Origin of the sequence: Streptomyces sp. NPDC006372 (assembly GCF_040612515.1) — a bacterium.
In the GTDB taxonomy this organism is placed as follows: domain Bacteria; phylum Actinomycetota; class Actinomycetes; order Streptomycetales; family Streptomycetaceae; genus Streptomyces.
The window spans coordinates 1-46,414 of the sequence record NZ_JBEXQJ010000050.1 but is presented as its reverse complement, the minus strand read 5'-3'; the positions used below and the strand labels follow the sequence as shown (position 1 = coordinate 46,414).

At 72.2% G+C, this 46,414-nt stretch carries 46 protein-coding genes and 1 pseudogene; 27 read left to right on the top strand and 20 right to left on the bottom strand.

Annotation, left to right across the window (positions count from 1 at the left end; translation table 11 throughout):
* Nucleotides 1-112 precede the first annotated feature (112 nt).
* On the bottom strand, nt 113-349 hold the full coding sequence (locus tag ABZ016_RS39695; RefSeq protein WP_356921624.1) for a hypothetical protein: 237 nt from the start codon (nt 347-349) through the stop codon (nt 113-115).
* Nucleotides 350-689: 340 nt separating this feature from the next.
* Here ABZ016_RS39695 and ABZ016_RS39690 point away from each other — a divergent pair, with 340 nt between their 5' ends.
* Genes ABZ016_RS39690 through ABZ016_RS39665 form a run of 6 tightly spaced genes read left to right on the top strand, consistent with a single transcriptional unit; the run spans nt 690 to nt 6,296 of the window.
* Nucleotides 690-2,462, top strand: a complete 1,773-nt coding sequence (locus ABZ016_RS39690) for an ATP-binding protein (RefSeq protein WP_356921622.1) — start codon at nt 690-692, stop codon at nt 2,460-2,462.
* Nucleotides 2,459-2,881 carry a roadblock/LC7 domain-containing protein gene (locus ABZ016_RS39685; protein ID WP_356921621.1) on the top strand — a complete coding sequence of 141 codons (423 nt, stop codon included), beginning with the start codon at nt 2,459-2,461 and terminating at the stop codon, nt 2,879-2,881. Before ABZ016_RS39690 ends, ABZ016_RS39685 begins: the two co-directional genes overlap by 4 nt.
* On the top strand, nt 2,878-3,240 hold the full coding sequence (locus ABZ016_RS39680; protein WP_356921620.1) for a DUF742 domain-containing protein: 363 nt from the start codon (nt 2,878-2,880) through the stop codon (nt 3,238-3,240). The genes ABZ016_RS39685 and ABZ016_RS39680 overlap by 4 nt, the downstream gene beginning before the upstream one ends.
* Nucleotides 3,212-3,838: an ATP/GTP-binding protein gene (locus ABZ016_RS39675; protein ID WP_356921619.1), complete on the top strand. Its 627-nt coding sequence runs from the start codon at nt 3,212-3,214 to the stop codon at nt 3,836-3,838. Before ABZ016_RS39680 ends, ABZ016_RS39675 begins: the two co-directional genes overlap by 29 nt.
* On the top strand, nt 3,835-5,073 hold the full coding sequence (locus tag ABZ016_RS39670) for a cytochrome P450 (RefSeq protein WP_356921618.1): 1,239 nt from the start codon (nt 3,835-3,837) through the stop codon (nt 5,071-5,073). The genes ABZ016_RS39675 and ABZ016_RS39670 overlap by 4 nt, the downstream gene beginning before the upstream one ends.
* Nucleotides 5,070-6,296, top strand: coding sequence for a cytochrome P450 (locus ABZ016_RS39665; protein WP_356921617.1), 1,227 nt, complete (start codon nt 5,070-5,072; stop codon nt 6,294-6,296). The genes ABZ016_RS39670 and ABZ016_RS39665 overlap by 4 nt, the downstream gene beginning before the upstream one ends.
* 228 nt (nt 6,297-6,524) lie before the next feature.
* On the opposite strand, the gene ABZ016_RS39660 is transcribed toward ABZ016_RS39665, so the two are convergent.
* Entirely contained in the window at nt 6,525-8,015 is a 1,491-nt protein-coding gene (locus ABZ016_RS39660; protein ID WP_356921616.1) for a helix-turn-helix domain-containing protein, read from the bottom strand.
* A gap of 165 nt (nt 8,016-8,180) precedes the next feature.
* Here ABZ016_RS39660 and ABZ016_RS39655 point away from each other — a divergent pair, with 165 nt between their 5' ends.
* The 5 genes from ABZ016_RS39655 (at nt 8,181) to ABZ016_RS39635 (ending at nt 13,362) form a co-directional block, all read left to right on the top strand.
* Nucleotides 8,181-8,801, top strand: a complete 621-nt coding sequence (locus ABZ016_RS39655) for an L-threonylcarbamoyladenylate synthase (RefSeq protein ID WP_356921615.1) — start codon at nt 8,181-8,183, stop codon at nt 8,799-8,801.
* A 146-nt stretch (nt 8,802-8,947) separates the two neighbouring features.
* Nucleotides 8,948-9,703 (top strand): dienelactone hydrolase family protein, encoded by a 756-nt coding sequence (locus ABZ016_RS39650; protein WP_356921614.1) that lies wholly within the window; start codon nt 8,948-8,950, stop codon nt 9,701-9,703.
* Between the two features lie 121 nt (nt 9,704-9,824).
* Nucleotides 9,825-10,673: an MHYT domain-containing protein gene (locus ABZ016_RS39645; RefSeq protein ID WP_356921613.1), complete on the top strand. Its 849-nt coding sequence runs from the start codon at nt 9,825-9,827 to the stop codon at nt 10,671-10,673.
* A gap of 46 nt (nt 10,674-10,719) precedes the next feature.
* The gene (locus tag ABZ016_RS39640; RefSeq protein WP_356921612.1) at nt 10,720-12,225 is read left to right on the top strand and encodes a metallophosphoesterase; all 1,506 of its coding nucleotides are present in this window, start codon (nt 10,720-10,722) and stop codon (nt 12,223-12,225) included.
* Nucleotides 12,226-12,333: 108 nt separating this feature from the next.
* Nucleotides 12,334-13,362 carry an LLM class flavin-dependent oxidoreductase gene (locus ABZ016_RS39635; RefSeq protein ID WP_356921611.1) on the top strand — a complete coding sequence of 343 codons (1,029 nt, stop codon included), beginning with the start codon at nt 12,334-12,336 and terminating at the stop codon, nt 13,360-13,362.
* A gap of 142 nt (nt 13,363-13,504) precedes the next feature.
* On the opposite strand, the gene ABZ016_RS39630 is transcribed toward ABZ016_RS39635, so the two are convergent.
* Nucleotides 13,505-14,479 carry a TauD/TfdA family dioxygenase gene (locus ABZ016_RS39630; RefSeq protein ID WP_356921610.1) on the bottom strand — a complete coding sequence of 325 codons (975 nt, stop codon included), beginning with the start codon at nt 14,477-14,479 and terminating at the stop codon, nt 13,505-13,507.
* A 158-nt stretch (nt 14,480-14,637) separates the two neighbouring features.
* Between ABZ016_RS39630 and ABZ016_RS39625 the strand changes: the two genes are divergently transcribed.
* Nucleotides 14,638-14,997, top strand: coding sequence for a hypothetical protein (locus tag ABZ016_RS39625; protein ID WP_356921608.1), 360 nt, complete (start codon nt 14,638-14,640; stop codon nt 14,995-14,997).
* On the opposite strand, the gene ABZ016_RS39620 is transcribed toward ABZ016_RS39625, so the two are convergent.
* On the bottom strand, nt 14,987-16,531 hold the full coding sequence (locus ABZ016_RS39620; RefSeq protein WP_356921607.1) for a glycoside hydrolase family 32 protein: 1,545 nt from the start codon (nt 16,529-16,531) through the stop codon (nt 14,987-14,989). The two genes, ABZ016_RS39625 and ABZ016_RS39620, sit on opposite strands and share 11 nt — an antisense overlap.
* A gap of 160 nt (nt 16,532-16,691) precedes the next feature.
* Here ABZ016_RS39620 and ABZ016_RS39615 point away from each other — a divergent pair, with 160 nt between their 5' ends.
* From ABZ016_RS39615 to ABZ016_RS39600, 4 genes are read left to right on the top strand one after another with little or no spacing between them, the layout of a single operon-like run.
* Nucleotides 16,692-18,101 (top strand): extracellular solute-binding protein, encoded by a 1,410-nt coding sequence (locus ABZ016_RS39615; protein WP_356921606.1) that lies wholly within the window; start codon nt 16,692-16,694, stop codon nt 18,099-18,101.
* Nucleotides 18,098-19,054 carry a sugar ABC transporter permease gene (locus ABZ016_RS39610; protein ID WP_356921605.1) on the top strand — a complete coding sequence of 319 codons (957 nt, stop codon included), beginning with the start codon at nt 18,098-18,100 and terminating at the stop codon, nt 19,052-19,054. The genes ABZ016_RS39615 and ABZ016_RS39610 overlap by 4 nt, the downstream gene beginning before the upstream one ends.
* 14 nt (nt 19,055-19,068) lie before the next feature.
* Nucleotides 19,069-19,923, top strand: coding sequence for a carbohydrate ABC transporter permease (locus ABZ016_RS39605; protein ID WP_356921604.1), 855 nt, complete (start codon nt 19,069-19,071; stop codon nt 19,921-19,923).
* Nucleotides 19,920-21,296 carry a glycoside hydrolase family 32 protein gene (locus ABZ016_RS39600; RefSeq protein ID WP_356921603.1) on the top strand — a complete coding sequence of 459 codons (1,377 nt, stop codon included), beginning with the start codon at nt 19,920-19,922 and terminating at the stop codon, nt 21,294-21,296. Before ABZ016_RS39605 ends, ABZ016_RS39600 begins: the two co-directional genes overlap by 4 nt.
* Here the strand turns inward: ABZ016_RS39600 and ABZ016_RS39595 are convergent.
* Nucleotides 21,259-22,323 (bottom strand): LacI family DNA-binding transcriptional regulator, encoded by a 1,065-nt coding sequence (locus ABZ016_RS39595; RefSeq protein WP_356921629.1) that lies wholly within the window; start codon nt 22,321-22,323, stop codon nt 21,259-21,261. The genes ABZ016_RS39600 and ABZ016_RS39595 overlap by 38 nt on opposite strands.
* A gap of 109 nt (nt 22,324-22,432) precedes the next feature.
* Here ABZ016_RS39595 and ABZ016_RS39590 point away from each other — a divergent pair, with 109 nt between their 5' ends.
* Genes ABZ016_RS39590 through ligD (ABZ016_RS39580) form a run of 3 tightly spaced genes read left to right on the top strand, consistent with a single transcriptional unit; the run spans nt 22,433 to nt 24,948 of the window.
* Nucleotides 22,433-23,263, top strand: a complete 831-nt coding sequence (locus tag ABZ016_RS39590) for an aldo/keto reductase (protein WP_356921602.1) — start codon at nt 22,433-22,435, stop codon at nt 23,261-23,263.
* A 38-nt stretch (nt 23,264-23,301) separates the two neighbouring features.
* Complete coding sequence (locus tag ABZ016_RS39585; RefSeq protein ID WP_356921601.1) at nt 23,302-23,910, top strand: DNA polymerase ligase N-terminal domain-containing protein; 609 nt, start codon at nt 23,302-23,304, stop codon at nt 23,908-23,910.
* A 6-nt stretch (nt 23,911-23,916) separates the two neighbouring features.
* A complete protein-coding gene (ligD, locus tag ABZ016_RS39580) occupies nt 23,917-24,948 on the top strand; it encodes a non-homologous end-joining DNA ligase (protein ID WP_356921600.1) in 1,032 nt (343 codons plus the stop codon).
* A 9-nt stretch (nt 24,949-24,957) separates the two neighbouring features.
* On the opposite strand, the gene ABZ016_RS39575 is transcribed toward ligD (ABZ016_RS39580), so the two are convergent.
* The 4 genes from ABZ016_RS39575 to ABZ016_RS39560 all read right to left on the bottom strand — a co-directional run bounded on the left by ABZ016_RS39575 (nt 24,958) and on the right by ABZ016_RS39560 (nt 29,027).
* Nucleotides 24,958-27,300 carry a SpoIIE family protein phosphatase gene (locus ABZ016_RS39575; RefSeq protein ID WP_356921599.1) on the bottom strand — a complete coding sequence of 781 codons (2,343 nt, stop codon included), beginning with the start codon at nt 27,298-27,300 and terminating at the stop codon, nt 24,958-24,960.
* Between the two features lie 60 nt (nt 27,301-27,360).
* On the bottom strand, nt 27,361-27,828 hold the full coding sequence (locus tag ABZ016_RS39570; RefSeq protein ID WP_356921598.1) for a peroxiredoxin: 468 nt from the start codon (nt 27,826-27,828) through the stop codon (nt 27,361-27,363).
* Nucleotides 27,825-28,205, bottom strand: coding sequence for a DoxX family protein (locus ABZ016_RS39565; RefSeq protein ID WP_356921597.1), 381 nt, complete (start codon nt 28,203-28,205; stop codon nt 27,825-27,827). The genes ABZ016_RS39570 and ABZ016_RS39565 overlap by 4 nt, the downstream gene beginning before the upstream one ends.
* Before the next feature lie 75 nt (nt 28,206-28,280).
* Complete coding sequence (locus tag ABZ016_RS39560; protein ID WP_356921596.1) at nt 28,281-29,027, bottom strand: helix-turn-helix transcriptional regulator; 747 nt, start codon at nt 29,025-29,027, stop codon at nt 28,281-28,283.
* Between the two features lie 90 nt (nt 29,028-29,117).
* Between ABZ016_RS39560 and ABZ016_RS39555 the strand changes: the two genes are divergently transcribed.
* Entirely contained in the window at nt 29,118-30,275 is a 1,158-nt protein-coding gene (locus ABZ016_RS39555) for an MFS transporter (protein WP_356921628.1), read from the top strand.
* Between the two features lie 40 nt (nt 30,276-30,315).
* Here ABZ016_RS39555 and ABZ016_RS39550 read toward each other — a convergent pair whose 3' ends face one another.
* The 4 genes and pseudogenes from ABZ016_RS39550 to ABZ016_RS39535 form a co-directional block, all read right to left on the bottom strand.
* Complete coding sequence (locus ABZ016_RS39550; protein WP_356921595.1) at nt 30,316-30,837, bottom strand: MarR family transcriptional regulator; 522 nt, start codon at nt 30,835-30,837, stop codon at nt 30,316-30,318.
* Nucleotides 30,838-30,885: 48 nt separating this feature from the next.
* Entirely contained in the window at nt 30,886-31,080 is a 195-nt protein-coding gene (locus ABZ016_RS39545; RefSeq protein WP_356921594.1) for a ferredoxin, read from the bottom strand.
* 23 nt (nt 31,081-31,103) lie between these two features.
* On the bottom strand, nt 31,104-32,336 hold the full coding sequence (locus ABZ016_RS39540) for a cytochrome P450 (RefSeq protein ID WP_356921593.1): 1,233 nt from the start codon (nt 32,334-32,336) through the stop codon (nt 31,104-31,106).
* Nucleotides 32,337-32,467: 131 nt separating this feature from the next.
* A pseudogene (locus ABZ016_RS39535) lies at nt 32,468-33,207 on the bottom strand (response regulator transcription factor).
* 132 nt (nt 33,208-33,339) lie between these two features.
* Here ABZ016_RS39535 and ligD (ABZ016_RS39530) point away from each other — a divergent pair.
* The 3 genes from ligD (ABZ016_RS39530) to hemC all read left to right on the top strand — a co-directional run bounded on the left by ligD (ABZ016_RS39530) (nt 33,340) and on the right by hemC (nt 36,315).
* Nucleotides 33,340-34,320: a non-homologous end-joining DNA ligase gene (ligD, locus tag ABZ016_RS39530; protein ID WP_356921627.1), complete on the top strand. Its 981-nt coding sequence runs from the start codon at nt 33,340-33,342 to the stop codon at nt 34,318-34,320.
* 139 nt (nt 34,321-34,459) lie between these two features.
* Nucleotides 34,460-35,233, top strand: coding sequence for an NPP1 family protein (locus ABZ016_RS39525; protein ID WP_356921592.1), 774 nt, complete (start codon nt 34,460-34,462; stop codon nt 35,231-35,233).
* A gap of 146 nt (nt 35,234-35,379) precedes the next feature.
* Nucleotides 35,380-36,315: a hydroxymethylbilane synthase gene (gene hemC / locus ABZ016_RS39520; RefSeq protein WP_356921591.1), complete on the top strand. Its 936-nt coding sequence runs from the start codon at nt 35,380-35,382 to the stop codon at nt 36,313-36,315.
* A gap of 24 nt (nt 36,316-36,339) precedes the next feature.
* On the opposite strand, the gene ABZ016_RS39515 is transcribed toward hemC, so the two are convergent.
* From ABZ016_RS39515 to ABZ016_RS39500, 4 genes are all read right to left on the bottom strand, one after another.
* Complete coding sequence (locus ABZ016_RS39515) at nt 36,340-36,861, bottom strand: hypothetical protein (protein WP_356921590.1); 522 nt, start codon at nt 36,859-36,861, stop codon at nt 36,340-36,342.
* A gap of 192 nt (nt 36,862-37,053) precedes the next feature.
* The gene (locus ABZ016_RS39510) at nt 37,054-37,914 is read right to left on the bottom strand and encodes an ABC transporter permease (RefSeq protein WP_356921589.1); all 861 of its coding nucleotides are present in this window, start codon (nt 37,912-37,914) and stop codon (nt 37,054-37,056) included.
* A complete protein-coding gene (locus ABZ016_RS39505) occupies nt 37,874-38,713 on the bottom strand; it encodes an ATP-binding cassette domain-containing protein (RefSeq protein WP_356921626.1) in 840 nt (279 codons plus the stop codon). Before ABZ016_RS39505 ends, ABZ016_RS39510 begins: the two co-directional genes overlap by 41 nt.
* Nucleotides 38,714-38,997: 284 nt before the next feature.
* Nucleotides 38,998-39,453: a MarR family transcriptional regulator gene (locus tag ABZ016_RS39500; protein ID WP_356921588.1), complete on the bottom strand. Its 456-nt coding sequence runs from the start codon at nt 39,451-39,453 to the stop codon at nt 38,998-39,000.
* 302 nt (nt 39,454-39,755) lie between these two features.
* On the opposite strand from ABZ016_RS39500, the gene ABZ016_RS39495 reads away from it, so the two are divergent.
* Nucleotides 39,756-40,547 carry an RNA polymerase sigma factor SigF gene (locus ABZ016_RS39495; protein WP_356921587.1) on the top strand — a complete coding sequence of 264 codons (792 nt, stop codon included), beginning with the start codon at nt 39,756-39,758 and terminating at the stop codon, nt 40,545-40,547.
* 33 nt (nt 40,548-40,580) lie between these two features.
* Here ABZ016_RS39495 and ABZ016_RS39490 read toward each other — a convergent pair whose 3' ends face one another.
* Complete coding sequence (locus ABZ016_RS39490; protein WP_356921586.1) at nt 40,581-40,901, bottom strand: ANTAR domain-containing protein; 321 nt, start codon at nt 40,899-40,901, stop codon at nt 40,581-40,583.
* Nucleotides 40,902-41,151: 250 nt separating this feature from the next.
* Here ABZ016_RS39490 and ABZ016_RS39485 point away from each other — a divergent pair, with 250 nt between their 5' ends.
* Nucleotides 41,152-41,955: a VOC family protein gene (locus ABZ016_RS39485; RefSeq protein WP_356921585.1), complete on the top strand. Its 804-nt coding sequence runs from the start codon at nt 41,152-41,154 to the stop codon at nt 41,953-41,955.
* Nucleotides 41,956-41,995: 40 nt separating this feature from the next.
* On the opposite strand, the gene glgX is transcribed toward ABZ016_RS39485, so the two are convergent.
* Nucleotides 41,996-44,155 (bottom strand): glycogen debranching protein GlgX, encoded by a 2,160-nt coding sequence (gene glgX / locus ABZ016_RS39480; RefSeq protein WP_356921584.1) that lies wholly within the window; start codon nt 44,153-44,155, stop codon nt 41,996-41,998.
* Nucleotides 44,152-44,664: a pep a2 gene (locus ABZ016_RS39475; RefSeq protein WP_356921583.1), complete on the bottom strand. Its 513-nt coding sequence runs from the start codon at nt 44,662-44,664 to the stop codon at nt 44,152-44,154. The genes glgX and ABZ016_RS39475 overlap by 4 nt, the downstream gene beginning before the upstream one ends.
* A gap of 361 nt (nt 44,665-45,025) precedes the next feature.
* Here ABZ016_RS39475 and ABZ016_RS39470 point away from each other — a divergent pair, with 361 nt between their 5' ends.
* Both ABZ016_RS39470 and ABZ016_RS39465 read left to right on the top strand, forming a co-directional pair.
* On the top strand, nt 45,026-45,325 hold the full coding sequence (locus ABZ016_RS39470; protein ID WP_356921582.1) for a DUF5133 domain-containing protein: 300 nt from the start codon (nt 45,026-45,028) through the stop codon (nt 45,323-45,325).
* A 73-nt stretch (nt 45,326-45,398) separates the two neighbouring features.
* Nucleotides 45,399-46,414, top strand: a 1,016-nt coding sequence (locus ABZ016_RS39465) for a maltotransferase domain-containing protein (RefSeq protein ID WP_356921581.1), incomplete at its 3' end; no start/stop codon positions are given.

Below are 46,414 nucleotides of genomic sequence, written 5' to 3'. Positions count from 1 at the left end.
GGTATCTCACGCCAGGCGGAGAGGTCGTGGTGACCGGCCGGCTCGACCGGCAGGTGTCACTGGGCGGCCACCGCGTCGGGCCGGCGGTGTCGGGCCCTCGTGGCTGTGGGCCTCATCCCTCGTCGAGGCGTGCGCGCAGCAGTCCCTTGCCCAGTTCGGCGCCCTTGCGGCTGTCCGCCTGGGCCTTGCGGAACAGATCCGCGACCTCGGTGTCCTTGGTGCGCTCGGCGTCCTGGATGTAGCTCTCCAGGCGCAGGGCGTTGTTCAGACACGCCTCGACGTACCAGATCAGGTTGTAGTCCTTGTCCTGCGTACCGGTCACACCGCCGGTCTCCGTCTGGCTGCTCATTCGGACCTCCTTCTCGCGGGACGGACCTCTCGGGCGCCGGACGGGTACCCTCGCTCCGATCGGCCACACGGATCCTCATCGCTACTTTCCGTAGTTACGTGATCACGCCCTCCGCGGGCAGGGGTCACTCGCCGGGACAGACCCGCACGGACCATCAACTCCCCTCCCCTGTACGGCAATCCAGACAGTTGACGTAGAAGCGAACAGACACCTGCCACTTTCGAAACGAAGTGGCACTCCACCGTGCGAGATCGGTCTGTGACGGTGTGTACTGTGCTGCGGGTAGCTCGACAGAGCACCTCGGACCACGCCCTGCCCGCCTCCCCCTGGAACCGACTCGATGATCGATCTACCGGACCTGGCCGTCGGTGGTCTGGCCCTCGGCACACTGTGCGCGTTCGCCCTCGGCGGCGGGCTGCTGCGCTCACGGCGGCAACTCAGCGCGCAGCGCGCGAAGACGGCCGCCCTGCGGGCTCAACTCGACGGCACCTCACGGACGTTCACGTCCGAGGTCGAGCATCTGGCGGCGCGCCGGGTGCCCGCGGCGGCCCGGCAGGTGGCCCATCCGCACATCGCCGTGCCCGGCCCGCTGAACCCGCAGCTCGCCGGTTCCCCCCTGGGCCTCGCCCTGGAGCAGGTGCTCGAGGGCCTGCACGCCGAACTCGCCGCGCAGCGCACGCGCATCGACGCGGCGGCACAGGCCGGGATGCGCGGGGCCACCCGGGAGATCCAGGCAGCGCTGTACCGGTTGCAGGACGCCCTGCGCGGCCTTCAACAGCGCTACGACGATCCCGAGTTGGCCCAGACCCTGTTCGCGCTGGATCACGAGAACGAGCAGTCCCTGCGGCGCGCGCAGATCGCGGCGGTGGTGTGCGGGGCCTGGGTGGGGCTGGCTCGGGAGGAGTCCCATCTCGTCGACGCGGTGACGGGCGGTCAGGCCCGGCTCCCGGGCTATCAGCGGGTCCGGGTCAACAACCATCTGGCGGCGGGCACCGCCCTGGTGTCGCACGCCGTCGAGCCGGTCGCCATCATCGTCGCCGAACTCCTCGACAACGCGCTGCGGCATTCCGCGCCCGACACCGACGTCGTGGTCAATCTCGAGGCCGTCCACCACGGTGTCTGTGTCACCGTCGACGATGCCGGGCTGGGTATGACGCAGGACGAACGGGCCCGGGCCCAGCGGATGGTGGGCGGTCGGGAACCGATCCTGCTCACCGAGCTGGGCGACCCGCCGCGCATGGGACTGGCCGCCATCGGCCAGCTGACCCGGCAGTTCGATCTGAGCGTGGACCTGTCCTCGCCGTCCCCGTACGGCGGGGTGCGGGCGGTGCTGCGGGTCGACAGTCATCTGCTGAGCCGGATCGATCCCGAGGAGCTGCCTCCCGCGGCCAGCGCCCCGCGTTCGACCCGCAGGGCGGAGCGGGACACCGCCGGCGGTTCGGTCTCGTCCCGGACCGCCGGGAGCGCCGGGACGCGCGCGCCCGGGCCGGAGGCGCCCTCGGCCGCATCGTCCCGGGGGCCGGGGACGCCGTCAGCCGCGCCCTCTCGGGGAGACGACCCGACGCGGGCGACACCGCCCGAGGAGCCCGGTCCGGCCCCGTCCGCCGCGTCCGACGGTCCGAAGCCGGCCACCGAGTCCCGGACGCCCGAGCCGCCGTCCGCCGCCTCCGGCCACGGCTCCGAACCACCGTCCGGCACCGGTGCCCACATCGCCGGGCCGTCTCGCACCACCCCGGAGCACGACCACGGCTACGGCTCGGACCAGGACGACCTGGCCGCGCCCCCGGTCTCCGGCCACCACGGCCCCCGCGACAGCGGCGGCCTCCCCCAGCGGCGGCGCCGCAGCCGGATCGCGCCCCCGTCCGACGCCTCCGCCCCGACCGCCCCCGCACCGGCGCCTGCGCCGCGGCGCGGCCCTCGGCGCCCCGAGGAGTCCGCCGCCGCCCTCGGCGCCCTCCAGTCCGGCACGGCGGCCGCGCGCTTCGCCGCCCGGCCGAACACCGGCGCCGTCCCATCCGTACCTGAGGGTGCCCAGGTCGCGACCACGACCGACGAGGCATCCGACGACACCGACCGACAGCAGAACGACCACGAAGGGGGAACGGCTCGATGACCAGCCGCGCAGCGGGGGACACGGCATGGGTGCTCGACCCGGTCCTGGAGGTGCCGCACGTCGTGGCCGCCGTCCTGCTCACCCGGGACGGGCTCGTGACCGGCTACACCGACGCGCTGTCGCAGCCGTCGGCGGAGCGGGTCGCCGCCATCACCAGCACCGTGCAGGGCGCGTGCCGTACCGCGGCCGCGGCGTTCGCGGACTCCGACCGGGCCGACATACGGCAGGTCGTCATCGAGTCGGACCACGGCTACGTGCTGATCGTGCCGACCGACCACGGCACCTGCGTGGCCGCGTACGGCGACCCCGAGGTGCGACTGGACCTGCTCGCCCACCGTGTGCACTCGCAGGTCGCGCGGCTGGGTGAGAAGGCGATGGCCGCCGGGCCCCGAGGTGCCGACGGCGACACGGCGGCATGACCCCCCGCCGGGGCGGCCGTCCTCTGGTTCCCGCGTATCTCTCGACCGGCGGAGTGGCCCGGCCCAGCCGCGCCCATCTGGAGCGGCTGTCGGTGCTCACCGGCAGCGGCGAACCCGCCCCCGCCGGCCTGACCGCCGCGCAGGCGGCCCTGCTGGAGGAGCTGGAGTACGGGGCACTGACGGTGATGGAGGCCGCGGCCCTGCTGCGGCTGCCCGTCTCCGCCGTGCTGGTGCTGGCCGCCGACCTCATCGACCAAGGCCTCGTGCTGGCCCGCGCGCCGATCCCGCCCGCCCGACGCTTCGACCCCGACCTGCTGAAGAGAGTGGCCGATGGCCTCCGCGACCTCAAGCACCGTTGACACCGCCGCCGGCGGCGACGGCATCCATCTCCCGGAAACCGCCCGCGACCTGGTGAAGATCCTGGTAACGGGGCCCTTCGGGGTGGGCAAGTCCACCCTCATCGGCTCCGTGTCCGAGATCCGTCCCCTGCACACGGAGGAGCAGCTCACCGAGGCGTCCGCACCGGTGGACGATCTCGCCGGGATACGGGACAAGTCGACCACCACGGTCGCCATCGACTTCGGCCGGATCAGCCTTGCGGGCGGCATCGTGCTGTACCTGTTCGGCACGCCCGGCCAGGAGCGGTTCCGGCCGCTGTGGGACGACATCGCCTACGGGGCGCTGGGCGCGCTCGTCCTGGTGGACGCCCGCCGGATCGACGCCTCGTTCGACGTGCTCGGGCTGGTCGAGGAGACCGGGCTGCCGTACGCGGTCGCCTTCAACACCTTCCCGGACGCGCCCCGCCACCACACGCCCGAGCAGCTGCGCGCCGCCCTGGACCTGGAGCCGACGACGCCGATGGTGACCTGCGACGCGCGGGAGCCGAACTCCTCGATCGACGCCCTGCTCGCCCTGGCCCAGCACCTGATCGACCATCGACCCGCGGAGCACCGGTGACGCACCCCTCCCCCGCCGAGCAGGCCTTCTCCCTCGCGACGCCCGTCCGCCTCTGGGAGGACGGCTTCGCCCGCGATCCCGACCCCTACTACGCCGCCCTGCGCGCCCAGGGCCCGGTCGGCTGGGCGGAACTCGCGCCCGGGGTGCCGGCGTACGTCGTCACGGACCGGCGGGCGGCCCTCGACCTGCTGCACGACACGGAGACGTTCTCGCACGATCCCCGGCCGTGGGAGGCGACCGTCCCCGACGACTCCCCCGTGCTCGGCATGATGCGCTGGCGACCCAACACCCTGTTCGCCGACGGTGCCGCCCACATCCGCTACCGCACCGCGCTGCTCGACGCCTTCGACCTGGTGGAGCCGCACGACCTGCGGGCGCGGGTGCACCGGGCCGTGCACCTGCTGGTGGGCCGGTTCGGGCCGCGGGGGGAGGCCGACCTGGTCGGCGAGTTCACCAGGCCGCTGATGGCGCTGGTGTTCAACAGCCTGTTCGGGCTGCCGGAGAGCGCGAGCGACCGGCTCGACGCGGCGCTCGGCAAACTGATCGAGGGCGGCGCGCAGGCGGCGGAGGGCGAGGCCGAGTACGCCGGGTACGTACTGGAGCTGATCACGGCCAAGTCGGAGCGGCGCGGCGAGGACCTGCCGAGCTGGCTGCTGGACCATCCGGCGGGGCTGACCCCCGAGGAGGTCACCTGGCAGGTGTTCCTCACACTCGGCGCGGGGCACGAGCCGACGGCCAACCTGGTGTCCAACGCGCTGTCCCGGATCCTCGGCAACCCGGCCTACTACTCGACGCTCACCAGCGGCGCCCGTCCGGTGACGGACGCGGTGCTGGAGGTGCTGCACCACGAGACGCCGCTCGCCAACTACGGCATCCACTACGCCCGCACGTCCGTCACCTTTCACGGCGCGTGGATCAGGACCGCGGTGCCGGTGGTGATCTCGTACGGGGCGCTGGCCCAGGCCGCCGAGCGGAAGCGCGGCGGGGACCGCCACCCGGGGGACGCCTCGCACCTGTCCTGGTCGGCGGGCCCGCACGCCTGTCCGGTCAAGCAGCACACGCTGCTCATCGCCACCGAGGCGATCGAGCGGCTCACGCAGTGGCTGCCCGATCTCGAACCCGTGCTGCCCCGTGAGCGCCTCACCTGGCGGCCCGGTCCGTTCCACCGCTCGCTGACGGCGCTGCCCGTCCGTTTCAGCCCCCGCTCCCCCGACCAGCCAGGAGGACGACCGTGACCGTGACCGACCGCATCGCCCTGGACCCCTTCGGCGCCGACATCGCCGCCGAGAGCGCCCGGCTGCGCGCCCTCGGCCCGATCGTGCCCGTGGAGCTGCCGGGCGGCATCCCCGCCTGGGCGCCCACGCGCTACGGCACGCTGAAGGAGCTCATCCTCGACCCGCGGGTCAGCAAGGATCCCCGGCTGCACTGGCGGCTGTGGCCCGAGGTCGGTGAGCATCCGTCCTGGGGCTGGATCCTGGGCTGGGTGGGCGTGGTCAACATGCTCTCCGCCTACGGCGCGGACCACACGCGGCTGCGCAAACTGGTGGCGCCGAGCTTCACGCACCGGCGCACCGAGGCGATGCGGCCGCGGGTGGAGGCGATCACGGCGGAACTGCTGGACGCACTGGACGCGGCCGACGGCGAGGTCGTGGACGTCAAGGAAGGGTTCGCCCATCCGCTGCCGATGCGGATGATCTGCGAACTGTTCGGGGTGCCGGACGAGTTACGCGAGGACACCGGCCGGATGATCGCGGCCATCATGGACACCACCGACCCGAGCCCGGAGCACGCGGCCTCCGTCCAGCGGCAGATCGGCACGGTGCTGCCCGCGCTGGTCGCCCACAAGTCCGCGCACCCCGGTGACGACATGACCACCGAGCTGATCCGGGTTCGGGACGAGGACGGCGACCGGCTCAGTGAGGAGGAGCTGCTGCACACGCTGCTGCTGGTGATCGGGGCCGGTTACGAGACCACGGTCAACCTCATCGGCAACGCTGTGGTCGCCCTGCTCCGCAGCCCCGAGCAGCTGGCGGCCGTCCGGTCCGGGGAGATCGGCTGGGACGCCGTCGTCGACGAGACGCTGCGCGCGCACCCGTCGATCGCGTCCCTGCCGCTGCGGTTCGCCGTGAGCGACCTGACCGTCGGCGGCGTCACCGTCCCGGCCGGTGACGCCATCATCACGACGTACGCCGCCGCGGGTCTCGACCCCGAGCACTACGGTCCGGACGCCGACGTCTTCGACGCCACCCGGGCCAGCGACGACCATCTGGCGTTCGGGATCGGGGTCCACCGCTGTATCGGCGCGCCGCTGGCCCGCCTGGAGGCGCTGACCGCGTTGCCCGCGCTGTTCGACCGGTTCCCCGGCCTGAGCCTGGCCGCCGGGGAGGAGGGACTGCGCCAGGTGGCGTCCTTCGTCGCCTACGGCTGGCAGGAGATACCGGTGCGGCTGCGCGACTGAGGCCGTCGCCTGCTCCTGGCGCCCGAGCTGCGCGCGGGAGCGCGACCGGTCCCCCGTTCCGGTCGAGCCCCCGCGGTTCCTCGAACCTACGTCCCGGGCCGAGGCCTTGTGAATCGTGCCGATGCCCGTTGCGCGCTCAACAAGGCTCACCCGTGCACAGCCGAGTCCGGATGGCCCGGTTTCGTCCCGCCGGGACGTGGCCAACCGGTTGTCCCGGGGCAGGACGGTTCACGCGGGGCGCTGGAGAACGGGCAGGTCGAGGTCGCCCACCAGGAGGTGCGCGAGCACGACCTCGTACAGGTCGGTGCCCGCGGCGAGCAGCTGGCGTTCCAGGACGGGTTCGGCGCTGCGGACGTGTTCGCGCACGGTCTGCGCGTGCACGCCCAGGGCCTGCGCGGCCCGTTCTGCGTTGCCGCCGGCGGCGATCCAGGTGCGCAGGGTCCGCCGCGGGTTCCTGGCGTCCGCGTCCAGCCGGCCCAGCAGCTCCTGCGCCCAGGCGCGCGCGGGCCCGGTCAGCAGATCGGAAAGCCGGGGGCCGCATGTTCCGGTCGTGCGGGCGAACGGAGTGTCGGGCAGGCCGATCCGGGTGTTGAGCGCCAGGTGGACGACGGCCCGCACGGTGAGATCGGCGAAGTCGGTGCCGAGCAGGGCCTCGACGCGTTCCATGCGGGCGCGGACGGTGTTGCGGCTGACGCCGAGGACCTTCGCCGCGCTGACGGCGGTGAACTCCAGACCGAGGCGGGTGGTGGCAAGGAGTTCGGCGCGGGTGTGGTGCGGCAGGCCGTCGAGCGGGTGCAGCACGCGGGCCGTCCAGGCGCGCAGCGTCTCCGGGTCCATGAGGCGTTCGGGGTGGGTGCGTTCCGCGTAGACCGCGGTCTTGTCGGGCCGGAAGTGCGCGACAGCGAGGGCGCTGACGGCCTGTCCGTAGGCGGTGGCGGTCCGGGCGAGGCTCTGGCGGACGCTGCCGCCGAGGAAGGTGTCCGTATGCCGTCCGACCAGTGATCGCAGGGCGTCGCCGGTGGTGTCGCGGGGGCCGACGACGATCACATGGCCGTCCATGGCCGGGCAGCGCACGACCAGGGCGTCCTCCTGGATGCTGTCCAGGCACTCCTCGGCGATGCGGTCGCGGTGGGCGGGGTCGGACTCGACGACGTACACGCACGCCGTGTCCGCGTCGAGCAGGCCGGGCCAGAGTCCTGCGGCGACGCGGCGGGCGGCGATGGTGTCCTCGACCATCAGCAGTTGCAGGATCGCCAGGCGCAGGTCGGAGGTGGCCCGCTGGAGCCGGAGCCCGGCGGCGGTCGACTCGCGCGCGGTCAGCAGCAGCTCGATGACCGGGGCGGTGTGGGTGATGACCTCGGAGGCCCGGCGGTCGAAGGGGGCCGCGCGGGAGACGGCCAGGACGCACGCGTGGGACGGGTGTTCCACCCGGACCAGGCGCAGGTGGCGCTCGTGGCTATCCCAGGCGGCGGAGGCGATCCGGCCGCTGGTGATGTCGGTGACGAGTCCCTCGTCGAGGGGGATCCGGGTTCCGGCCACGAGGTTCCCGGCGGCGTCCTGCAGGGCCACGGAACCCCGCACGGCTCCGGAGAGCCAGGCGACGACCTTGCGGACGTCGCGCCCGGCGGGGCGCAGGTGCTCGAGCAGTTCCCCGGCCCACGCGGCGCCCACACCGCCCGGCGTCTCCTGCTGCCGGTTCCCGCCCTCTCGGCCAGCCACTTCGGCCTTCCCCTCGCGTCCCGCACCGCCTCCGGCGCACCGGTCGGGGACGTTACCTCACGCGACCCGGGCTCTCATCCCGGGCCGACGCCCCTCGTGCCCCGGTCAGGGGCCTGACACACCACCCTGCGCCACCGCACCACCGGGTCGGCATAAGCTCGACGGATGGCGAAGTACTACGACGTGCACCCCGACAACCCCCAGCCCCGCACCATCGGCCAGATCGCCGACAGCATCCGCGCGGACGCTCTTGTCGCCTACCCCACGGACTCCTGCTACGCACTGGGCTGCCGGCTCGGCAGCCGGGACGGCATCGAGCGGATCCGCACGATCCGCAAGCTGGACGACCGGCACCACTTCACCCTCGTGTGCCAGGACTTCGCGCAGCTCGGCCAGTTCGTGCGGATCGACAACGACGTGTTCCGCGCGATCAAGGCGTCGACCCCCGGCAGCTACACGTTCATCCTGCCCGCGACGAGGGAGGTGCCGCGGATGCTCCAGCACCCCAAGAAGAAGACGGTCGGTGTGCGCATCCCCGACCACGTCGTCACCCAGGCCCTGCTCGCCGAGCTCGGTGAGCCGCTGCTGTCCAGCACCCTGCTGCTGCCCGGCGAGGAGGAGCCGATGACCCAGGGCTGGGAGATCAAGGACGAGCTCGACCACGTCCTCGACGGGGTGGTCGACTCCGGCGAGTGCGGCACCGAACCGACGACGGTCATCGACTTCTCCGGCGGGGAGGCCGAGATCGTGCGGCACGGCGCGGGCGACACCTCGCGGTTCGAGTAAAGGCCGCGCCAAGGGGCGTCCAGGGGAACACCGGGTCCAGGGGGCGGGCGGAACGCCCCGGGAAAGCGCGTGCCACGATGACCGTGATCCGCCCGGTCACGCGGACGGGTTCCCGCCCCACACCCCCGCAGAGAGGCACCAGAGCCATGACCGCCGTACAGGGAACCGCTGTCGACATCCCCACCGAGGACGGCACCGCCGACGCCTACCTGGTGCATCCGGCCGACGGGGCCGCCCGCCCGGCGGTCCTGTTCTTCATGGACGCCTTCGGCCTGCGTCCGTGGCTGCGCTCCATGGCGGACCGGCTGGCCGGTGAGGGCTACACGGTGCTGGTGCCGAACGTGTTCTACCGGCACGGCCGTGCCCCGCTGTTCGATCTGCCGGAGTTCATCGACCCGGGGGCGCGTCCGGAGATATTCGAGCGCATCGGGCCAGTCATGCAGTCCCTGACCAACGAGCGGGCGATGCGGGACGCCGGGGCCTATCTGGGCTGGCTGGCCCAGTCGCCCGTCGCGGCCGATGGGCCGGTCGCGCTGACCGGCTACTGCATGGGCGCCCGGCTGTCGCTGCTCACCGCCGGGACCTTCCCCGAGCGGGTCGCGGCCGCGGCCGGCTTCCACGGCGGGCGGCTGGCGACCGACGCGCCGGACAGCCCGCACCTGGTGGCGGAGGCCGTCACCGCCGAGGTGTACTTCGGCCACGCCGACCAGGACCACTCGCTGCCGCCTGAGCAGATCGAGCGTCTGGAGGAGGCGCTGACCGCGGCGGGCGTCCGCCACAGGTGCGAGGTCTACGCGGGCGCGCCGCACGGGTACACGCAGGCCGACACGGCGGCGTACCACGAGGAGGGCGCCGAGCGGCACTGGTCGGCCCTGCTCGACCTGCTGAAGCGCACGTTCTGACCTATATCGGCTCCCGGTGAACGGGAGTTGTCGACGTACCGACGGTAAGGGCTTGCTCTCCCACGATCCCTGCGCGTAGACCTTGCCGAACATCAACCATGGCTCTGCGGGGAGTTGGCTCATGGAAGGCACGGTCGACGGGTTCCGCTACGGTGCGGTGACTCAGGTGGCGGCTTATCTGATGGCCTGTCTGGGAGGGGCGCTCGGGCTACGGTGCATCGTGCGCTCGCTGCCGAACGCGCGGTCGTGGAAGCCGGGCTGGCTGGCGTTAGGCGCCACCTGCATCGGATGCGGCATCTGGACGATGCACTTCATCGCCATGATCGGCTTCCATGTGCAGGAGACCCGGGTCCGTTACGACGCGGCCACGACGGTGCTCAGTCTCGTCGTGGCCGTCGCCGTGGTGGGCATCGGCGTGTTCATCGTCGGCTACCGCGGCACGGGCGGCGGCGCTCTGGCCGTCGCGGGGGGAGTCACGGGGCTCGGGGTGGCGGCCATGCACTACCTCGGCATGGCCGCGCTGCGCCTGAACGGCGACGTCGCGTACGACCCGGTCGGCGTCGTGCTGTCCGTGCTGATCGCCATCGCCGCCGCGACCGCCGCCCTGTGGTCGGCGGTCACGATCCGCGGCTTCCTGACGAGCCTCGGGGCGAGCCTGGTGATGGGCGTGGCGGTGTCCGGGATGCACTACACCGGCATGGCGGCCGTCAGCGTCCACGTGCACGACACGACCGGCGGTACATGGGCCGGCGACTCGCCGATGTCCCTGTTGCTGCCGATGCTGCTGGGGCCGGTCGTCTTCCTGCTGCTGGCCGGGGTGGCGGTGATGTTCGACCCGCTGCTGGTGCTGGGCGAGCGACCTCCCGTGGCACAACGGGGCTCCTCCACCGAGGGCCGGGCCGCCACGAACTCGGGCGGAAAGCAGCACACTTCGCGGCACGAGAAGAAGTCACCCGTCCGCAGGCGGTGAGGAACCCGCCTACGGCCGGCTCCTAGATCATTGTTACGGTGCACCGGTGTCTGACTCCTCACGCGATACCGCCGAAGGCGCCGGCTGGGGCACGACCGAACGCGGCGCGTACCAGCGGTTGATGCCGCCGAAGGTCGAGAAGATCTCCTGGCTGAACCCGAAGACGCTGTGGGCCGCTCGCAACGGCGTGCTGGCCTCCTGGTTCGGGGACCCGACCGGCCGCACCCGCAGCCGGTGGGTGGCACAGCGTGCGGCCACCGGCGCACCGGCCGACAAGGTGATCCGGCGCGACGATCCGGACCGGTTCTCCTTCCTGGTCATCGGCGACACGGGTGAGGGCGACGACCCGCAGTACGCCGTCGTCCCGGGCTTGCTGAAGACCGGTGAGGACACCAGATTCGCCGTGCTGGCCAGTGACGTGATCTACCCGGTGGGCAGCGCGGACGACTACGGCACCAAGTTCTTCCGCCCGTACCAGGACTACCGGGCGCCGATCTACGCGATACCCGGCAACCACGACTGGTACGAGGACCTCGGCGGCTTCATGCGGGTCTTCTGCGACGACGCCCCGCCCCTGCCGCCCGAGCCCCGGCCGCGTCCGCTCGGCCGGGCCTGGCTGCGGTCGCTGCTGTGGCACCGGCCCCGCCCGGACGACGGGCAACACCTCGCCGAGGATCGCAAGTTGCGGTCCGACACCGCCCAGCAGGCCGTGCAGCCGGGCCCGTACTGGGCGATCGACGCCGGGCCGGTGCGGATCATCGGCATCGACACCGGGTTGCTCGGCACCCTCGACGCAGAACAGGGCGCCTGGCTGCGCGAGGTCTCCCGGGGGCCCCGCCCGAAGATCCTGGTCACCGGCTCACCCCTGTACGTGGACGGCAAGCACGAGCCGTGCGCCATCGAAGGCGGCGGCACCGTCGACGACATCGTCCGCGACCCGGCGTACCACTACGTCGCGGCGATCGGCGGCGACATCCACAACTACCAGCGCTACCCGGTCCGGCTGACGGACGGGCGCACCCTCCAGTACGTCGTCGCGGGCGGTGGCGGGGCGTTCATGCACGCCACGCACACCATCCCCCGCGTCGACGTCGCGAACGTCACCGAGCAGGACTTCCGCTGCTACCCGCTGCGAGGCGACTCCCTCGCCTTCTACAGCCGGCTGTACGGGCGCAGGCTGCGGATGCGCCGCTTCTTCACGCTCACCGAGGCGGAGGCGACGGCCGTGATCACCGAGCGCCTCGGCATCAGGCCCGCGCGCGCACCGGGCACCTCGGCGCGGGTGACCCGGCGCGTCCGGCTGGTCGCCGGGCTGCTCGGCACCGGCCGCCGCCCCGACCGGGCCAAGCGGTTCCGGCTGCCCGTGCGGAAGATCTACACGTCGCTGTTCTCGCCGAGCTCGGCGACCTACAGCCCGCCGTTCTTCAAGTGCTTCCTGCGCCTGGACGTGTCCCCGGAGTCCGTCCGGCTGCGCTGCTACGCGGCCACCGGCAACCGTGCCCAGGAAATCGACCCGCCGGTGGAGGACGAGGTGACGATCCCGCTCGGCTGATCCCGGGCCGATCCGCCGGCTGATCCCGTACGACGGGAACAGCACGGGCCGACGCGGAGTTGGCACGGGCGTACGCCATGCCATTGAACCTTCAATTATGGAGGGCCCGTGCCACCGACCCCACGACCGCTGCGCAAGCTGGGCTTCCTGACCATCGGGCTGTTCGACGAGACGGACCCGCGCCGCGGCCACGAGTCGACACTGGAGATCATCGAGCTGGGCGAGCGGCTCGGCTTCGACAGCGCGTGGGTGCGCAACCGCCATCTCCAGTACGGCATCTCCTCGCCCGTCGCCGTCCTCTCCGCGGCCTCCCAGCGCACCAGCCGCATCGAACTCGGCACCGCGGTCATCCCGCTCGGCTGGGAGAACCCGCTGCGCCTCGCCGAGGACCTGGCCACCGTCGACCTGCTGTCCGGCGGACGGCTCAACCCGGGCGTCAGCGTCGGCCCGCCGATGCACTTCGACCAGGTCAAGGACGCGCTGTACCCGGGCACGGCCGACACCGAGGACTTCGGTCATGCCCGGGTGGAGCGGCTGCTGGACTTCGTGCGGGGCGCTCCGGCGACGGACTTCAGCGGGGTGGAGGGCTTCGAGGTCTTCTCGGACCGGGTGCAGCCCCACTCCCCCGGGCTGGGCCGGCGCATGTGGTACGGCAGTGGCAGCCTGCGGTCGGCCCGGTGGGCCGGTGGGCACGGCATGAACCTCCTCACCAGCAGCGTCGTCAAGGCCGAGGACCCGGACGGGCCTCAGGACTTCGCGGAGATCCAGCTGTCGCACATCCGCGCCTTCCGGGCGGCCCACCCGGACGGTGAGGCGGCCCGCGTCTCACAGGGCCTGGTTGTCATCCCCACGGACTCCGCCTCTCCGCAACAGCGTGCACGGTACGAGGAGTACGCCGCCGGCCGTCTGCCCCGCACCAGGTCACCGCAGGGCCCGGCGCGGCTGCTGTTCGCGCCGGACCTGGTGGGCACCTCGGACGAGATCGCCGAGCGGCTGCACGCGCACGCCGCGTTCCGGGAGGTGGACGAAGTGGCGTTCGCGCTGCCGTTCACCTTCGAGCACGAGGACTACGTGCAGATCCTCACCGACATGGCGACGAAGCTCGGCCCGGCGCTGGGCCGGCCCCAGGGCGTATAGGCCCGGCCCGGGACGCGCCGTCCGCCTGCCGGACCGGCGCCCGGCCACCGGACGGCTGGGCACCGGACGGCCGGGCGCGGACCCGGTGTGCGGCTCCGGCGCCCCGCCGCGCACCGGCACCGGCACCGGCACCGGCACCGGCTCACCAACGCCCGGGCGCCGTCCCGGTGATCGGCTCCGACGCCCTCCCGTCCACGCCCACCGGCACGTCCCCGGCGAGCATCACCCGGTGCATGATCCTCGGGTGGTCGAGGTGGGCGGTGTCGCCGGGAGCCAGGTGCATGGTGGCGCGGTTGTCCCAGAACGCCACACTGCCCGGCTCCCAGCGGAACCGGACCGTGTACTCGGGCCGGACCGCCTGCTCCAGCAGCAGGTCGAGGATCGCGCCGCTCTCGGGCCGGGAGAGGCCGGCGATCTGCTCGACGTAGTAGCCGTTGACGTACAGGACCCGCTCCCCGGTCTCCGGGTGGACGCGCACCAGTGGGTGCAGCGTCGCGACCTGACGGTCCAGCAGGTGGCGGACGTAGGCGTCGTCGCCGGGCCGGGGCTGGTAGCCGACGCCGAGCCGGTGCTCGGCCCGCAGCCCGTCGGCGAACTCCCGCAGCGGCGCGGAGAGTCCGGCGTACGCCGCCGCCAGGTTCGACCAGGTGGTGTCGCCGCCGTAGGGCGGGACGGTCTCGGCCCGCAGGATCGTCGCGGCGGGTGGGTCGACGCGGGCGCCGTGGTCGCAGTGCCAGCCGCGCAGCAGGGTGTGGCGGCGGCGCAGCAGCCACTCGTCGTGCTCCATGCCGAACCGCCCGCCCAGTTCCAGCCGGTCGGCGGTCGTCTCGATCTCGGGGAAGCCGGGCGGCGAGGCCTTGCCGCGGCGCGGCAGCACCACCGGCTCGCCGAAGCGGCGCGCGAACGCCACGTGCCCGGTGTGGTCCAGCCGCTGCCCCCGGAAGAACACCACCTTCCACCGCAGCACCGCCGCCCTGATCGCGGCGACCACGGCGTCGTCGAGTTCCGATGCCAGATCGACCCCGCTGATCTCGGCACCGATGTGCCCGGCGACCGGCCGCACCTCCACCCCGGCGTCCCGCACCGCCTCGTCCGTCATCGGGCTGTCCGTCGTCATGAGCACTCCGCTGGTCGTGGGCGTGGTCCCTCCCGAAGATCGTGACAGTGATACCCGCCCGGGGCGACACCGCCGGACGAGCCGAACCGGGACTCGGCGGGGGAGGCGACGGAAAACCCGGTCGAGGCGGGACGCACCGTGCCGGTAGCGTCCCGCGCATGACCTTGACCGACCTCTCCCTGGGCTTCCGCGACCCGGATCAGCGGCGATGCGCTCAGGCGGTGATCCACAACAGGCTGGCGGACGACCGGGACCAGCAGGAGTGCCGCTACCTCATGCGGTTCTGGTGGCAGTTGTGCGTCCCCTACCGGGAGGTGACGCTCGACCAGCTCAGGGAGAACGTCGGCGGGCCGAAACTACGGCTGGTGGAGGAGCTGATCGAGGCCGTCCGCACCTCCCCCGAGGCGATCGACGAGTGGATCGACGCCGTGGAGAATGCCTTCCCCGTCGTCCAGGACCGCGGTTTCGAGGCCCAGGTACGCCTGAACAGCGGCCTGTCCGCCGGGCCTACACCCTGAACTCACGGATCACCGTGTTCCGGAACACCGCCGCGCCGTCGATCGTGAAGAGCGCGAGCCCCGTGTCGACCAGGTACGGGAAGGCCGCCGACGAGTGCACGTACCGGCCGTCGTCGAGGAACAGTTCCACGGAGGTGCGGTCGACCAGAACGCGGAGCTTCACGGCACGCCGGGCGGGGTCGAACGGGCTCTTGCTCTCCTGCCACCTGCCCGACATGTCAGGGGACACCGTGGGGCGGCGGTTCAGGAAGGCGTAGTCGCGGTAGACGCCGGCGTCGATGTGGCGGACCCCGTCCGGGGAGCGCCTGATCTGCACCCCGGCGCCCGTCAGCTGCTCCCAGGTGATCTCGCAGGTCAGTTCGTAGGCGGTGCCCCGGTAGTCGAGGACGCGGGTGCCCGCCACCTCCAGGTCGCCGAGCCGTACTGTGCGCGAGACGTACCGGTCGAGCGCGGTGACCGGCCGGGACGCCAGGTGGTAGGTGCCGTCGGCCGCGCGCTTCAGTGTGATCTCACGGACGATCGAGTCGGTGCCGTTGAGACCGTCGCTGTCGATGGTGGGCGTGAAGTGGGCGTAGTCCCAGTTGTTGAGCCAGCCGATCGCGTAGCGCGTCTCCTCGTCGACGCCGCCGTCGGTGCCGTGCTTGTCGAAGGTGACCGCCCCGTACCAGTCCCAGCCGTAGTCGAGCCACTGCGGCTCGGCGGCGTCGGCGGCGAAGCCCGTGCCGTCGAAGGAGCCCGTCCAGTAGGCGTAGGTGTTGGGCAGCCCGGCGCCCTTGCCGTTGGCGCTCACCCCGAGCACCCATTTCACCGTGCCGTCCCCGGCGCGGATCCGGAACAGGTCGGGGCACTCCAGCACACCGATGCCGTTCTTGACGAAGCCGCTCACGTACCTCCAGGTCCTGAGGTCGCCGGAGTGGTAGAAGCCCACCTTGTCGTTCTCCGCGAGGGCCATCACCCACCGGCCGCGCTCCTCGTCGCGGATCACCTTCGGGTCGCGGAAGTCGCGCACACCGGGATTGGGCAGCACCGGGTCGGTGCCGTGCGGCGTGAACGTGCGGCCGCCGTCCGTGGAGTAGTACAGGTACTGCGCCTGGTCGCTCGGGCCGTCGTGCGGGGACATCGTGGCCAGGACGACGACCGCGCCCGCCCCGAAGCCCGCGGTGTTCTCCGTGTCGACCACCGCCGAGCCCGACCAGACGTCGCCGTTCGGGGTGGTGTCCTTGGGCACGGCGACGCCCCGGTCGGTGAAGGAGACCAGGTCGGTGCTGGTGGCCAGGCGCCAGGCGGTGCCGACCGCGCCGGACAGGTAGTCGGCGTTGTAGAGGTAGTAGTAGTGGTACTCGCCGTCGATCCAGACCGGGCGCTGCGGGTCGTTCTTCCACTGGTCCGGGACGGTGAAGTGGTACGCGGCACGGTAGCTCGTGCGGGCGGGCCCCGGCCGGGCCGCGGCCGGTCCCGCCGTCGCGGGCAGTAACGCGCCGGCGGCTCCCACGGCCGACCCGGCGAACAGCGCTCTCCTGGTGATGTCGCCCATCACACCTCGTTCCTCTCGTCGGAAACGGCGGCTCATGTGCACCAGGACTGTGGGACCTAACTCGTTAAAGGTCAAGCGGTCGCGCGTCTTGACAGGCCTCTTCGGCGCTCACATGATCTGGGGCATCAGACCTCATCTAACACGAGTTAGGCCTCGCACGATGACCGACTCGCACCTCACCCGCCGCACCCTGTTGCGGTACGGCGCCTACGGCGCGGGTGCCGCCGCCCTGGCCGGTACCGCAGCGAGCTGGGACCGGCTCACCGGAGCCGACATCCCCGGCCGTGACGACGGCTCCCTCGTCGTCGCCACGCTCGGCCCCGCCTACGGCCCGGAGGCCATCCGCACACTCCGCGAGGGCTTCCGCGAGCTGCACCCCGACATCAAGCTCCAGATCAACGCGGTGCAGGCCGTGGACTGGTCGGACTTCTTCGCCAAGATCCTCACGCAGGTGGCGGCGGGCACCGCCCCCGACCTGGTGTACGTGGCGACCGAGGGCGTGCAGCTGTTCGCCCAGCGGCTCGGTGTCGCCCTGGACAAGTGGGTACGCCGGGACGCGGCCGAACTGAAGGAGTACTTCGCAGACGTCCACCCCTCGCTGGTGGAGTCGATGATGTACGAGGGCAGCCTCTACCAGCTGCCGGTGGAGTTCAACGCCGCCGACATGTACCTCAACCGGCAGGTGCTGCGGCGGGCCGGAGCCGCGCACCCACCCGCCGACTGGACCCGCGACGACTTCACGGCACTGCTGCGGGACATGAAGCAGGCGAGCGGCTCCCGCTTCACGCCCTACTTCTGGACCAACCGGCTGTGGGGCGGTGTGGTGCCCTGGCTGTTCGCCAACGGCACCAACCTGCTCGAGGAGTCCAAGGCCCCGGGCGGCGACTGGCTGTGGGACTCCTTCTACCCGGCCGACCAGCGCCGCGGCCGCGGCGGCGGCTTCCGCTGGACGACGCCGCAGGCCACGCACGACCGGGTGGAGGAGGTCTACGACTATCTCGCCTCCCTCGTCCAGGACGGCCTGTGCACCCGGCCCGAGGGCGGCAACGGCCAGAACCTCATCGGCGTGTTCTCCACCGGGCGGGTCGGTGTCACACCGGCGGGCGGCTTCTGGGCGGGCGGACTGCACCTGGCGGGCATGGAACGGGACGGCTTCGACGTGCAGTACTTCCCCCGCTGGCGCACCCAGCGCATGCAGTACGGCGCGGCGGGTTACGCGCTGCTGCGCACCTCCAAGAAGCAGGAGGAGGCCTGGGAGTTCATCAAGTACGCGGCCCGCAGGGACACCCTGACGCGCCTCTTCACGACGAACCAGACGACCCCGGCCCGCCGCTCGATGCTGACCGCCGGCCGGTACGAGGAGACCGGTCCGGCCCACTGGCCGGTCTTCTACGACACCCTCGACCGGTTCCCCGACACGGGGCCCATCCCGGCGCCGCCGCAGGTCGCCGAGATCGAGCAGCTGCTGCTGAAGCACACCGGCACGGCCCTGGCCTCCCCGCGCTCGGTGCGTCCCGCGCTGCGCCGGCTGCAGGGCGACCTGGAGAAGGCCATGGAGCGTGACGTATGACGAACACCCAGATACCGCCCGCGCGAGCCGAACGGCCCTCGGCCGCGCCCGCGCAGGACACGTCGCGCCCCTCGGCCCGTGACCGTGGGAGCCGGCTGCTGGCCACGCTGTTCCTCACCCCGACGATCGTCGGCATCGTCGTCTTCACGGTCGTGCCCATCATCGGGTCGGTCGTCCTGAGCCTCTTCCACTGGAACGTCATCGACTCGCCGAGCTACGCCGGGTTGTCCAACTACGGCGAGGTGTTCGGCGACGACACCGTGCTGGTGTCCTTCCGTAACACCCTCGTCTTCATGGTGTTCGCGGTGGCGCTGCAACTCCTGGTCGCCCTGGCCCTCGCGCTGACGCTGAACGGGCGGATGCCCGTATGGCTGCGGTCGGTGTTCCGCTCGGCGTTCTTCTTCCCGCTGGTGCTGTCCGCCGCGTCGATCTCGGTGGTGATGAAGTACCTGTTCAACCAGGACTTCGGGGTGATCAACTGGCTGCTGGGCTTCGTCGGGATCGCGCCGGTGCCGTGGCTGACGTCGGAGAACGCGGCGATGGCGACGGTGGTCCTGGTCTACGTGTGGCAGCAGTTCGGCTTCTCGTTCCTGTTGTTCATCGGCGGTCTGAACAACATCCCGAAGGAGATCCACGAGGCCGCCGCCCTGGACGGCGCGACGGGTCTGCGCAAGCACCTCACCGTCACGCTGCCGCTGCTGTCGCCGACGCTGCTGGTCGCCTCCGTGGTCGGCATCATCAACGCGCTGCAGGTCTTCGAGCAGCCGTACGTCCTCACCAACGGCGGTCCCGGCGACTCCACCCGCACGGTCGTGATGGTGATCTACGAGACCGCCTTCGAGCAGCTCCGCTTCGGTGAGGCGTCCGCGGTCGGTGTGCTGCTGTTCATGCTGATCATGGCGGTCACGGCCCTCCAGTTCCGGCTCAGCCGGCGCTTCGTCCACTACCAGTGAGCCGGGTGAGTCCCTTGAGCCAAGCAACCCTGTCCCTCAGCCGGGCACGCCACGGGCTGGCGCCGTGGGCACGGATCGCCGGACTGGCCGTGTGCGCCCTGCTCACCCTCGGCCCGGTGGTGTGGACGGTCTCCACCTCGTTGCGCACGCCCGCCGAGGCGTTCGACCTGCCGCCGCAGATCGTCCCGTCGAACCCTTCCACCGAGGCGTACCGAGGAGTGTTCGACCAGATCGACGTCTGGCTGCTCGCCCTGAACTCCACGCTGGTCACCGGACTGATCGCGGTCGGCCAGATGATCACCGCGGGCCTGGCCGGCTACGCCTTCGCCCGTCTGGAGTTCCGCTTCAAGAAGCCGCTCTTCGGGCTGGTCCTCGCGACCATGATGGTGCCGCTGCAGGTCACCATCGTGCCGGTGTTCCTCGTCCTGAAGTCGATGAGCCTGACCGACACGCTGCTCGGGCTGATCATCCCCGCCTTCCCGACCGCGTTCGGCACCTTCCTGATGCGGCAGTACTTCCTGGGCATGCCCAAGGACCTGGGCGAGGCGGCGATGCTGGACGGTGCCGGGCCCTGGCGCACCTTCCGGTCGGTGTACGCCCCGCTTGCGGCGCCGGGCCTCGCGATCGTCGGTGTCCTGGCCTTCAACTACCACTGGAACGAGTTCTTCCGGCCGCTGATCCTCGAGACGTCGGGCCAGAACTACACGTTGCCGCTGGGCCTTGTCTCCCTTCAGGGCAACCTCGGCACCGGCTCCATATCGGTGGTGCTCGCCGGTGTCGTCCTCTCCATGATCCCCGCCGTCGCCGTGTTCGTCGTCGGCCAGCGCCCTCTGCGAGAGGGCATCACGTCCGCAGGAGTCAACCGTTGAGCCTCGCCGCTCCCCCGCAGGACCCGCACGCCCCGCGCTTCCGGGTCCGCCCGCCCGCCAACTGGATGAACGACCCCAACGGCCCGTTCCGCTGGCGTGGCCGCTACCACCTCTTCTACCAGCACAACCCCGACGCCCCGGTGCACGCGAACGTCCACTGGGGTCACGCCTCCAGCCCCGACCTCGCCCACTGGGAGCACCACCCCATCGCGCTCACCCCGACACCGGGCGGCCCGGACGAGGCGGGCTGCTGGTCGGGCTGCCTGGTCGACGACGGGGGCGTGCCCACGGCCGTCTACACCGGGGTCGACCGTGACCACGAGGGGCTCGGCACGATCTGCCTGGCCCGGGCGGCCGACCCGGACGACCCCGCGCTGACCGAGTGGACTCCCCTCCCGACTCCGGTGGTGAAGGCCCCGCCGGAGGGGCTGGGCGTGGTGATGTTCCGCGACCCGTTCGTCTTCCGGCACGACGGCAGGCGCTGGGCACTGGTGGGCGCGGGGCACGCCGACGGGACACCGTCGGTCCTGCTGTACGACTGCGAGGACCTGACCGGCTGGCGGTTCGCCGGAGTCCTCCTGGACGGCCGGGACCCGGCCGCCGCGGCGGCGTTCGGCGACCGGGCGACCGGCTGGGAGTGCCCGCAGCTCTACGCGACACAGGACGGCGAGTGGGTGCTGGCCGTGTCCCTGTGGGACGGCCACCCCTGGACCACCGGCTACCTGACGGGGCGTCTGGACGCGGACCTGCGCTTCGCCGCCCGGGCGGGCGGACTGCTGGACCACGGCCGCGACTTCTACGCGCCCGCCGTGCTCCAGGAGCCCGACCGGGCCCTGATGTGGGGCTGGTCGTGGGAGGCCCGCGAGCAGGGCGGGGCCGACTGGGCCGGTGTGCTGACCGCACCCCGTGTCGTCGACGTCCACCCGGACGGGGCGCTGCGGGTGGCCCCGGCGCCGGAGCTGCACCGGCTGCGCGCCGCGGAGCCGTTCGTCACCGCGCCGGGCCGGGTCCCGCTTCCGGCGGCCTACGACCTGACCGTCAGCGCCCGCGGGCGCACCACGGTGACGCTGCTGCGGTCGGCCTCGGGCGCCGAACTCACGGTCCGCCTGGATCCGGACGAGGGCACGCTGACCCTGCACCGTGACGGCTGGCCCCGTCAGGAGCCCGGGGCTCCGGTTCTCGTCCATGTGGCACCGGACGAGGAGCTCACGGTGCGCGTCCTCGCCGACGGCTCGCTGTACGAGCTGTTCTTCGGCGACCGGGCCACCATCACCGAGCGGATCTACCAGCGGGCCGACGACATCAGGGAGCTGACGGTGACATCCGGCGCGGCCGTCACCGGATGGGAGCTGGTCCCACCGACTCACGGCTGATCACCGGGCAGGCCAGGCGGCGCACGGTGGCGGGCGGTGTCCGTCCGGTGGCGATGGAGTCGAGGAGCAGCCGTGCGGCGGTCTCGCCCATCGCCCGATGGGGCAGCGCGACCGTGGTGAGGGGCGGCGCGAGATGCGCGGCCATGTGCTCCTGGTCGTCGTAGCCCACCACCGACAGCTCGCCGGGTACGGCGACCCCGAGCCGGGTCGCGGCGTACAGGGCGCCCGCCGCGACCCGGTCGTTGTAGCAGAAGACGCCGGTGGGCCGGCGGTCGGCCGGAACTCCCTCGAGGAGCCGGGTGGCGCCCTCGTAGCCGCCGGAGATCTCCCCTCCGGTCCGGACGACCCAGTCCTTGGGCACGGTGATGCCTTCGGCGCGCAGCGCGTCCCGGAAGCCGCGCAACCGCTCCACCGACGCGATGTCGTCCTGCCCGCCGACGAGCGCGACCCTCCGGTGCCCCTGCTCCAGCAGCAGCCGGGCCGCCGTACGGCCGCCGGCGCGCTCGGCGGGGATGACGGCGGGCAGCGAGTCGTCCGCCGGCAGGCAGTTGGCCAGCACGGAGTGGGTGCGGTGCAGGCCCTCGGGGACCCGGACGCGGCGCAGCGACATGGCCGCGTAGATGATGCCGTCGACCCGCCGGTCGAGGAGCTCTGCGACCGCCGCGTCCTCCTTGGCCGGGTCGCCGCCGGAGTCGACGGTGAGGACCAGGTGCTCCCCGGCCCAGGCGGTGTCCATGGCGCCGCGCAGCAGCCTCCCGGCGAAGGGCGAGGAGGCGATCTCGTCGGTGACCAGGCCGATCACCGCCGTACGGCTGCGGCGCAGGCCGCGGGCGACGGGGTCGGGCCGGTAGCCGAGCCGGGCGGCGGCCTCCCGGATGCGCTCCTGGGTGGCGGGCGAGAGGTTGCCCTGGGCCCGGCCGTTGAACACGAAGGACACCGCGGTGTGCGACACGCCGGCGAGCCGGGCGACGTCCCGCGAGGTGGGACGTCCCGTTCCCGTCGCCCGCTTCTCCTCGGCGCTGCCCATGCCGTCCGCCGTCCTCACCCCCACCCCGTCCGGTTGATCATTGCTCACCCTATCCGTGACGCTGGAGGGACGACACAGCCGCACACCCAGTCGACGGGAAGGTCCGACAGTGATCAGCATCCCGACCCACACGCTCAACGACGGTACGACGATCCCCGCCCTCGGCCTGGGCACCTGGCCGCTCGACGACGAACAGGCGGAACAGGCGGTGCGCTCGGCCCTGGGGACGGGCTACCGCCTCGTCGACACGGCGACGAACTACCGCAACGAGACGGGGGTCGGACGTGGCGTGGCCTCCGTCGGCGTGCCACGGGAGGAGATCGTCGTGACGACGAAGCTCCCTGGCCGGCACCACGGCTACGAGGAGACCCTCGCCTCGTTCGAGGCGTCCCGGGCCCGCCTGGGACTCGAGTACGTCGACCTGTACCTGATCCACTGGCCGCTGCCGCGTCTGGACCGGTACGTCGGCTCCTGGAAGGCCATGATCAAGCTGCGCGAGGACGGGCTCGTCCGGTCGATCGGCGTCTCGAACTTCACGCCCGCGCACATCGAGCGGCTGGAGAAGGAGACCGGCGTGCTGCCCTCGGTCAACCAGATCGAGCTGCACCCGTACCTGCCGCAGGACGAGCTGCGCGCCTTCCACGCGGCCAAGGGCGTCCTCACCGAGAGCTGGAGCCCGCTGGGGCGGGGCACCCCGCTGCTGGGCGACCCCGCGGTGACGCGGATCGCCGAGGCGCACGGAGTGACGCCCGGGCAGGTCGTCCTGCGCTGGCACACGCAACTGGGCGTGGTGCCCATCCCGAAGTCGGCGAGCCCCGAGCGGCAGCGCGCGAACCTCGACGTCTTCGGCTTCGAACTGGACGCCGACGAGATGCGGGCCGTCGCCGACCGCGCACACCGGCGGGTCGGCGGGGACCCGGAGGTGCACGAGGAGTTCTGACGGGTACCCGGGGCCCGCACGGCAGGAAGGAGCCGCACGTGGCTGAGCGGGACCGGCTGCGGGACTACCGCGGCAAGCGTGACTTCGACCGGACCGGCGAGCCCCGGGGCAGCGGGCGGCCCGCCGGGGACCGGCCCCGGTTCGTGGTGCAGATCCACGACGCGAGCACGATGCACTTCGACTTCCGGTTGCAGGTGGACGACGTCCTGAAGTCCTGGTCCGTCCCCAAGGGGCCTTCCGCCGACCCGAAGGACAAGCGGCTGGCCGTGCCCACGGAGGATCATCCGCTGGAGTACGAGGAGTTCGAGGGCGTGATCCCGCGCGGTGAGTACGGCGGCGGCACGGTGATCGTCTGGGACCACGGCACGTACGTGCCGCTCAGCCACGACCGCAAGGGACGGCCCGTGGACTTCGCCGAGTCGCTGGAACGCGGACACGCCACGTTCCGGCTGAGCGGGTCCAAACTGCACGGCGAGTACGCCCTGACCCGGTTCCGCAGCGGTGACGACGGCGAGGAGGCCTGGCTGCTGGTGAAGCGTGCCGGGGGCCGGGCCGGTACGCACGGCGCCCCCGACCCCCGCCGGGCGCGGTCCGCCCGGTCCGGCCGCACCCTCGCCCAGGTGGCCTCGGACGCGGCCGGGGAGTGAGCTGCCGTGGCCGGGCTTCTGGAGACGCTCCCCAGCGGGCAGCGGCGGCTCGCGAACCGGGCCCGCCCGGGGGCGGAACTGGCGGCCCGCCCGATGCTCGCCACGCTCAGCGACCGGCGGGACTTCTCGGACCCCGGCGAGGAGTGGGTGTTCGAGCGGAAGCTGGACGGCATCCGGGTGCTGGCGGTCCGGGAGGGCGGGCGGGTGACGCTGCTGTCCCGGTCGGGCCGGCGACTGAACGACACCTACCCGGAGATCGTGGACGCGCTCGCGGCCCAGTCCTGCGAGGATTTCGTCCTGGACGGTGAGATCGTCGCCTTCACGGGCGGGCGCACCGACTTCGCCCGGCTCCAGCAGCGTATGGGGCTGACCCGCCGTCAGGACGTGGCGGCCAGCGGGGTGGCCGTGACGTACTACGTGTTCGACCTGCTGCGGCTGGACGGGGCCGACACCCGGCGGCTGCCGCTGCGGGCCCGGAAGTCGCTGCTGCGCCGGGCGCTGGCGTACCGGTCCCCGCTGCGGCTGACACCGCATCGCAACACGGGCGGTGCCGAGCTGCTGGCGGACGTCTGTGCCCGTGGCTGGGAAGGCTTGATCGCCAAGCGGGCCGACGGTGTCTACGAGCCGCGCCGGTCGGCGGACTGGCTGAAGCTGAAGTGTTCTCAGGGGCAGGAGTTCGTCGTCGGCGGCTTCACCGAACCGGCCGGGAGCCGCGTGGGCCTCGGCGCGCTGCTCCTCGGCTACTACGAGGGGGAACGGCTGCGGTACGCGGGCAAGGTCGGCACGGGCTTCGACCGCCGTACGCTGCTGGACCTGCGCGAGCGGCTGGACGGGGCACGGGAGTCCGCCTCGCCGTTCGTCGGGCCGGTGCGGGAGGCGGGCGCGAGGTGGGTGCGGCCGGAACTGGTGGCGCAGATCGCGTTCACGGAGTGGACCCGGGACGGCATGCTGCGTCATCCGCGGTACCTGGGACTGCGGGACGACAAGAAGCCGCGGGACGTGGTGCGGGAACGCCCGGCCGGGCGCGCGGTGTCATGAGTGGTCCGGTCAGAACAGCGGCGTGAGCGGCTGCTCGCACCAGATCGTCTTGCCCCGGGTGGTCTGCCTGCTGCCCCAGCGCTGGGTGAGCTGGGCGACGAGCAGCAGGCCGCGGCCGCCCTCGTCGTCCTGGTGTGCCCGGCGCAGGTGCGGGGAGGTCGAACTGCCGTCGGAGACCTCACAGATGAGGGTCTGGTCCCGGATCAGGCGGAGCTGGATGGGCGCGGCGCCGTACCGGATGGCGTTGGTGACCAGTTCGCTGACGACGAGTTCGGTGACGAAGGCGGTCTCGTCCAGTCCCCACGCGGTGAGCTGTTCGGTGGCGGCCTGCCGGGTGGCGGCCACCTGCGCGGGGTCGGGTGACACGTCCCAGGTGGCGACGTGGGACGAGCCCAGCGCCCGGGTGCGGGCCAGCAGCAGGGCCACGTCGTCGCTGGGCTCCTCGGGCAGGACGGCCTTCAGCACGGTGTCGCACAGGGCGTCGAGCGAGTCGGCGGGCACGGTGAGGGCGCGGCACAGCTCGTCGGTGGCGTGGTCGATGTCGCGGTCGCGGTCCTCGACGAGTCCGTCGGTGTAGAGGGCGACGACGGAGCCCTCGGGCAGCTGGAGCTCCGTCGCCTCGAACGGCAGCCCTCCGACGCCCAGCGGGGGCCCCGCGGTCATGGGGATCAGCCGGGTGGATCCGTCGGGCAGCACCAGGGCGGGGGCGGGGTGCCCGGCGGCGGCCAGGTTCAGGCGGCGGGTGACGGGGTCGTAGACGGCGTAGAGGCAGGTGGCGCCGAGTTCCGCGACCTCGTCGCCCGTGTCGTCCGACGCGAGATGGGTGACCAGGTCGTCGAGGTGGGTGAGGAGTTCGTCCGGCGGCAGGTCCACGTCGGCCAGGGTGCGTACGGCGGTGACCAGCCGGCCCATGGTCGCCGAGGAGGGGATGCCGTGGCCCACGACGTCCCCGACGACGAGGGCGACCCGGCTGCCGGACAGGGGGATCACGTCGAACCAGTCGCCGCCGATGCCGGCCGCCGAGCCGGAGGGCAGATAGCGGTGGGCGACCTCGACGGCGGCCTGGCCGGGCAGCCCTCTGGGCAGCAGGCTGTGCTGGAGGGCGAGCGCGGTGGTCCGTTCGCGGGCGAAGCGGCGGGCGTTGTCGACGCAGACCGCGGCCCTGCTGGCGAGTTCCGTCGCGAGGACGGCGTCGTCGTCGCCGTAGTCGTCCGCCTGGCGGATGCGCACGGCCACGGCGACGCCGAGGATGGTGCCGCGGGCCCGCAGCGGCACGGCCATCATCGAATGGACGCCCTCGCGGTAGGGGCGGCCCTGCGGGGCGCGCGTGTTGCGCTCGGCGACCCAGCGCATGAACGACGGCTCTCCCGCCTGGCTGATGATCGCGCGGCCCTCCCGCATCGCCCGGGCGATGGGTGAGAGGGCGGGGTAGACGTCCACTTCTCCCAGGTGCACGGCCGCTTCGGGAGTGCCCTCGCTGACCGAGCCGTGGGCGACCCGGCGCAGGGCGATCTCCGCGGCGGGCACGGCCGGCGACTCCTCCGCGCCGAGGACCCAGTCGAACAGGTCCACACTGGCGAAGTCGGCGAACCGGGGCACCACGATCTCGATCAGCTCTTCCGCGGTGCGTACCACGTCCAGGGTGGTGCCGATGGTGGCCGCGGCCTCGTTGAGCAGGGCCAGCCGCTGGCGTGCCCAGTACTGCTCGGTGCTGTCGAACGCGGCCAGCGCGGTGCCCAGGAGGCGTCCGGAGGGATCGCGGACCGGCCACATCTCGGTGACCCACGCGTGCTCCCGGTTCAGGGCGGGGGCGCCGGTGTAGCTCTCGTAGCGAAGCGGGCGGCCCGTCTCGATGACGTGGCGCAGATGCCAGTTGAAGCCGAGGCTGTGCTCGGCTTCCTCGACGGTCTCCGGGAAGTGCCGCCCGAGCAGGGCTTCCTCGGGAACGCCCATGACATGGCAGGCCGCCTCGTTGACCCGCATGTAGCGCTGGTCGACGTCGAACACGGACATCGACATGGCCGCCTGCTGGAAGGCCTGCCCGGCCAGGGACGTCTCGGCGCTGCCGGGCAGCTCGGCGGTGACCACGTAGCCGCCCGCTCCCCCGTCCTGGCCGGCCACGGCGCAGGCTCTGACGCGCAGCCCGACCAGGTAGCCGTCGTGGTGACGCACCATGACGGTGCCCGACCGCGCGGACAGCGCCTCGGGCGGCACGTCCTCGGCGAGCAGTTCCCGTACGGGCCGGCCCACGGCCACCTCGGCCGGGTAGCCGGTCAGCCGCCGGGCACCCTCGCTCCACCCCGTCACGATGCCGCGGGCGTCGATGATCGCAGCAGCGGAGGCGTCCTCCATTCGTCCAGGATTATCCCTTTGCCGTCCGCTATCAACCGCGCCGCAGCATTGGTGACGGCGTCAGCTGCGGCGGGCGCGCAGCGCGGCGAGCGCCCGGTCGGCGTGCGCGTTCATGCGCAGTTCGCTGCGGACGACGTCGAGGACGGTGTGGTCCTGCCCGATGACGAACGTGGTGCGCTTGGTGGGTGCCAGGGAGAAGCCGCGTTTCACGCCGAAGCGCTCACGGACCGTGCCGTCGGTGTCGGACAGCAGGGGCATGCCGAGGGCGTGTTGTCCCGTGAACTCCTGCTGCCGCTCGACGGTGTCCCCGCTGATGCCGACGGGCCGTGCGCCGACGGCCGCGAACTCGGTGGCGAGGTCGCGGAAGTGGCAGACCTGTGCGGTGCAGCCGGGGGTGAGGGCGGCCGGGTAGAAGAAGAGCACCACCGGCCCTTCGGCGAGCAGCCCGGACAGACTGCGGACAGTGCCGGTCTCGTCGGGCAAGGCGAAGTCCTCGACCTTGTCCCCGGGCTCCACGCGTGCGCTCACGACCGGCCCTCCGCGTTCCGTGCGACGCCGCGGGCCCAGAGCACGAGCGGCACCTGGAGCGGAAGGCGGCAGAAGGCCGCGGCCTTCTGCGGCGTGGGGCGGTGGCGCCAGTCGGCCGCCATTTTCACGTGGGCGGGGAACACCCCGACGAAGAACGCCGCCGCGGCCAGCGCGGCAGTCCTGCGGGTGCGCGGCAGTGCCAGACCCGCGGCCATCGCGAGCTCGGCGGCACCGCTGACGTAGGTCCAGGTCCTGGGCGTGCCGGGCAGGCTGCGCGGGATCGTCGCGTCGAACTGGCGTGGGGCGGCGAAGTGGGCGACCCCCGCGGTGGCCAGCAGGCCGGCGAGCAGCAGGGGCGAGCGTTCGGACCGGGGCACGGTTCCTCCTCTGATGGCCTGCCGCGCGATATTACTGGAAGGTAATCGAGCGGATGCTCCGGGGGTTCCGGCGGGTCAGGCGCGGCGGTTGTGGGTGCCCGGTGTGTAGCCGAACGAGCGGCGGAAGACATCGATGAAGGCGCTGGCGGAGGACCAGCCGCAGCGGTGGGCGACGGTCGTGACGGGCAGGCCGTCGGCCAGCATCCGCAGGGCGTGGTAGAGCCGCGACTGGGTCCGCCACTGCGGGAACGTCATGCCGAACTCGCGGCGGAAGAGCCGGCTGAGCGTGCGCTCCCCCACCCCGGTCGCGGCGCCGAGGGCGGCGAGGGTGCGCGTGTCGGCGGGGTCGGCGTGCACGAGTGCGCAGACGGCGGCCAGGCGCGGGTCGGCGGGCGCGGGCAGGCGCAGCGGCTGCTGGGGCGAGATGCGGAGCTGATCGCGCAGCACGGCGCGCAGCCGGTGGCGCTCCGGGCTGTCGTCCGCGGGGTCGCGGGTGTAGGCGAGGATCAGCTCGCGCAGCAGCGGGCCGACGGCGAGGACGGCCGGGTGGTCCAGGCCGAGGGGGTTGTCGTCGACGGGCAGGCCGACCAGGTGGAGGTCGAGCCGGCCGTGGGCGCGGTGGGCGTGCACGGTGCCCGCGGGCACCCAGATGGCGCGGGTGCCGGGCGCGAACCAGGTGCCGGCGTCGGTGGTGACGGCGACGACACCCGAACCCGCGTAGACGATCTGGTGGTCGTCGTGCCGGTGCGCGTCGATACGGTCGCCGGCGGTCAGCCGCTGGGCACGGGTGGGTGCCGTGGGTGTGTGGCGGATGTTCGGCACGGTTCGGCAGATTATCGGAAGCGGGCCAGGTGTGCGGCGGACGACGATCGCCGGGTGACCGATTCGAGACACAGCCGGCCCGTCGTCCTGATGTCCCTGGGGCACGCCTGCGTGGACGTGTACCAGGGAGCGGTGGCCGCCCTGGTGCCGTACTTCGTCGCCGAGCGGGCGTACTCCTACGCCGCCGCCTCGGGCGTCGTTCTGGCCGCTTCCCTGCTGTCGTCGCTGGTGCAGCCGCTGTTCGGGGTGCTCACCGACCGGTGGGCGATGCCGTGGCTGCTGCCGCTCAGTGCGCTGACGGCCGGGGCCGGTGTCGCTCTGAGCGGACTGACCGGCTCCTACGCGTTGACCCTGGCGGTGGTCGCGGTGTCCGGGGTCGGGGTCGCCGCCTACCACCCGGAGGCCGCCCGGGTGGCGCGAGCCGTCGCGCGGGGCCGCCATACGGCGATGGGCTGGTTCTCGTTCGGTGGCAACGCCGGTTTCGCGCTGGCGCCCCTGCTGGTCTTCGCGGTGGTGGCGGTGGGCGGACTGAGCGCCACTCCGTTGCTGGCCGTTCCGGCCGTGGCGGGGGCGGCGCTGTGTGCGGCGGCGGTGCGCTCGGCCGGCTCCGGCGCCGGGAGCGCCGGTCCGCCGGCCGCCGTGGGACGCGACGACTGGCGGTCGTTCCTGCGGCTGTCCGGCGCGGTGGTCTGCCGCTCGGTGGTGTTCGTCGGCCTGAGCGCGTTCGTTTCGCTGTATGTGCGGGAGCGGACCGGCGGCGGGGAGGCGGCCGGCACGGCGGCGCTGTTCGTGCTCTACGCCGGTGGCGCGGTGGGCACGCTGGCCGGGGGGCGGCTGGCCGAGCGGTACGGGCGCCTCGCGGTGGTGCGCCGCTCGTACGCCCTGACGACCCTGGCCGTGGCCGGTCTGGTGCTGGTGCCGGGGCCGGCGGTGTACCTGTTCGTGGCGCTGGTCTCGGCGGGCCTGTATGTGCCGTTCTCGTTGCACATCACCCTGGGTCAGGACTTTCTGCCACGGCGGGTGGGCACCGCGAGCGGTGTCACGCTCGGGCTGACCGTGAGCGTCGGTGGTCTCGCCGCGCCGGCGCTCGGGGCGCTGGCCGACGCGACGTCTCTGCAGGTGGCGCTGATGCCGCTGATCGCCCTGCCCGCGCTGGGCCGGCTGCTGCTGTGCCGGCTGCGCGAGCCCGTGTCGCCGGACCCCGGGGTCGCGGAGCGGGTGGAGCCGCGCGATGCGGCCGGACGGTGAGCCGGCGATCAGGCCCGTGCGAACGGCGTGGGCCCGGGGATCAGGCGCTGCCCGCCGGGGCGGACTGGGGCACGGCCTGCGGCTCGGGCTCGCCGGCATGGGCGAGGAAGTCGTCGACCATGCGGTGGAACAGGGTGGCCAGCTGCCGGAGTTCCTCGGGCGACCAGTCGGACAGGGCCATCTGCATGCCGCGGACCCCCACCTCGCGGATCTTGGTGATGGCCTGCCGGCCGGCGTCGGTGAGCTCGATGCGCTGGGCGCGGCGGTCGTCGGGGTCGGGAACGCGGGTGACGTAGCCGGACCGCTGCAGCTGCTGCACCGTGCGGGTGACGTGCGAGGCCTCCACACCCAGCCGGGCGGCGAGCTCCCCGGGGCGCAGCGGCTCGGAATCGGCGACCTGCCGCAGCAGCGCGACGGCGGCACGATCGAGCGGCACGCCCGCCAGGGCCATCAGCCGGTCGTGCTGGCGGGCGCGCGTGCTCAGGTAGGTGATGCGGGTGAGCGCACGCTCGATCTCGATGACTTCCTGGGTGGGGACGTCGGGGAGCGGTGGTGTGGACATGAACGCCACTTTACCATCTCGTTGCGTAACTCAAGTAAATTGAGTGGTTCACTCCACCAGCCGGATCGCGGCGGCCGGGCAGATCGCCACGGCCTCGCGCACGACGTCCAGGGACTCGGCGGCGGGCCTCTCGTCCAGCACGAAGGCCACGCCGTCCTCCTCCCGCTGGTCGAAGATCTCGGGAGCGGCCATCACGCACTGCCCCGAGGCTACGCATTTCGGCTCGTCCAGTTCCACACGCATGCTTGTCTCCTCCGGTTCCCGCGTCACCAGGTGACGGGCAGTTCGTAGACGCCGTAGACGGATCCGTCGTGCTTGAACGGCAGCTCCTCCACCGCGGCGGCGAGCTTCAGCGTCGGGATACGGCGGTAGAGGGTGCTGTAGACCACCTGGAGTTCCATGCGGGCCAGCGGCTGACCGAGGCACTGGTGCACGCCGAAGCCGAACGCGATGTGCCGGCGGGCGTCGCGCCGCAGGTCCAGCCGGTCCGGGTCGGCGAAGGCGTCGGGGTCGCGGTTGCCGAGGTCGTTGGGCAGGACCAGGCCCTCGCCGGCCCGGACGATCTGCCCGCCGATCTCGATGTCCTCCAGCACCGCCCGGCGGCGCCCGTTGTGCACGATGGTCAGGTAGCGCAGCAGTTCCTCGACCGCCGAGGCGATCAGCTTCGGGTCGTCGGTGCCGCGCAGCAGCGCGAGCTGCTCGGGGTGTTCGAGCAGGGCGACGGTGCCGAGCGCGATCATGTTGGCGGTGGTCTCGTGCCCGGCGATGAGCAGCAGGACGCCCATGCGGGCCGACTCCTGCCGGGTCAGCTCCCCGGCCCTGACCCGCTCGACGAGCCCGGAGAGCAGATCGTCCGCCGGGTGGGCCATCTTCTCGCCCATCAGCTCGTCGAGGTAGGCGATGAGCCGTCCGTGGGCGGCCGTCCGGTCCTCCATGGGCGCGTCGCGCTTGATGAGGATCCGGCTGTTCTCCTGGAAGAAGTCGTGGTTCGCGTAGGGCACTCCGAGCATCTGGCAGATCACCAGCGACGGCACCGGCAGCGCGAACGCCTCCACCAGGTCCACCGGTTTCGGCCCGGCGAGCATGTCGTCGATGAGGTCGTCCACGATCTTCTGCACGCCGGGCCGCATCGCCTCCACGCGTTTGATCGCGAACGGCGCCGTCACCATCCGGCGCAGCCGGGCGTGCTCCGGGTCGTCCATGAGGATGAAGCCGGCGTTGCTCCCACCGCCGCCGACGGCGGCCTGGAGCGGGTATCCGGGCCGGGTGATGTCCGCGCTCACCCGTGGGTCGAGGAGCAGTGCGCGCTGGTCGTCGTACCGGGTCACGAGCCAGGGCGTGCTGCCGTCCCAGAGACGGACCCTGACGAGCCGGCCCTCGTCCCGCCGGGCCGTCAGGTCCGGGGGCGGGTCGAACGGGCAGCCCGCCGCCCGGGCCATGGGGTACTCGGGGGCCGGTGCGGCCGTGTCGGGGACGCTGCCGGCGAGGGTGTCGGCCATGCTTCTCCTCGGTCGTGGGGGGGGACGGAGTGCGTCGTCGAGGCCTCGGGGAAGCACATGCAAACAGAGGGGGCTGACGCCATCCCGTCAGTTTCCTGACAGACGGCTGACGTGACCCGGCTCACAGTGCGTCAGGGTTCGAGATCGGCGTGCCCGAGCCAGTAGCCGAAGCCGCGGCGGGTGTGGATCAGCGCCGATGCCTGTTGGTCGACCTTGCGGCGCAACCGGGAGACGAGCTGCTCGATCGCGTTGCCGCCGCGCGGGTCGCCCCAGACGACTCTGCCGATCTGCTCCTTGGAGAGCCCCGGTGCGCGTTGACCAGGAGGTGGCGCAGGAGGCGGTACTCCGCTGGGGTCAGGTCGAGTGTGCGCGCCCCGCGGCGCGCCCGGCACCGGGCGTCGTCCAGGATCAGATCGCCGTAGCCCAGTTGCTCGGCGCGACCCGGGTCGGGGACCGAGGCACGCAGTAAGACGTTGATACGGGCCAGGACTTCGGCCACACGGAAGGGCTTGGTGACGTAGTCCGTCTCCCCCGGGCCCAGTTCGGGCAGCAGGCCGGGGAGGGAGTCGCACACCGTCAGCAGGAGGGTCGGCGGACGGTGGGCGAGCATGGCCGGGCGCCGTCGGCCCAGATCCGCCATGTCGGGCAGCCCTGCGTCGAGGACGACGAGGTCGAACCGCTGCCGTTCGACCTGCGCCAGCGCCTCTGCCCCGGAGTCGGCCAGACTGATCCGGTATCCCGCCAACTCCAGGGTGGTGGACAGCAGTTCCGCGAGCTCCGGCTCCCGCGCGACGACCAGCACATGCTGCCCGTCCCCGCGCGCGAGCGTCGACGTCTCACGGAGGGTGCCGTACGGCGACGAGGTAGCCATACGCCCACCCTACCGCTCTACTTGCCTAACTCAAGCAATGCCTGCTCCCCGGATTCCCGGGCGTCGACGCCGTTCAGGCGAAAGACGCGCAAAACGCGCGTGACCGCACCCCGGCAGGTCCACACCTCACCCGTGGACCTGCCGCTGATCCCGCCCATGCTCGCCACGCCCGGCACGCTGCCGCCCGCCGCGCAGGACGCGCGGTGGGCCTACGAGACCAAGCAGGACGGCCAGCGCGCGGTGGTCTACCTCCCCGGGGACGGCAGCGTGCTGCTGCGCGCCCGCTCCGGGGAGGAGATCACGGGCGCGTACCCCGAACTGCTGCCGCTGGGCGCCGCCCTCGGCGCCGTGCCGGCCGTGCTGGACGGGGAGATCCTGGCCCTGGACGACGAGGGCCGGGCGAGCTTCCAGCTGCTCCAGTCCCGCATGGGTCTGGCCCACGCGCCGGCCAGGGCGGCCCGGCGGGCGGCGGAGGTCCCGGTGCACCTCGTTCTGTTCGACGTGATGCACCTGGCGGGCCGCTCACTGATCCGGCTCCCCTACGCACGACGCCGCTCGGCCCTGGAGGACCTCGGCCTGGCCGGACCCTCCTGGTCGACACCGGCCGCACTCGTCGGCCACGGCGCCGAGGCCCTGGCCGCCACGCGCGAGCACGGCCTGGAGGGCCTGGTCTGCAAGCGGCTGGATTCGGTGTACGAGCCGGGGATGCGCTCCCGGGCCTGGATCAAGATCCGCAACATGCGCACCGAGGACGTCCTGGTCGGCGGCTGGCAGCCCGGCAAGGGCCGGCTGACCGGCCTGCCCGGGGCGGTGCTCGTCGGGCAGCGTGCCGCGGGGCGGCTGCGCTACGTCGGGAGCGTGGGCACCGGCTGGAGCGAGGCCGAACGGGCGGAGCTCGCCGGGCTGCTGCGGGCCGCCGCCACCGACGTCTGCCCCTTCGACCCCGCCCCGCGCGCTCCGGGCGCGCACTGGGTCGTCCCTCGGCTGGTCGGCGAGGTCCGCTACAGCACCCGCACCCGGGACGGGCGCTTGCGGCAGCCGTCCTGGCTGCGACTGCGGCCGGATCTCGCGCCGGAGGAAGCGGCGGCCGACATCCCGGACGACCTGGTCTGAAACGGCACCAGGAACCCGACTGTTGGGCTGTGCTTCACTTCCGGGATCACGCCTTCCTCTTGGCATGGACGCGTTCAGCCTGGAAGCTGAACCTCCCTTTCCCCCACAGCCGTTGGGCTGCGCCCAAGAGGAGGACGCAGTGTCGTCACGCCCGTTCGCACCCCGCAGGAGATGGCTCACCGGACTGGCCGGTGCCGCCGCCCTCGTCCTCGCCTTCCCCGCCACCGCGTTCGCCGCCCCGCCACGGGCGCTGCCCGCCAACGCGGAGTCGCTGGAGCAGACGTTCCAGCCCGCCTACGACTACGACACCGACGGCTGCTACTCCACGCCGGCGATCGGCCCGGACGGCACGGTCAACGGCGGTCTCAACCCGACCGGCGCCCTCAACGGGGACTGCCGTGACGCCTCGGACCTCGACAACACCAACGGCTACTCCCGCTACAAGTGCAACAACGGCTGGTGCGCCGTCCTGTACGCGCTCTACTTCGAGAAGGACCAGGCGGTGGCCGGCAGCAGCATCGGCGGCCACCGGCACGACTTCGAGCACGTCGCGGTGTTCGTGCAGAACAACCAGGTCAAGTACGTGTCGACGTCCGCCCACGGATCGTTCGCCGTCCACCCGGCGTCCGAGGTCCGCTTCGACGGCACGCACCCGAAGATCGTGTACCACAAGGACGGCGTCAGCACGCACTGCTTCCGCCTGGCGGGCTCGGGCGACGAGCCGCCGGAGAACCACAAGGGCACCTGGCAGTACCCGCCGCTGGTCGGCTGGAACGGCTACCCGGCCGGGGTGCGCGACAAGCTGGCGTCCTACGACTTCGGCAGCGCCAACTTCGGCCTGAAGGACGCGAATTTCGCCAACCACCTGGCCTCGGCGAAGCCTTCCGGCATCGCGTTCGACCCGTACGCCTGAGCCCGCTCGGGCCGCCCGGCCCGGTCGGTGGGCCCAGCCCCCGGCCGGGTCCGGTTTCCTGACGGCGTCCGCTCCGCCGGTGTCCGGGACCTGCGGTCGGGGAGGTACGGCACGAAGGCACCCGCCGGAGGGTCTATCGTGTCGGCATGTCCGTCCCCGAACTGATCCGCATCGTCTCCCGCGACTCCCCCATGGCCCTCGCCCAGGTGGAGCGCGTCCGGACCGAGCTGGCCGCCGCCCACCCCGGAGTGCGCACCGAGGTGGTGCCGGTGAAGACCACCGGCGACAAGTGGATGGGCGATCTGTCGCAGGTCGAGGGCAAGGGCGCGTTCACCAAGGAGGTGGACGCGGCGCTGCTGGCCGGCGAGGCCGACCTCGCCGTGCACTGCGTGAAGGACGTGCCCGCCGACCGACCGCTTCCGGCGGGCACGGTGTTCGCCGCGTTCCTGGAGCGGGACGACGTCCGCGACGCCCTGATCCACCCGGACGGCCTCACCCTGGACGAGCTGCCGGCCGGGACACGGATCGGTACCTCCTCGGTGCGCCGGGTCGCCCAACTGGCCGCCACCCATCCGCACCTGGAGTGCGTGCCCTTCCGCGGCAACGCCAACCGGCGCCTGGCGAAGCTGGCTGCCGGAGAGGCCGACGCCCTGCTGCTCGCGGTCGCAGGCCTGGAGCGGATCGGGCGGCAGGACGTGATCAGCGAGATCCTCTCCACCGAGACGATGATGCCGCCCATCGGCGCGGGCGTCCTGGCGCTCCAGTGCCGCGAGGACGACGCGGACCTGATCGACGCGGTGAGCGGTCTCGGTGACCCGGACACCTACCGGGAAACGACGGCCGAGCGCATGTTCCTGCACGTCCTCCAGGGCCACTGCAACAGCCCGATCGCCGGGTTCGCGCACGTGGACCGCAGTGGTGAACTGTCGCTGCGGGCCTGTGTGTTCACCCCGGACGGCAAGACCCGGCTGAACGCCCACGAGTGGGCGGGCCGGCTCGACCCGGCCACGCTCGGCACCTCGGTCGCCGTGGCCCTGCTGCGGCAGGGCGCCCGCGAGATCATCGACGGCATCCCGCACTGACCGGCGGGGCTCCCTGACGCGGGATCAGGCGGTGCCTTCGCCCGCCTGGTCCTGGAGGAAGACGCTGACCTGGTGCGCCAGGCTGTCCCGTACCGCGCCCTGCTGGGCCCCGGCGGGCCCCTCGTGCACCCCGATGCCGCCCGACCACAGTCGGCGGTCGGTCCACTCCTCCTCGACGCGCAGTTGGACCTGCACGTCCACGAGCCCCAGCGACGCCTCGGCGCCGGCCGCGTAGAGGACGGCGGTGGCCCGGCGCAGCGGATAGACGTCGAAGCCCTCGATGAACTGCGAGTTGCGCCAGTCGAGGAAGGCACTCTCCCCCTCCGGGCCGATCCGCACGTCGATCTGGCCGTCCTCGAGATGGACACCGAGGTGCCGGCTGCCGCGGTTCTCGACCGTCACGCGGAGGCAGAAGTACGTCAGCCCGTCGGCGGCGTCGTCACGGCCCCGGGGTGGCTCGGCCGGTTCCAGACGGTGGACGCGGACCCGCAGACCGGCATGCTCGTCGTACTCCTGCCAGTCCCCGACCACGTTCGGCTCGTACACGGTGCCCCTCTCGACCTCTGGAAGCTTGCTTCCTATCTGTGGTCTCAGCGCACTGTCAAATGAGCAGAATGCGCTGTGGCCAGGCAGTTCACCCCTTTTGATCGGTGATCAAGCCGTGCCCAGCAGTTATCCGGAAACAGGATGAGAAAGCGGTTGCCGAGGCGTGCCGCACATCACTTTCCCGGGTGAAGATCAACGGGCCAGACGGCCCAGCAGGGCGGAGGCGGCGGTGACGCCGAGCGCGGCGGCCACGAGCAGCACCGCGAAGTCGGACGCCAAGTGGTGGGGTGTGCCGAGGAGGAGACCCCGCAGGGCGTCCACTTCGTAGCTGAGGGGGTTGGCCTTGCTGACGGCCTGGAGCCAGCCCGGCATCACGGACACCGGGTACAGGGCGTTGGAGCCGAAGAACAGCGGCATGGTGATCGCCTGGCCGATGCCCATGAGGCGGTCGCGACTGAGGACGATGCCGGCGATGGTCATCGACAGGCAGGAGAAGAAGGCCGAGCCGAGGACGACGATCGCGGCGACGGCGAGCAGCTTGAGCGGGTTCCAGGTGAGCGCCACGCCGAGCAGCGCGGCGATGAGGAGGACGACCACCGCCTGGACGAGCGACTTCACGCCGGCCGCGAAGGCCTTGCCGGTGATCAGGGCCGAGCGCGGGGTCGGGGTGACGAGGAGTTTGTTCAGGACGCCGGCGTCCCGTTCCCAGATGATCTGGATGCCGTAGAAGATGGCGATGAACATCGCGGACTGGGCGATGATGCCGGGCGCCAGGTAGTCGACGTAGGGGATGCCGCCGGTGGGGATCGCCCTGATGTGCGTGAAGGTCTGACCGAAGATCAGCAGCCAGAGCGCGGGCTGGACCGCCCGGGTGTAGAGCTCGGCGCGGTCGTGGCGCAGCTTCTGGAGTTCGACCGCGCACATCGCGCCGACGCGGGCGGGCAGCACCCGCAGGCCCGCGCGGGGCTGCGGGGGCCTGAGCAGCAGGCCGATGCCGTGGTCGCGGGCGGGGTCAGCCGACTCGGCCGGCGGTGCGGCGGGTGCTTCGGACATCGCGGAAATCTCCTGCCTCGTCGTCGAGACCGCTGCCTGCCACGTCGCGGAAGACGTCCTCCAGCGTGGGCAGCGTGTCCGGGGCCGCGCCCGCGGCGCGGCGGCGTGCGCCGAGCCCTTCCCTGAGCTCCGAGGGGGTGCCGAGGGCCCGGATCCGGCCGCGGTGCATCAGGGCGACCCGGTCGCAGTACTGGTCGGCCTCGTCCATGTAGTGGGTGGTCACCAGCACGGTCATGCCGGTGGCGGCGCGGACGGCGTCGATGTGCTCCCACACGCCGGTGCGGGCGATCGGGTCGAGGCCGATGGTGGGCTCGTCGAGGATCAGCAGACGCGGGGCGCTGACCAGGGCCTGGGCGAGCTCGAGCCGGCGGACCATGCCGCCGGAGTAGGTGGCGGCCAGCCGGCCGGCGGCGTCGGCGAGATCGACGGCGGCCAGGGCCTGGTCGACGCGTTCGGCGCGTTCGCGGCGGGGCACGTCGAAGACCCGGGCGAACAGGGCGACGTTCTCCCGTCCGGTGAGACCGGCGTCCGCGGACAGCTGCTGCGGTACGTAGCCCAGCAGGCGGCGTACGGCCATGCGGTCCCCGGCGGTGTCGTGGCCGAAGACGCTGACCATGCCGGCCGGCACCGGAAGCAGGGTGGTGATGCAGCGGATGGCCGTGGTCTTGCCGGCACCGTTGGGGCCGAGCAGCCCGAAGACCTCACCTTGCCGGACGGTGAGATCGAGCCCGTCCACGGCGTTGGTCTCACCGAAGGCGTAGACGAGCCCGGTACAGGCGACGGCATCGGCCCGGGGCAGTTCGGCACCCTGCTCGGCTCGTGGCCCGCCGCTGTCCCGGTCGGCCCGGGGTCGGCTGGCGTCCCCGTCGACCCGGAACCGCTCGGCGTCCCGATCGCCGCGGGAGCGTTCGGCTTCACCATCGCCCCTGGCCAGGCCAGCGCCCTGGTCGGCCCGGGGCCGGTCGGCGCCCCGGTCGCCCCGGAAGCGTTCGGCTTCACGGTCCCCGCTGGCCAGGCCGGCGTCCCGGTCGGCCCGGGGCCGGTCGGGGTTCCCGTTGGCCCAGGGGCGGCTCATGTCTCGTTTCATTGCTCCTCGGCCTCCTCGTGCAGGGTGGCGGCCAGCTTGCGCAGGGCCGGGATCGCCGCGTCGAGGGCCTCGCGGTCCGTCGCGTCGAGTCGTGAGACATGGCGCCGGACGAGGTCGGCGCGGCGTCGGCGCCACTCGCTGAGCCGGGTCCGGGCGGCGGGCGTGGGCAGCAGCCGGGCGGCCCGACGGTCGGCCGGGTCGGTCTCGCGGAGCAGGTAGCCCGCCCGGGCCAGCTGATTGACCAGGGTGGACACCGAGTTGGCCGCCAGACCGAGGTCCTTCGCCGCGTCGGAGATGCCGACGCCGGGCCGGGACACGACCAGGCGGAGCAGCTCCACCTCGGCGCCGCGCAGCGGGGGGTCGGGCATGTCCCGGCGCAGGCGCCGCCGGATCAGCCGCTGAACCCCGACCAGCGCGTCGGCCAGCTCTTCGGGGAATGTCTCCGGCTCCATACGACCGAGATTAGCTCTGTGACAGAGGTAATCAGCCCAAGGCAGAGTCAAGCAGAGTCAAGAGGGGTCAAGAGATGCACGCGAGACCGCAGCGGATCCGGGGTCGCCTGCACAGGCCCGTGCCCACGAATGGGCGTATTGTCGGAGTTGTTTCGTAATTTCCCGCCCGGGAATGGCGATGAAGTGCTTCGGACTGGAGGCACGTCCGTGGGAGCCGCCCGGGCCCCCGGCCCCTCTGAGGTCCGAGCCCGCGCTTCCCACGGTGTCCGTCCATTCGGCACCTGCTCAGGGAGGTGCGCACCATGCGTATCGCCGGCAGCACCAGAACGCACCCCCACGACGACGCCCCCGACACCGCCGCCGCGTTCGAACGCCTCGCGCGGCTGCCCGAGGGGCCCGAGCGCAAGGCCCTGCGCGACGAACTGGTCGAGGCCTGGCTCCCCATGGCCGAGCGGATCGCCGTCCGCTTCCGGGGCCGTGGCGAGGCCTTGGAGGACCTGTATCAGGTGGCGGCCCTCGGCTTGGTCAAGGCCGTCGACCACTACGACCCGGCCCGGGGCAACGCCTTCGAGGCGTACGCCGTGCCGACGGTCACCGGTGAGATCAAGCGTCACTTCCGCGACCACATGTGGACGCTGCACGTCCCCCGCCGGGTACAGGACCTGCGCAACCGGGTGCGGCACGCCGTCAAGGAGCTGTCGCAGACCACTCCGGGCCGGTCCCCCACCGTCGCCGAGATCGCCGCGTACGCGCATCTCACCGAGGGCGAGGTACGGACCGGCACGGAGGCCCTGGAGTGCTTCTCCGCGCTGTCACTGGAGGCGGAGATGCCCGGCACCGACGGCTACGCCCTCGGGGACGCGATCGGCGGCCCGGACCCGGCCTTCGACACCGTGGTCAACCGCGTGGCCGTCAAGCCCTGTCTGGAGGCGCTGCCGGAGCGCGAGCGCATCATCCTCTACCTGCGGTTCTTCAAGGGCATGACGCAGAGCCGCATAGCGGAGCAGCTCGGCATCTCGCAGATGCACGTCTCACGGCTGCTCAGCAGCTGCTTCGCCCACCTCCGGGAGGAGCTGCTCACCGAGGCCCGGTGAGGGCGGGTCCGGCTCAGGCGCCGCCCGGGCGGATCACCGCCCCGGCGGCGTTCCGGGGACCTGGGTCGGTCCCACCCGGTCGAGGGCGTCCTCCAGAGCGGCCCGTACCTCCCGGGGCATCGCGCCCGTGCGCCCCCAGACGAGGATCAGTTCCGCGACATTGCGCAGCTTGATGTTGGTGTGCTGGGAGACGTCCTTCAGCACGGCCCACCCCTGGTCGGGCGAGACACGGCCGAGTGCGACGACCATGCCGATCGCCTGGTCGACGACGGCGTGCGAGACGACCGCTTCCTTGAGCTGCTGGACCTCTTCCTGCAACTCGAAAATCCGCTCCGAGCCCCCGTCCGTGGGCATGGTCACCTCCGGGTCCGGTGCGCCGCTGTCCGCGTGGCCTCACATGGTGCTTGAGTGCCTTGACGCAGTGTCCGACGCCTCCATCGTCGTCACTCGGGCCGCCCGGTGCCACCGGGGCGGTCCAGGCCGGTTCACCACGCCGTTTCGGCACCGTCGCCGGGGTACTCGGCAGGCGCCCACGGGGGTTCCGGTTGGACACTGGTGTCATTCCTCCGGTGGCTGCCAGGCCGACGAGATCAGGACGCGACCCATGAACCACGACATGCCCACCCCCTCCGGCACCAAGGACGTCGTCTCATCACACTCCGTGTTCGGGGCGCCCTGCTGGGTGAGCCTGACCAGCCGGGACGTCCAGGCGACGGAGGAGTTCTACGGAGCCGTCCTGGGCTGGCAGTGGCGGCCGGCCAAGCTCGGCGACCGGTTCCGGATCGCCCTGGTGGACGGCTCTCCGGTGGCCAGCATCGCGGGGGTGGCCACCATGTGGCAGATGGCCGTGGCGTGGACGCCGTACTTCGCCGTGCGGAGCGCGGACGACGCGGTGGCGCGGGTGCAGGAACGCATGGGCACGGTCGCGGTCGGGCCGATCTCCCTGCCGCCGGGGCGGGCGGCACTGCTCGCGGACCGGGACGGGGCGACCTTCGGGATCTGGGAGGGCGATCTCTTCACCGACTGGGAGACCTGGCGCAACGCGCAGCCCGCCTTCATCAGACTGCACACGCGGGACGCGTTCGACGCCGCCATCTTCTACGGCGAGATCCTCGACTGGGCGTCACAGCACCCCGGCTGCTGCGAGGTCCACTACGAGGGCGGGGAGGTCGTCCTGCGCAGCCGGGGCGACGTGGTGGCGCGGATCGAGTCGGGGGCCCTGGAGTCGGCCCCCGATCCGGCGATCCGGCCGCACTGGCAGGTCCACTTCACCGTCGACGACGTCGAGGCCTGCGCCCGCGCCGCGGAACTGCACGGCGGCAGCGTGCTGTCCAAGGGCAGTGACGAGGCCGTGCTGCGCGACCACGACGGCGCGCAGTTCACGGTGACGGCGCGCAGAAGTCGCTGACGCGGCGGGTCCCGCCTCGGGCCCTGCGGAGCCTCTCCCCTCACCCGGTCTTCCCGCGGGACGCGCGTGACGGCCGGGACAGCAGGACCAGGCTGCGGGCGGCGACGGTCAGGTCCGTGCTCGCCTTGTGCTCCGACTCGTCAGGGGTGCCTTCCGGGTCGGCCGTGTCGATCAGGGCCGACCAGAGTTCGCCGTAGGCGGCGTCCGGCAGGCGGAAGTCGACCGGCTCCCAGTGACTGTTGAGCAGCAGCAGGAACGAGTCGTCGACGACGGGGCGGCCGCACGAGTCGGGTTCGGCGATGGCGTCGCCGTTGAGGAAGACCCCCACGGAGTGCGCGTCACCGCGCTGCCAGTCGTCGTCGGTCATCTCACGGGCGTCCGGCGCAAGCCACACCAGGTCGGGCAGCGGCTGGTCGGCGCGGGTCAGGGTCTCCCCGAGGAAGAAGCGGCGCCGGCGCAGCACGGGGTGGCCGGTGCGCAGCCGGATGACGTACCGGGTGAACTCCAGCAGGTCGCGCTGCTCCTCGGTGAGCCGCCAGTCGATCCAGGAGATCTCGTTGTCCTGGCAGTAGGCGTTGTTGTTGCCACGCTGGGTGCGTCCGAGTTCATCGCCGTGGGAGAGCATCGGGATGCCCTGGGAGAGCAGCAGCGTGGCGAGGAGGTTGCGCTGCTGGCGGGCGCGCAGCTCCAGGACGGCCGGGTCACGGGTCGCGCCCTCGGCGCCGCAGTTCCAGGACCGGTTGGTGCTCTCGCCGTCCTGGTTGTCCTCCCCGTTGGCCTCGTTGTGCTTGTCGTTGTAGGAGACGAGGTCGCGCAGGGTGAAACCGTCGTGCGCGGTGACGAAGTTGACGCTGGCGCGGGGCCGGCGCCTGCTGTGCGCGTACAGATCGGAGGAGCCGGTCAGCCGGGAGGCGAGTTCGCCGAGCGTGTGGTCCTCACCGCGCCAGAAGTCCCGCACCGCGTCGCGGTACATGCCGTTCCACTCCGACCACAGCGGCGGGAAGTTGCCCACCTGATAGCCGCCCTCGCCGACGTCCCACGGTTCGGCGATCAGCTTGACGCGGCTGATCACCGGGTCCTGCTGGATGAGGTCGAAGAACGCCGACAGCCGGTCCACCTCGTGGAACTGCCGGGCCAGGGTGGCCGCGAGGTCGAAGCGGAATCCGTCGACGTGCATCTCGGTGACCCAGTACCGCAGCGAGTCCATGATCAGCTGGAGTACGTAGGGGTGGCGCATGAGCAGGCTGTTGCCGGTGCCGGTGGTGTCGTAGTAGTGCCCCCAGTCGCCGTCGACCAGGCGGTAGTAGGAGCAGTTGTCGATGCCCCGGAAGGACAGGGTGGGGCCCTTCTCGTTTCCCTCGGCGGTGTGGTTGTAGACCACGTCGAGAATCACCTCGAGGCCGGCCGCGTGCAGGGTCCTGACCATCTGCTTGAACTCGGAGACCTGCTCGCCCCGTGTGCCGTGGGCGGCGTAGCCGTTGTGCGGCGCGAAGAAACCGATCGTGTTGTAGCCCCAGTAGTTGGCCAGGCCGCGGTCGCGCAGCACGCCGTCGTGGACGAACTGGTGGACCGGCATCAGTTCCACCGCCGTGACGCCCAGCGAGGTCAGGTGCTCGACGACCGCGGGGTGTGCGAGCCCGGCGTAGGTGCCGCGGAGCTCTTCGGGCACCTCGGGGTGGGTGCGCGTCAGCCCCTTGACGTGCGTCTCGTAGATCACCGTGTCGGCGTACGGCCTGCAGGGCCGGGTGTCGTCGCCCCAGTCGAAGGAGGGGTCGGTCACCACGCCGAGCATGGTGTGCCCGGCGCTGTCGGCCGGGTCGGGGCCCTGCGGATCGCGCTCGTAGAGCGAGGCGTGGTTGTCGATCTGCCCGTCCACGGCGCGGGCGTACGGGTCGAGGAGCAGCTTCGCCGGGTTGCAGCGGTGGCCGCCGGCCGGGGCCCACGGCCCGTGCACGCGGTAGCCGTAGCGCCGGCCCGGGCCGACGCCGGGGAGGTAACCGTGCCACACGAAGCCGTCTACCTCGGTCAGCGGCACCTCGGTGTGGGTGCCGTCGTCGTCGACGAGGACCAGCTCGACGCGTTCGGCGACCTCGCTGAAGAGCGCGAAGTTGGTGCCCTCCCCGTCGTGGTCGGCCCCCAGCGGGTAGGGGCGCCCGCCCCAGGCGGACACCCCTTTCCGGGTCTGCGGCCGGCGCGTCACCGGGCCTCCTCCAGGATCTCGTCCGGGGTGTGGGCCGGTCCGGCCAGTTGGGCCACCCGTACCTCGCGGGGCACGTCGAGGCCCTCGCTCAGATACGGCGCGGGCGCGGTCGGCACCAGCGGGACGCGTTCGCCGGCGCGGGCGCGCTGCGAGAACCAGATGACCTTGCTGCCGGTCTCGGTGGCGCAGCAGCCCCAGCCGTCGCTCATCGCCGCGAGGTGCTCCAGGCAGCCTCGCAGCTCCTGGTCCGGGCGCAGGGCGCGGTCGTTGTCCCCGATGGCGGTGATCAGATGCTGCCCGTTCCACCACATCTCGATCGACGTGTTCTTGTCGGTGGCGTGCTCGTCGATGGCCTTCAGCAGCATCTCGGCACCGCCGCAGACGGGCTGGACGAGGTTGTCCAGGTCCCAGAACCTCAGGTGAGCGGCCAGAATGCGGCTGACCTGTCCCACCCGTTCCGGGCTGACTTCCACGTCGAGGTGGTAGTAGCAGGGCACTGCGGTCTTCATCGGTCGGCTCCTCACCGCGAAGCTCAGCTCCTCCTCGCTCCCGCGGTCTGCGGGACGAGCCCCGAACACGGAACGTGAGTGTGTATCGCTTCTGAGTCACCCTCAGCGTGAGGGTGCTAGCCCGTTCGTGCAACACGAGCGCACAGCTGAGGCGGCAGCGCACACAAGTGAGCAAACCGGCGCATGCCCCGAACGGCTCATCCGCGCGGTTGCCAGCCGAAGATCCAACAGGACGCTGCGTCTTCGCGCGTGCACCATGTGTGAAGAACTCGATCGCCGTTACGGGTCCGTGCCGCTGCGCACGGCCTCCGTCCGACCGTCGGGAGACCGTCCCCCTCGAGCCCGAAAGGTGATCGGCGCCATGCTGCTACCCGCCAAAGCCGAAGTCGCCCGGCAGTTGCGGCGTTACCGGGCCTGGGAACGCGTGATGCTCGCGGCACCGAACGACCGCACGGTCCGGGCCACGTTCGAGGACTCCGGTTACACGCTCTGCGTGCTGATGGGGAAACGGTGCGCGAGGGAGGCGGCGGACGCGGCCGAGCAGTACCTGCGCACGGCTCAGGTCACCTGTCTGGAGGAACGGAGCGAACGGCCCCTTCCGGCCGCCGCGGTCGGGCGAAGACCGCCGGCGGTGGAGCGGCGCTCCCCGGCGGGAAGGTAGCGCCCTTCCCGCACGTCTTGTCCCTGGACCGGGCCCGCGGGCCCGGCTTTCGAGCACGCTGGAGGTGAGGACCATGAGCAGGACCCGGGCCATCGGCCGTGTCCCGGTACGGGATGTGCGCCCGGCCGTGGAGAACGGCAATCGGCCGGCCAAGGCGGTCGTGGGAGAGACGTTCGAGGTCACCGCCACCGTGTTCCGGGAGGGGCACGACGCCGTGGCCGCCAACGTCGTCCTGAAGGACCCCGAGGGCCGGCCTGGGCCGTGGACGCCGATGCGGGAGCTGGCCCCGGGAACGGACCGGTGGGGCGCGGAGGTCATGGCGGACGCCGTCGGCCGCTGGTCGTACCGGGTGGAGGCGTGGAGCGATCCGGTCACCACCTGGCGCCGCACGGCGGGCATCAAGGTGCCGGCGGGCATCGACCCGGGTCTGGTCCTGGAAGAGGGCGCCGAACTCCACGAGCGGGCGGCGGCCGGGGTGCCGAAGGAGGACGGTCGCGCTGTGCTGCTCGGTGTGGCGAAGACGCTGCGCGACGACTCGCTGCCCCCCTCGGCGCGGTTGGCGGCGGCGTTGGCGCCGGAGGTGGACGCGGTCCTGGCCCGGCATCCGCTGCGGGACCTGGTCACCACCTCCGAGCCGCTGCCGCTGCTGGTCGAGCGGGAACGGGCCCTGTACGGCTCCTGGTACGAGTTCTTCCCCCGCTCCGAGGGCACGGCCGCCCGGCCCCACGGCACCTTCCGCACCGCCGCCCGCAGACTGCCGGCGATCGCCGCGATGGGGTTCGACGTGGTCTACCTGCCACCGATCCACCCCATCGGCACCACCTTCCGCAAGGGCAAGAACAACACCCTCTCCCCCGGCCCCGACGACGTCGGCGTGCCCTGGGCGATCGGCTCACCCGAGGGCGGCCACGACGCCGTCCACCCCGACCTGGGCACCCTGGAGGACTTCACCTGGTTCGTGGACCAGGCCCGCGACCTGGGCCTGGAGATCGCGCTGGACTTCGCCCTGCAGTGCTCCCCGGACCACCCCTGGGTGCACAAACACCCCGAGTGGTTCCACCACCGCCCCGACGGCACCATCGCCTATGC

Coding starts and splice junctions, on each gene's coding strand:
- ABZ016_RS39575 (WP_356921599.1), bottom strand. CDS start 27,300: ATGGAGGACGCCTCCGCTGCTGCGATCATCGACGCCCGCGGCATCGTG.
- ABZ016_RS39485 (WP_356921585.1), top strand. CDS start 41,152: ATGAACCACGACATGCCCACCCCCTCCGGCACCAAGGACGTCGTCTCA.
- ABZ016_RS39690 (WP_356921622.1), top strand. CDS start 690: ATGATCGATCTACCGGACCTGGCCGTCGGTGGTCTGGCCCTCGGCACA.
- ABZ016_RS39655 (WP_356921615.1), top strand. CDS start 8,181: ATGGCGAAGTACTACGACGTGCACCCCGACAACCCCCAGCCCCGCACC.
- ABZ016_RS39685 (WP_356921621.1), top strand. CDS start 2,459: ATGACCAGCCGCGCAGCGGGGGACACGGCATGGGTGCTCGACCCGGTC.
- ABZ016_RS39495 (WP_356921587.1), top strand. CDS start 39,756: ATGCGTATCGCCGGCAGCACCAGAACGCACCCCCACGACGACGCCCCC.
- ABZ016_RS39540 (WP_356921593.1), bottom strand. CDS start 32,336: ATGGCCGACACCCTCGCCGGCAGCGTCCCCGACACGGCCGCACCGGCC.
- ABZ016_RS39630 (WP_356921610.1), bottom strand. CDS start 14,479: ATGACGACGGACAGCCCGATGACGGACGAGGCGGTGCGGGACGCCGGG.
- ABZ016_RS39500 (WP_356921588.1), bottom strand. CDS start 39,453: ATGGAGCCGGAGACATTCCCCGAAGAGCTGGCCGACGCGCTGGTCGGG.
- ABZ016_RS39675 (WP_356921619.1), top strand. CDS start 3,212: ATGGCCTCCGCGACCTCAAGCACCGTTGACACCGCCGCCGGCGGCGAC.
- ABZ016_RS39625 (WP_356921608.1), top strand. CDS start 14,638: ATGACCTTGACCGACCTCTCCCTGGGCTTCCGCGACCCGGATCAGCGG.
- ABZ016_RS39620 (WP_356921607.1), bottom strand. CDS start 16,531: ATGGGCGACATCACCAGGAGAGCGCTGTTCGCCGGGTCGGCCGTGGGA.
- ABZ016_RS39650 (WP_356921614.1), top strand. CDS start 8,948: ATGACCGCCGTACAGGGAACCGCTGTCGACATCCCCACCGAGGACGGC.
- ABZ016_RS39470 (WP_356921582.1), top strand. CDS start 45,026: ATGCTGCTACCCGCCAAAGCCGAAGTCGCCCGGCAGTTGCGGCGTTAC.
- ABZ016_RS39550 (WP_356921595.1), bottom strand. CDS start 30,837: ATGTCCACACCACCGCTCCCCGACGTCCCCACCCAGGAAGTCATCGAG.
- ABZ016_RS39695 (WP_356921624.1), bottom strand. CDS start 349: ATGAGCAGCCAGACGGAGACCGGCGGTGTGACCGGTACGCAGGACAAG.
- ABZ016_RS39555 (WP_356921628.1), top strand. CDS start 29,118: ATGTCCCTGGGGCACGCCTGCGTGGACGTGTACCAGGGAGCGGTGGCC.
- hemC (WP_356921591.1), top strand. CDS start 35,380: ATGTCCGTCCCCGAACTGATCCGCATCGTCTCCCGCGACTCCCCCATG.
- ABZ016_RS39680 (WP_356921620.1), top strand. CDS start 2,878: ATGACCCCCCGCCGGGGCGGCCGTCCTCTGGTTCCCGCGTATCTCTCG.
- ABZ016_RS39615 (WP_356921606.1), top strand. CDS start 16,692: ATGACCGACTCGCACCTCACCCGCCGCACCCTGTTGCGGTACGGCGCC.
- ABZ016_RS39475 (WP_356921583.1), bottom strand. CDS start 44,664: ATGAAGACCGCAGTGCCCTGCTACTACCACCTCGACGTGGAAGTCAGC.
- ABZ016_RS39510 (WP_356921589.1), bottom strand. CDS start 37,914: ATGTCCGAAGCACCCGCCGCACCGCCGGCCGAGTCGGCTGACCCCGCC.
- ABZ016_RS39490 (WP_356921586.1), bottom strand. CDS start 40,901: ATGCCCACGGACGGGGGCTCGGAGCGGATTTTCGAGTTGCAGGAAGAG.
- ABZ016_RS39595 (WP_356921629.1), bottom strand. CDS start 22,323: ATGGGCAGCGCCGAGGAGAAGCGGGCGACGGGAACGGGACGTCCCACC.
- ABZ016_RS39610 (WP_356921605.1), top strand. CDS start 18,098: ATGACGAACACCCAGATACCGCCCGCGCGAGCCGAACGGCCCTCGGCC.
- ABZ016_RS39545 (WP_356921594.1), bottom strand. CDS start 31,080: ATGCGTGTGGAACTGGACGAGCCGAAATGCGTAGCCTCGGGGCAGTGC.
- ABZ016_RS39645 (WP_356921613.1), top strand. CDS start 9,825: ATGGAAGGCACGGTCGACGGGTTCCGCTACGGTGCGGTGACTCAGGTG.